At 54.3% G+C, this 56,204-nt stretch carries 60 protein-coding genes (1 of these 60 running past the window's edge); 43 read left to right on the forward strand and 17 right to left on the reverse strand.

Annotation, left to right across the window (positions count from 1 at the left end; genetic code table 11):
- Positions 1-555: 555 nt before the first annotated feature.
- A complete protein-coding gene (gene bfr, locus J4P41_RS10320) occupies positions 556-1,044 on the forward strand; it encodes a bacterioferritin (protein ID WP_023944465.1) in 489 nt (162 codons plus the stop codon).
- 43 nt (positions 1,045-1,087) lie between these two features.
- On the opposite strand, the gene J4P41_RS10325 is transcribed toward bfr, so the two are convergent.
- A complete protein-coding gene (locus J4P41_RS10325) occupies positions 1,088-1,327 on the reverse strand; it encodes a (2Fe-2S)-binding protein (protein WP_023944466.1) in 240 nt (79 codons plus the stop codon).
- Positions 1,328-1,443: 116 nt separating this feature from the next.
- Positions 1,444-1,908, reverse strand: a complete 465-nt coding sequence (locus tag J4P41_RS10330) for an Lrp/AsnC family transcriptional regulator (RefSeq protein WP_023944467.1) — start codon at positions 1,906-1,908, stop codon at positions 1,444-1,446.
- Between the two features lie 111 nt (positions 1,909-2,019).
- Between J4P41_RS10330 and alr the strand changes: the two genes are divergently transcribed.
- From alr to J4P41_RS10355, 5 genes are all read left to right on the forward strand, one after another.
- Complete coding sequence (gene alr, locus J4P41_RS10335; protein ID WP_426067069.1) at positions 2,020-3,144, forward strand: alanine racemase; 1,125 nt, start codon at positions 2,020-2,022, stop codon at positions 3,142-3,144.
- Between the two features lie 124 nt (positions 3,145-3,268).
- Positions 3,269-3,715, forward strand: coding sequence for an RrF2 family transcriptional regulator (locus J4P41_RS10340; RefSeq protein WP_211569224.1), 447 nt, complete (start codon positions 3,269-3,271; stop codon positions 3,713-3,715).
- A gap of 236 nt (positions 3,716-3,951) precedes the next feature.
- A complete protein-coding gene (locus tag J4P41_RS10345; RefSeq protein WP_426067070.1) occupies positions 3,952-4,266 on the forward strand; it encodes a DUF2849 domain-containing protein in 315 nt (104 codons plus the stop codon).
- Entirely contained in the window at positions 4,266-5,939 is a 1,674-nt protein-coding gene (locus tag J4P41_RS10350) for a nitrite/sulfite reductase (RefSeq protein WP_426067071.1), read from the forward strand. Before J4P41_RS10345 ends, J4P41_RS10350 begins: the two co-directional genes overlap by 1 nt.
- Complete coding sequence (locus J4P41_RS10355) at positions 5,926-6,366, forward strand: DUF934 domain-containing protein (protein ID WP_010503743.1); 441 nt, start codon at positions 5,926-5,928, stop codon at positions 6,364-6,366. Before J4P41_RS10350 ends, J4P41_RS10355 begins: the two co-directional genes overlap by 14 nt.
- On the opposite strand, the gene J4P41_RS10360 is transcribed toward J4P41_RS10355, so the two are convergent.
- The gene (locus tag J4P41_RS10360) at positions 6,363-7,412 is read right to left on the reverse strand and encodes a magnesium transporter CorA family protein (protein ID WP_062015745.1); all 1,050 of its coding nucleotides are present in this window, start codon (positions 7,410-7,412) and stop codon (positions 6,363-6,365) included. The genes J4P41_RS10355 and J4P41_RS10360 overlap by 4 nt on opposite strands.
- 178 nt (positions 7,413-7,590) lie before the next feature.
- Here J4P41_RS10360 and trpB point away from each other — a divergent pair, with 178 nt between their 5' ends.
- Together trpB and trpA are read left to right on the forward strand one after the other, a co-directional pair.
- Positions 7,591-8,817: a tryptophan synthase subunit beta gene (gene trpB, locus J4P41_RS10365; RefSeq protein WP_426067073.1), complete on the forward strand. Its 1,227-nt coding sequence runs from the start codon at positions 7,591-7,593 to the stop codon at positions 8,815-8,817.
- Entirely contained in the window at positions 8,814-9,626 is an 813-nt protein-coding gene (trpA, locus tag J4P41_RS10370) for a tryptophan synthase subunit alpha (RefSeq protein WP_010503738.1), read from the forward strand. Before trpB ends, trpA begins: the two co-directional genes overlap by 4 nt.
- A gap of 70 nt (positions 9,627-9,696) precedes the next feature.
- On the opposite strand, the gene J4P41_RS10375 is transcribed toward trpA, so the two are convergent.
- Complete coding sequence (locus J4P41_RS10375; protein ID WP_010503737.1) at positions 9,697-10,263, reverse strand: HdeD family acid-resistance protein; 567 nt, start codon at positions 10,261-10,263, stop codon at positions 9,697-9,699.
- 277 nt (positions 10,264-10,540) lie between these two features.
- Between J4P41_RS10375 and accD the strand changes: the two genes are divergently transcribed.
- Positions 10,541-11,410, forward strand: a complete 870-nt coding sequence (gene accD, locus J4P41_RS10380) for an acetyl-CoA carboxylase, carboxyltransferase subunit beta (RefSeq protein WP_426067074.1) — start codon at positions 10,541-10,543, stop codon at positions 11,408-11,410.
- Entirely contained in the window at positions 11,410-12,744 is a 1,335-nt protein-coding gene (locus J4P41_RS10385; RefSeq protein WP_426067075.1) for a bifunctional folylpolyglutamate synthase/dihydrofolate synthase, read from the forward strand. The genes accD and J4P41_RS10385 overlap by 1 nt, the downstream gene beginning before the upstream one ends.
- Here the strand turns inward: J4P41_RS10385 and J4P41_RS10390 are convergent.
- Entirely contained in the window at positions 12,720-13,034 is a 315-nt protein-coding gene (locus tag J4P41_RS10390) for a hypothetical protein (RefSeq protein ID WP_426067076.1), read from the reverse strand. The two genes, J4P41_RS10385 and J4P41_RS10390, sit on opposite strands and share 25 nt — an antisense overlap.
- 121 nt (positions 13,035-13,155) lie before the next feature.
- Here J4P41_RS10390 and J4P41_RS10395 point away from each other — a divergent pair, with 121 nt between their 5' ends.
- Positions 13,156-14,670: a replicative DNA helicase gene (locus J4P41_RS10395; RefSeq protein ID WP_010503732.1), complete on the forward strand. Its 1,515-nt coding sequence runs from the start codon at positions 13,156-13,158 to the stop codon at positions 14,668-14,670.
- Positions 14,671-15,189: 519 nt separating this feature from the next.
- Here J4P41_RS10395 and J4P41_RS10400 read toward each other — a convergent pair.
- Positions 15,190-15,582, reverse strand: coding sequence for a helix-turn-helix domain-containing protein (locus tag J4P41_RS10400; RefSeq protein WP_010503730.1), 393 nt, complete (start codon positions 15,580-15,582; stop codon positions 15,190-15,192).
- A gap of 105 nt (positions 15,583-15,687) precedes the next feature.
- Between J4P41_RS10400 and J4P41_RS10405 the strand changes: the two genes are divergently transcribed.
- The 23 genes from J4P41_RS10405 to J4P41_RS10515 all read left to right on the forward strand — a co-directional run bounded on the left by J4P41_RS10405 (position 15,688) and on the right by J4P41_RS10515 (position 35,309).
- Entirely contained in the window at positions 15,688-15,996 is a 309-nt protein-coding gene (locus tag J4P41_RS10405) for a transcriptional regulator (RefSeq protein ID WP_426067077.1), read from the forward strand.
- Positions 15,996-16,511 (forward strand): hypothetical protein, encoded by a 516-nt coding sequence (locus J4P41_RS10410; RefSeq protein ID WP_426067078.1) that lies wholly within the window; start codon positions 15,996-15,998, stop codon positions 16,509-16,511. Before J4P41_RS10405 ends, J4P41_RS10410 begins: the two co-directional genes overlap by 1 nt.
- Positions 16,512-16,627: 116 nt before the next feature.
- The gene (locus tag J4P41_RS10415) at positions 16,628-17,059 is read left to right on the forward strand and encodes a hypothetical protein (RefSeq protein WP_426067079.1); all 432 of its coding nucleotides are present in this window, start codon (positions 16,628-16,630) and stop codon (positions 17,057-17,059) included.
- Between the two features lie 35 nt (positions 17,060-17,094).
- On the forward strand, positions 17,095-17,544 hold the full coding sequence (locus tag J4P41_RS10420; protein WP_426067080.1) for a hypothetical protein: 450 nt from the start codon (positions 17,095-17,097) through the stop codon (positions 17,542-17,544).
- Positions 17,525-18,841 carry a phage terminase large subunit gene (locus J4P41_RS10425; RefSeq protein ID WP_426067081.1) on the forward strand — a complete coding sequence of 439 codons (1,317 nt, stop codon included), beginning with the start codon at positions 17,525-17,527 and terminating at the stop codon, positions 18,839-18,841. The genes J4P41_RS10420 and J4P41_RS10425 overlap by 20 nt, the downstream gene beginning before the upstream one ends.
- Positions 18,842-18,883: 42 nt before the next feature.
- Positions 18,884-20,302, forward strand: a complete 1,419-nt coding sequence (locus J4P41_RS10430; protein ID WP_034880859.1) for a phage portal protein — start codon at positions 18,884-18,886, stop codon at positions 20,300-20,302.
- Between the two features lie 17 nt (positions 20,303-20,319).
- The gene (locus tag J4P41_RS10435; RefSeq protein ID WP_426067082.1) at positions 20,320-20,814 is read left to right on the forward strand and encodes a hypothetical protein; all 495 of its coding nucleotides are present in this window, start codon (positions 20,320-20,322) and stop codon (positions 20,812-20,814) included.
- Between the two features lie 80 nt (positions 20,815-20,894).
- On the forward strand, positions 20,895-22,274 hold the full coding sequence (locus J4P41_RS10440; RefSeq protein WP_426067083.1) for a DUF4043 domain-containing protein: 1,380 nt from the start codon (positions 20,895-20,897) through the stop codon (positions 22,272-22,274).
- A 52-nt stretch (positions 22,275-22,326) separates the two neighbouring features.
- The gene (locus J4P41_RS10445) at positions 22,327-22,728 is read left to right on the forward strand and encodes a hypothetical protein (RefSeq protein WP_034880862.1); all 402 of its coding nucleotides are present in this window, start codon (positions 22,327-22,329) and stop codon (positions 22,726-22,728) included.
- Positions 22,729-22,735: 7 nt separating this feature from the next.
- Positions 22,736-23,338, forward strand: a complete 603-nt coding sequence (locus J4P41_RS10450) for a hypothetical protein (protein ID WP_426067084.1) — start codon at positions 22,736-22,738, stop codon at positions 23,336-23,338.
- Positions 23,339-23,350: 12 nt separating this feature from the next.
- A complete protein-coding gene (locus J4P41_RS10455) occupies positions 23,351-24,325 on the forward strand; it encodes a hypothetical protein (protein WP_426067085.1) in 975 nt (324 codons plus the stop codon).
- Between the two features lie 80 nt (positions 24,326-24,405).
- Complete coding sequence (locus J4P41_RS10460) at positions 24,406-25,890, forward strand: phage tail protein (RefSeq protein ID WP_426067086.1); 1,485 nt, start codon at positions 24,406-24,408, stop codon at positions 25,888-25,890.
- Between the two features lie 2 nt (positions 25,891-25,892).
- Positions 25,893-26,318, forward strand: a complete 426-nt coding sequence (locus tag J4P41_RS10465; RefSeq protein WP_010503712.1) for a hypothetical protein — start codon at positions 25,893-25,895, stop codon at positions 26,316-26,318.
- Positions 26,315-26,635, forward strand: a complete 321-nt coding sequence (locus J4P41_RS10470) for a hypothetical protein (RefSeq protein WP_426067087.1) — start codon at positions 26,315-26,317, stop codon at positions 26,633-26,635. The genes J4P41_RS10465 and J4P41_RS10470 overlap by 4 nt, the downstream gene beginning before the upstream one ends.
- A 355-nt stretch (positions 26,636-26,990) precedes the next feature.
- Positions 26,991-27,707 carry a hypothetical protein gene (locus J4P41_RS10475; protein ID WP_426067088.1) on the forward strand — a complete coding sequence of 239 codons (717 nt, stop codon included), beginning with the start codon at positions 26,991-26,993 and terminating at the stop codon, positions 27,705-27,707.
- A gap of 17 nt (positions 27,708-27,724) precedes the next feature.
- Positions 27,725-28,642 (forward strand): hypothetical protein, encoded by a 918-nt coding sequence (locus J4P41_RS10480; RefSeq protein WP_426067089.1) that lies wholly within the window; start codon positions 27,725-27,727, stop codon positions 28,640-28,642.
- 212 nt (positions 28,643-28,854) lie between these two features.
- Positions 28,855-29,919 (forward strand): hypothetical protein, encoded by a 1,065-nt coding sequence (locus J4P41_RS10485; RefSeq protein WP_426067090.1) that lies wholly within the window; start codon positions 28,855-28,857, stop codon positions 29,917-29,919.
- Positions 29,916-30,542 carry a baseplate assembly protein gene (locus tag J4P41_RS10490; protein ID WP_426067092.1) on the forward strand — a complete coding sequence of 209 codons (627 nt, stop codon included), beginning with the start codon at positions 29,916-29,918 and terminating at the stop codon, positions 30,540-30,542. The genes J4P41_RS10485 and J4P41_RS10490 overlap by 4 nt, the downstream gene beginning before the upstream one ends.
- Positions 30,539-30,898 (forward strand): phage tail protein, encoded by a 360-nt coding sequence (locus tag J4P41_RS10495; protein WP_194258169.1) that lies wholly within the window; start codon positions 30,539-30,541, stop codon positions 30,896-30,898. Before J4P41_RS10490 ends, J4P41_RS10495 begins: the two co-directional genes overlap by 4 nt.
- 42 nt (positions 30,899-30,940) lie before the next feature.
- Positions 30,941-32,080 (forward strand): baseplate J/gp47 family protein, encoded by a 1,140-nt coding sequence (locus tag J4P41_RS10500; protein WP_426067094.1) that lies wholly within the window; start codon positions 30,941-30,943, stop codon positions 32,078-32,080.
- Positions 32,081-32,125: 45 nt separating this feature from the next.
- Positions 32,126-33,364 carry a hypothetical protein gene (locus J4P41_RS10505; protein WP_010503701.1) on the forward strand — a complete coding sequence of 413 codons (1,239 nt, stop codon included), beginning with the start codon at positions 32,126-32,128 and terminating at the stop codon, positions 33,362-33,364.
- A gap of 2 nt (positions 33,365-33,366) precedes the next feature.
- Positions 33,367-34,053 carry a hypothetical protein gene (locus J4P41_RS10510; RefSeq protein ID WP_211569199.1) on the forward strand — a complete coding sequence of 229 codons (687 nt, stop codon included), beginning with the start codon at positions 33,367-33,369 and terminating at the stop codon, positions 34,051-34,053.
- Positions 34,053-35,309, forward strand: a complete 1,257-nt coding sequence (locus J4P41_RS10515; protein ID WP_426067096.1) for a hypothetical protein — start codon at positions 34,053-34,055, stop codon at positions 35,307-35,309. Before J4P41_RS10510 ends, J4P41_RS10515 begins: the two co-directional genes overlap by 1 nt.
- A gap of 51 nt (positions 35,310-35,360) precedes the next feature.
- Here J4P41_RS10515 and J4P41_RS10520 read toward each other — a convergent pair whose 3' ends face one another.
- The 9 genes from J4P41_RS10520 to J4P41_RS10560 all read right to left on the reverse strand — a co-directional run bounded on the left by J4P41_RS10520 (position 35,361) and on the right by J4P41_RS10560 (position 46,036).
- On the reverse strand, positions 35,361-36,680 hold the full coding sequence (locus tag J4P41_RS10520) for a c-type cytochrome (protein ID WP_426067098.1): 1,320 nt from the start codon (positions 36,678-36,680) through the stop codon (positions 35,361-35,363).
- Positions 36,677-38,455: a GMC family oxidoreductase gene (locus J4P41_RS10525; RefSeq protein WP_426067099.1), complete on the reverse strand. Its 1,779-nt coding sequence runs from the start codon at positions 38,453-38,455 to the stop codon at positions 36,677-36,679. The genes J4P41_RS10520 and J4P41_RS10525 overlap by 4 nt, the downstream gene beginning before the upstream one ends.
- A gap of 12 nt (positions 38,456-38,467) precedes the next feature.
- Positions 38,468-39,178, reverse strand: a complete 711-nt coding sequence (locus J4P41_RS10530) for a gluconate 2-dehydrogenase subunit 3 family protein (protein WP_061930580.1) — start codon at positions 39,176-39,178, stop codon at positions 38,468-38,470.
- A gap of 137 nt (positions 39,179-39,315) precedes the next feature.
- Positions 39,316-40,137 (reverse strand): hypothetical protein, encoded by an 822-nt coding sequence (locus J4P41_RS10535; protein ID WP_426067100.1) that lies wholly within the window; start codon positions 40,135-40,137, stop codon positions 39,316-39,318.
- A gap of 18 nt (positions 40,138-40,155) precedes the next feature.
- Complete coding sequence (locus tag J4P41_RS10540; protein WP_426067101.1) at positions 40,156-41,220, reverse strand: hypothetical protein; 1,065 nt, start codon at positions 41,218-41,220, stop codon at positions 40,156-40,158.
- Complete coding sequence (locus tag J4P41_RS10545) at positions 41,217-42,098, reverse strand: Hsp33 family molecular chaperone HslO (protein WP_426067158.1); 882 nt, start codon at positions 42,096-42,098, stop codon at positions 41,217-41,219. The genes J4P41_RS10540 and J4P41_RS10545 overlap by 4 nt, the downstream gene beginning before the upstream one ends.
- 47 nt (positions 42,099-42,145) lie before the next feature.
- Entirely contained in the window at positions 42,146-43,075 is a 930-nt protein-coding gene (argF, locus tag J4P41_RS10550; protein ID WP_426067159.1) for an ornithine carbamoyltransferase, read from the reverse strand.
- Between the two features lie 41 nt (positions 43,076-43,116).
- Entirely contained in the window at positions 43,117-44,319 is a 1,203-nt protein-coding gene (locus J4P41_RS10555; protein WP_426067102.1) for an aspartate aminotransferase family protein, read from the reverse strand.
- Between the two features lie 151 nt (positions 44,320-44,470).
- Positions 44,471-46,036 carry a D-aminopeptidase gene (locus tag J4P41_RS10560; protein ID WP_426067103.1) on the reverse strand — a complete coding sequence of 522 codons (1,566 nt, stop codon included), beginning with the start codon at positions 46,034-46,036 and terminating at the stop codon, positions 44,471-44,473.
- A gap of 63 nt (positions 46,037-46,099) precedes the next feature.
- Here J4P41_RS10560 and J4P41_RS10565 point away from each other — a divergent pair, with 63 nt between their 5' ends.
- From J4P41_RS10565 to J4P41_RS10600, 8 genes are all read left to right on the forward strand, one after another.
- Positions 46,100-46,708 carry a regulatory protein RecX gene (locus J4P41_RS10565; RefSeq protein ID WP_426067160.1) on the forward strand — a complete coding sequence of 203 codons (609 nt, stop codon included), beginning with the start codon at positions 46,100-46,102 and terminating at the stop codon, positions 46,706-46,708.
- Positions 46,705-47,175 (forward strand): CHAP domain-containing protein, encoded by a 471-nt coding sequence (locus J4P41_RS10570; protein WP_061930569.1) that lies wholly within the window; start codon positions 46,705-46,707, stop codon positions 47,173-47,175. Before J4P41_RS10565 ends, J4P41_RS10570 begins: the two co-directional genes overlap by 4 nt.
- Before the next feature lie 71 nt (positions 47,176-47,246).
- Entirely contained in the window at positions 47,247-47,504 is a 258-nt protein-coding gene (locus J4P41_RS10575) for a twin-arginine translocase TatA/TatE family subunit (RefSeq protein WP_023944515.1), read from the forward strand.
- Positions 47,504-48,130: a methylthioribulose 1-phosphate dehydratase gene (locus J4P41_RS10580; RefSeq protein ID WP_023944516.1), complete on the forward strand. Its 627-nt coding sequence runs from the start codon at positions 47,504-47,506 to the stop codon at positions 48,128-48,130. Before J4P41_RS10575 ends, J4P41_RS10580 begins: the two co-directional genes overlap by 1 nt.
- Positions 48,131-48,133: 3 nt before the next feature.
- A complete protein-coding gene (locus J4P41_RS10585; protein ID WP_426067104.1) occupies positions 48,134-48,688 on the forward strand; it encodes a 1,2-dihydroxy-3-keto-5-methylthiopentene dioxygenase in 555 nt (184 codons plus the stop codon).
- Positions 48,689-48,697: 9 nt separating this feature from the next.
- Entirely contained in the window at positions 48,698-49,378 is a 681-nt protein-coding gene (gene mtnC / locus J4P41_RS10590; RefSeq protein ID WP_426067105.1) for an acireductone synthase, read from the forward strand.
- Entirely contained in the window at positions 49,375-50,298 is a 924-nt protein-coding gene (locus J4P41_RS10595) for a bifunctional riboflavin kinase/FAD synthetase (RefSeq protein ID WP_426067106.1), read from the forward strand. The genes mtnC and J4P41_RS10595 overlap by 4 nt, the downstream gene beginning before the upstream one ends.
- Before the next feature lie 223 nt (positions 50,299-50,521).
- The gene (locus J4P41_RS10600; protein ID WP_426067107.1) at positions 50,522-52,915 is read left to right on the forward strand and encodes a TonB-dependent receptor; all 2,394 of its coding nucleotides are present in this window, start codon (positions 50,522-50,524) and stop codon (positions 52,913-52,915) included.
- Between the two features lie 44 nt (positions 52,916-52,959).
- On the opposite strand, the gene J4P41_RS10605 is transcribed toward J4P41_RS10600, so the two are convergent.
- Complete coding sequence (locus J4P41_RS10605; protein WP_426067108.1) at positions 52,960-53,712, reverse strand: tetratricopeptide repeat protein; 753 nt, start codon at positions 53,710-53,712, stop codon at positions 52,960-52,962.
- A gap of 86 nt (positions 53,713-53,798) precedes the next feature.
- A complete protein-coding gene (locus J4P41_RS10610) occupies positions 53,799-54,764 on the reverse strand; it encodes a TraB/GumN family protein (protein WP_062504136.1) in 966 nt (321 codons plus the stop codon).
- A gap of 258 nt (positions 54,765-55,022) precedes the next feature.
- Between J4P41_RS10610 and ileS the strand changes: the two genes are divergently transcribed.
- Positions 55,023-56,204, forward strand: partial view of an isoleucine--tRNA ligase gene (ileS, locus tag J4P41_RS10615; RefSeq protein ID WP_426067109.1) — the 5' end (the start) only. Its footprint extends 1,665 nt past the window's final position; 1,182 of the gene's 2,847 nt are visible here — the first part of the coding sequence; the start codon lies at positions 55,023-55,025; its stop codon lies beyond the right edge, outside the window.

The following is a 56,204-nucleotide window of genomic DNA, read 5'->3' on the forward strand; positions in this document are numbered from 1 at the left end:
TCCTGCCCCCGCAACCAGTGTATCCTGCACCAGGAACTTCTCGAGAACGCCAGCGTCCGGATGACGCATGGCGTTTTTCCTGTTTGATGCAAATCCCAGCATCGCAGCCAGATCACCCTCAAGAAAAATCGCTAGTTCTCCACTCTCGGGAATAAGGCGGATCCGCGTGATCAGAGAACGGATCGCTTCTACCGTCTGTGTTCTGCTGACTTCATTTTGAAGACTCTCGTGGAGCGTCGCGATCTTCTCAGATAAACCAGAGGCATAAAGGATCCAGCGATTGGGTGGTGTCCTTCAGCAAGCGAAGAAAATAAGAATCTAGATTATATTCATATCTCAGGTATATTTTTGAAAATTTTCCAAATCAATTTATATTAATTAAATACTTATAAATATAAATTTATTAATGAACAATACATAGAAAATAATGTAATTAATAATAATTATCAATTTAAATGAGAATGTTTATTAATAAAATAAAGCATAAAAATATTTGTTATTTATTTATATTTGATTTGTGCTATAAATTTCGTGAACGCATGAGAGGATAGTCAAATGGCGATTAAAGATCCTAAGGTCGTTGAACACCTAAACACGCAACTTACCAACGAACTCACTGCAATTAATCAATATTTTCTGCACGCGCGGACGTTGAGACATTGGGGCGTGACGCTTCTTGGTAAGAAAGAATACGAAGAGTCCATCGAAGAAATGCGTCACGCCGATTGGCTGATTGAACGCATTCTCTTTCTCGGTGGCTTGCCAAATGTTCAGCGTCTGAACCAGATTCTGATTGGCCAAAGCGTTGAAGAAATCCTTCAGTGCGATCAGAAACTTGAAGAAAAGGCGATTTCTGATCTTCGCGAAGGTATTGCGTATTGTGAGAGCGTTCGTGATTACGTCTCCCGGGATCTACTGCTGAAAATCCTCGTCAACGAAGAAGAGCATGAAGATTTCATCGATCGTCAGTTTGATTTGATCAAGCAGGTGGGAATCGAGCGTTATATTCATAAGAACTCCGCTGCGGCTCCTGATCAGGATTGAATTTTCCTTAAAACACCCGGGCTTCCCCGGGTGTTTTTTTTGATCAGAAATAGGCAGCTTGCTCTGCTGCTTTTGGAAGTACAGACGTCTGAGATAATGCCGCTTGAAGATGTTTCCGGTTCTGTAGGGCTTGTTTAAGTAGGCATACCATTCCGGGAACACAGTTTCCGCACTGAGCACGACATTTTCGAGCCGTATAGATCTCGGAAGGTTTAGAAGCCCCAGAATCAATCGCAGATTCAATATCTTTGTGTGATAGAGCGTTACATGAACAAACGATCATCAGCTGCCTGTGGTTCCAGAAGGGATTCAGTAACCTTTGTATATTCTAGTTGAGAGTGGTTCGCAAACGCATTTGTTTGAATTTTCGATATAAGATGTTTGATGCAAGGTCGTTTGTTATGATGGAAGGCTGCTGCTCCATTTCTGCACAACGGGTCTAATGGCAAAATTGCTTTGGATCCGCACGACACCGGGCAGTCTGGATAGCTCTTCTTTATGGATTCTTTCATAGTCGGCCAGATCGCGTGCGGCGACATGGAGGAGGTAATCTGCTTCGCCTGTCATGAGGTAGCATTCGCGGATATCGGCACATTCTTTGATCCGGGCTTCAAAGCGACGCAGGGATTCGTCTGTAAGGCGTTCTAAGGTGATCTGCACAATGACGGTCGTTAGATTGTGAACGGAGCGATCGTCGATTACCGCGTGATATCCTCGGATGATTCCTTTTTCTTCAAGCATTTTGACGCGTCTCAGGCATGCTGATGGGGAAAGGCCAACCCGTTCAGCCAGGTCAGCATTACTCATGCGTCCGTCATGCTGGAGTAGACGAAGAATCGATTCTGTGGTTCGGTCGAAGATCATGTCACAATTTTCCGTCTTTTCTGCGCATATAATGCATATATAGGTTTTTGTTCTGAAGAATATGCTGGGGATATGCAGGAAATTTTATTACGATGTGGGTAGGATAAATTCATGACGATCTTATCAGGCCCGCATCTGTGGCCCGCATCTCGTGCTGGCGCTACGTTGACAGTTGATCTGGCGGCTATTGCCAGAAACTACCGCTTTCTATGTCGTAAGGCGGATAAGTCTGTATGTGCGGCTGTTGTCAAAGCGGATGCTTACGGACTTGGGGCTGAGCAGGTTGCGCCTGCTCTTGAAAAAGCTGGAGCACGCGAATTTTTTGTCGCTCATGTTGATGAGGGTATTGCGCTTCGTAAAATTGTTTCTGCAAACTCGCGCATTACGGTTTTGCATGGCCCGCGTCCTGATGCGGTATCCGAGTGTGTTTACTTTGATTTGCGGCCTGTTCTGAATACGTTGGAGCAGATTAATCTCTGGAAAAAGGAGACTGAGCGTCAACAGAGGACGCTCGATGCTGTGCTTCAGGTAGATAGTGGGATGTCCCGCTTTGGTTTGTCGCGACAAGATGTTCAGGCTGTGGCAGATGATCCTGACCGCCTGAAAGGCATCCAGACAAATCTCATTATGAGTCATCTTGCCTGTGCGGATGATCCCCAAAACCCTGCAAACGAGATGCAGCGACAAAAATTGCTGGAAATTGCAGCTTGTCTTCCTGCCGCACCACTGAGTCTTTCAGCATCATCCGGGATTTTTCTTGGATCTGCGTATCATATGGGGTTGGTTCGTCCTGGGGCCGCACTATACGGAATTGCTCCTAACACTGATGAAGTTAATCCTTTGCAGCAGGTTGTCCGGCTTCAGGCTAGGGTGCTTCAATTGAGGCATGTGACTGTAGGAGATGGCGTTGGATATGGTTTGACATATCAGCCACAGGGTCCCCGTCGTATTGCAACTATTGCTGTTGGATACGCGGATGGGTTCTCTCGTCAGAATGGAGGTACGGGGTATGCCTGGTTTGGGGATATCAGGCTTCCGATTGTTGGACGTGTTTCGATGGACTCGCTTGCTCTTGATGTTTCCGCTGTACCTGAAGCTCTTCTTCGTGTGGACATGCATGTCGATTTGATTGGGGGGCGTCGGAGTGTGGATGATGTGGCTGCCTCTACGGGAACTATTGGCTATGAGGTTCTGACGTCTCTTGGGGGACGATATTATCGTGAATATGTAGATTGAAAGGCTGACTTTTGGCTTTCTCGTGTTCGAATGATTGACAGGACATTCTGAAAGACCCAAATACACGAATGAGCATCGCGAGTTTTTCAAGTGCTCTTTCTTTTACGTTGAATTCGGAAAATGCATGTATCTCCGCCGTGATCGCGCCCTGACAGCAGTTTCAATCATGTTGGATGTTGCTTTTCATGCAGGACGGTCCGGTGTGGTGAGTGGTGCAGACATTGCCAAGCGGGGCAATATGCTGCGGCGTGGGATTGAGCCGGTTCTTCAGGCTCTTTCACGTGAAAAGCTTTTGGATAGTGTTCGTGGGCCCAAGGGGGGATATCGGCTGGGTCGGCCTCCTCGGACGATTACTCTGCACGAGATAGTTCAGGCTGTGACCGAGGAGCGGGGTGCAGAAGCAGAGGCGGGGAATCCTCTTGTAGAGAAGGTTCTGGAGCCTTTTTGGTCTACGATGAATGCCGAATTGGCAAAGAAAATGGATGCTGTGACTCTGGAAGGTTTGCTGCGTCAGGCGGAAGAGGCAGGAATGCAGCGACCGAGCCGGGCGCCAATCTCATTTTCTATATAACAAAAATAAATAGTTATAAAAAAATAACACAAAATACGGCGATAAAGCTTGGATAATTCACCATAATAGATCATTATTTTAGATGTTATGGTGAATTATCGTCCGCTCTATAAGGGCAGTCTGTTTTTGCGGTTTTCTGGTATGGTCTTTCTTGAGATGAGGAGAGCTGAGGAACATGCCTCTGGATTTCTCGTGGAGGCTCACCTGATGCCAGTCCTGTTTCAGCCGAGGGTATCATGAAACGAGCAGTACGTGTTGGTACGGATGAAAAGCTCGTTCTGACAGCCAATCGTCTTCTGGATGGAACGATTGTCTGGCGGGATCGGCTTGGGCAGTGGCAGCCGCATATTGGCGTCGCTGAAAAGTTTGACGCTGAACAGATTGGTGCTGTGCTGGAGTTGGCGCAAGTTCATGCTCAGGCCAATGGTATCGTTGGTGTGTATGAAGTGGCGGTCAAGGATGTTGAGCCGCCAGAACCTGTAACCGTTCGTGAGCGTATTCGTGCGTATGGCCCGACGGTACATCCTGAATTTGCAGTGGAGACCGTGTAGTGAGTGCTCCTGTCGGCCATTATCAGTACGATCAGATTGACCGTGACTTTCTTGATGCGCGAATTGCTGAATTTTCAGAGCAGGTCGCTCGTCGTATTGACGGCACCTTGACTGAAGATGAGTTCAAGCCACTTCGGCTGATGAATGGGCTGTATCTTCAGCTTCATGCTTACATGCTGCGTATTGCCATTCCTTACGGCACGATCGATAGCCAGCAGATGCGGATGTTTGCGCATATTGCTCGTCGCTATGATCGGGATTACGGGCATTTTACGACCCGCCAGAACATTCAGTTCAACTGGATCAAGCTGGAGGAAACACCTGACATTTTGCGCGATCTGGCGCGAGTGGACATGCATGCCATTCAGACCAGCGGAAACTGCATTCGGAATGTGACATCCGATGAGTTTGCTGGTGCAGCGGCGGATGAACTTGTTGATCCGCGAATTCATGCTGAAATCCTGAGGCAGTGGTCAACGCTGCATCCGGAATTCACGTTCCTCCCGCGCAAGTTCAAGATTGCCATCTCTGGTAGCCCGAATGATCGGGTGGCGGCACGCTTCCATGATATCGGCATTCTGGCGCGTCCGGGGGATGATGGGCGCACGGTGTTCCGGATTTTTGTTGGCGGTGGTCTGGGGCGAACGCCGATTATCGGGCAGGAAATCTTTGATGCCGTGCCTGAAGAGCATTTGCTTGCGACACTTGAAGCGATTGTTCGAGTCTATAATGCCCATGGGCGGCGGGATAACATCTACAAAGCGCGCATCAAGATTCTTGTTCAGGCTTTGGGTATTGATGCGTACCGGGAGGCTGTTGAGGCTGAACTGGCTCAGATGGATCTGGAGCATTACCGCCTGACACCAGATATGGTGGATGCCATTCAGGCTCGTTTCGCTGCTCCCCAACTCTCTGCACCAGACAATGCTGCTCAGGAATTGGCAAACAGGCGGCGCGAAAACCCGGAGTTTGATTTGTGGGTTCGGAGCAATACGCATCCGCATCGTAATGCAGGGCACATCATTGCCGTTGTTTCACTCAAACCTGCTGGCGGGATTCCGGGCGACGCGACGTCTGCGCAGATGGATCGTCTGGCGGATCTGGCGGACGAGTATTCCTTTGGAGAGCTGAGAATTACGCATCTTCAGAACATTGTTCTGGGGCATGTGCGGCAGGATCGTTTGTATGATCTGTGGACCAGCCTGAAAGAGGTTGATCTGGCGTCTGCCAATATTGGGCTGATTGGGGACATCGTGGCTTGCCCTGGTCTGGATTACTGTGCGCTGGCGAATGCGCGGTCGATCCCGATTGCGCAGAAGTTGGGTGCACGGTTTGGGGATGCGTCGCTTCAGGCGGAGATTGGCGCGCTTCGGATCAATATTTCTGGCTGCATCAATGCGTGTGGGCATCATCATGCGGGACATATTGGTCTGCTTGGGGTGGATAAGCGCGGTGAGGAATTCTTCCAGATTACGCTGGGTGGCAGGGCAGAGAACGGGGCCTCGATTGGTACGATTCTTGGTCCGGCCTTACCGGAAGACGATACGGTTGATGCGATTGCAAGGCTTGTAGATCGGTATCTTGGAATCCGGCATGACGGGGAGACTTTCCTCGATACGCTGGACCGGCTTGGGGATGCTCCATTCAAGGAGGCGGCTTATGAGACTGTTTGAACTGGGTGAACGGACGGCAAAGGTTCACGAGTCTCTGGTGACGCTTCCGGAGCTTGCCGAGAACACGGATGTGCGGGCAGTTTTGCTGGATATTGCGGATGATCCAGCGGCGCTGAAGCCTTATCTGAACCGGCTTGAACTTGTTGTTCTGCGATTTCCGATCTTTCGGGATGGGCGTGTTTTCACGCAGGCACGAGAATTGCGGGAATATTTACGGTTTTCTGGAGAAATCCGGGCTGAGGGGCATGTTCTGCCGGATCAGGCTGCTTTTCTGAAGCGCTGTGGGGTGGATAGTGTTGTGCTGCCGGACGGCAGCGACCCAGCGCTTTGGGAGCGTCAGTTGAGTCGCTTCCCGGTGGCCTATCAGCGGTCTGTTCTGCCTTCGCGGCCGGTTGGGGCTGGTTTGAGAGTTGAGGAAGGGACTTAACGAGTCCCGAACCAGCCTCGGCGCCAGAACCAGAAGAGCGGCAGGATTGTGGACAGAACCATCAAGGTTAGTCCGTAGGGATAGCCGTATTTCCAGGTCAGTTCTGGCATATCCTTGAAGTTCATGCCGTAGATTCCGGCGATCAGGGTCGGCATGATTCCGATCGAGCTGGCGACGGTGAGGACTTTCATCCCGTCGTTCTGTTCGATGCTGATGAAGCCCAGTGTTGCATCTAGCAGGAACTGAACCTTGCTGACGATCTGGGCGTCGAAGTCGCTGAGAGAGGCGATGTCGCGTCCTGCGACTTTGAGGCGGGATTTGAATGTGTCAGCCGGGGTTGGGGATTTGCCTGCTGTGTCTCTGGTGGGCAGGGGGGAGGTTCCCTGATCCTTTACCTTTTGCAGGCTCTGGCTGATGTAGTCTTCCAGATAGATGCGGACCCGGTCGATGCCGAGAAGGCTGTCGCGGACTGTTGATGCCAGATCTCCGGCATAGCCGAGGCGGCGCAGTGTTTCGCGGAGCATGGCGCCGACGCGGGCGCGGTCTCTGGGTTGTTCGGCGTTGAAGACACGACGGGAGATGGTGTCCAGGGCTCGGCCAAGGCCCTCAAGAATATCTGCGAGGCGATTGATGATTTCCTCTATCAATTCGACCAGCAGTTCCGTTGATGAGGGGGAAATTTTTCCAGCCGGATATTCCGCCAGTTTTCTCCCGACAAGGTCGAAGGCGAAATAGTCTGTGTAGCGGACTGTGATGATTCTCTTTTCCGTCAGGATGAAGCCAACGGGTTTGGAAAATGAGATATCATCAGCGCGGCGGACAAGCGGGGTTGATAGATAGAGGCAGTTGTCCCGTTCATAGTGGCGGGAGGAGCTTTCGATCTCTTCCAGTTCTTCCTGCTTGGGAATGTGGACCCCAAGGAGTGTCTCGGCTTTTGTGATTTCGTCGTGGGTTGGATTGATGAGGTCAATCCAGTTGGTGGTGTTGATATCGACGTCTGGGCCGATCTCGCGGGCCGGTGTGCCGGCGGGCCGGGCGAGAAGCATCAGGCAGGAGTCCTTGGTCGGGAAACAGGAAGGTCTGACTCATGTCGTGCGGTGACGTTCCATGCAAGAGGGACGTCGGGATTCGGTAAGCTACGTTTTTCCTGACAGATGTGTGGATGGACGTTCCTGCGTTGCCTTGGTATCGCTGGTCAGCCTTTTAAGCGGAACAGAGCCCGGTATGACGACCCCATCTTCTTCCCTGCCTAATTCCTTGCGCTCCGGACCGGACGAGCGCGGCCGTTTTGGCGTCTTCGGTGGACGCTTTGTGGCGGAAACGCTGATGCCTCTGGTTCTTGAACTGGAGGAAGCATATCGCGCTGCTCAGGCTGACCCGGCGTTTCGTGAGGAGTTGGACTATTATTACCGGGACTATGTTGGCCGTCCGAGCCCATTGTGGTTTGCGAAGCGCCTGACGGAAGAGCTGGGTGGTGCGAAGGTTTATCTCAAGCGTGAGGAGCTGAACCACACGGGCTCTCACAAGCTCAACAACGTCATGGGCCAGATCCTGCTCGCGCGGCGGATGGGCAAGACGCGGATTGTGGCTGAGACGGGTGCTGGCCAGCATGGTGTGGCGACGGCGACGGTCTGTGCGCTCTTCGGGCTGAAATGCGTTATTTACATGGGGGCGACGGATGTTGAGCGTCAGAAGCCCAACGTCTTCCGCATGCATCTGCTTGGGGCTGAGGTAAAGCCAGTAACGGCTGGGGCGGGGACGCTCAAGGATGCCATGAATGAAGCCATGCGCGACTGGGTTGCGAATGTGGCGGATACATATTTTCTGGTGGGTACGGTTGCGGGGCCGCATCCGTATCCTGAGATGGTTCGTGATTTCCAGTCCATTATTGGCACGGAAGTGAAGGAGCAGATTGTCCGGGCTGAGGGGCGTCTGCCGGATGTGATTGTTGCGGCCATTGGTGGCGGCTCCAATGCGATGGGGATTTTCCATCCCTTCCTTGATGATGCGGATGTGCGTCTGATTGGTGTCGAGGCTGCTGGGCTGGGACTGGATTCCGGCAAGACGGCGGCCTCCATCTCCCGTGGGCGTTCGGGTGTGCTGCATGGCAACCGGACGTATCTGCTTCAGGACAAGCATGGTCAGATCGAAGAGGCGCATTCGATCAGTGCGGGGCTGGATTATCCGGGAATTGGGCCGGAGCATTCCTGGCTGAATGATATTGGCCGTGCCGAGTATGTTGGTGTGACGGATCAGGAAGCGCTGGATGCGTTCCAGCTTCTGACGCGCACCGAAGGCATTATTCCGGCTCTGGAATGCGCGCATGGACTGGCGCATGTGATGAAAATTGCGCGGGAGATGCCGAAGGACAAGATCATCGTGCTGAACGTCTCTGGCCGTGGAGACAAGGATATCTTCACTGTGGCGAGCCATCTGGGAGTGAACCTGTGAGCCGTATCAAAGCCCGTTTTGAAGCCCTCAAGAAGGAGGGGCGGGGCGCTCTGATTCCGTATCTTCAGGCGTTTGATCCGGATTATGAGACCTCGCTGGAACTATTGAAGGCGATGCCTGCGGCGGGGGCAGATCTGATTGAGATTGGCGTGCCGTTTTCCGATCCTTCGGCGGATGGTCCGACGATTCAGGCGGCGGCGTTGCGTGGGCTGAAGGCTGGGGCGACGCTGGGTGGCGTGTTGGAAATGGTACGGTCTTTCCGGGAGACCGATGCCGAGACGCCAATTATTCTGATGGGATATCTGAACCCGATTGATAGCTATGGACCGGCGGAATTCTGTTTCGACGCGGCTCAAGCCGGTGTGGATGGCATTATTGTCGTGGATATGCCGACGGAAGAAGCGGATCTTCTGGACTCCCATGCGCGGGAAGCGGGCTTGGATATCATCTCGCTTGTGGCGCCGACGACGTCCCGGACGCGTTTGTTCCATGTGCTGAAAGATGCGTCTGGCTTCGTGTATTATGTGAGCATCACGGGGATTACGGGAACGGGCAGTGCCAGCCAGGCGCAGCTTGAAGAGGCTCTTCCGAAGATTCGGGAAGCAACGGATCTGCCGGTTGCTATCGGGTTTGGGATTTCGACGCCTGAGCAGGCTCGGACGGCATCCCGGATCGGAGATGCGGCTGTTGTCGCATCTGCTCTGATCAAGACGATGGCGGGGACGCTGTCTGAGGGGAAGGCGACGAGCAAAACGCTTCCGACTGTTCTTGAGCAACTGATGGCATTGTCTGCGGCGGTTCGGGCCTGAATTCCGGTTTTTGGATTTGCAGGATTGGGAAGCGCATCGGGAATGATTCCGGTGCGCTTTTTTGTTGTGATCAGGCTCTGTTACGCAGGGACATACCGAACAGGATCGCGGAAATTCCGGCCATGAGCAGTTCGATGGCGATCAGGGTGCCGATCAGCCAGAGGCCAGACCATGGCAGCGTCATGTAGAGCAGAATTCCGATCAGGAGGGTGAAGATCCCACTGACGGCGAGAAGGCTCCAACCTCCGGCTGTCCGATGGCCTGCTGCCCAGAAAGCGCGGCTGATTCCCGCGAAGATCAGGCAGCCTGCGAGGATGGCTGTGATGAAGACGGAGCCTGTTGCGGGTTCTTCAATCAGCAGCAGGCCACCCAGGATGTAGAGGCCGCCAACGAGACCTGAAAGCCATTGATTGGGGAGCGGAAGACCTCTGTGGGCGAAGCTCTGCACGACCTGGGCGACGCCGCCGATAATGAGCAGGACGCCGAGGAGAACCATGCTTGCAAGGGTCGTGGCGACGGCATCAAAGGCGGCGAGCAGGCCCAAGACGACAAGGACGGCACCGACACCGATGAACCAGCCTGGTTTCAAACCTGATCTGTTGTTGGGGAATTGCAGGGTATTAAAGCTGTTGGACATGAGATTTCTCCATGGCTGGCATTGCAAATGTCTGTTTGCAGGCCGACCTTGCCCGATAAAATGACCTTAGGGCAGGGATGGTTGCCAGTCATCTGAGCGGTGACCAGCGTATGGGTAAAGATGCCATGTTTTGGGGTGTCTGGGAGAGTTCTGGTTGGCGAGGCTGGCATAAATATGCTGGTGGCGTTAAAACGCGCCGGATATTGATGGTCTGAAACAGGGCCTTCCCCCCATTCTGGCCTTCGTCCCGAAGGCAGGCAGAGAGTAACGAGAAGACATGAGCTGGCTGACCGATTACGTTCGACCCAAGCTGCGTGGCCTGCTTCAGCGGGACGTGCCGGATAATCTTTGGACGAATTGCGAATCCTGTGGGCAGATGATGCTCGTCAAGGAGATGGAGCGGTCCCAGAAGGTTTGTCCGCATTGTGGGCATCACATGCGGGCGACGGCAAAGGAGCGTCTGGCCTGGACGTTTGATGACGGTGAATACACCACGATCGAGCTTCCGAAGATGCCCGTTGACCCGTTGGGGTTCAAGGATTCCAAGCGGTATGCGGACCGTCTGAAGGACGCGCGGAACAAGTCCCATCTTGATGAGGGGCTGGTTGTTGCTCATGGCCGTATTCAGGGCCAGAAGGCTGTTGTGGCTGTAATGGCGCCTGAATTCCTGCTGGGGACGATGGGGGCCGGATTGGGTGAGGCGTTCGTAGCAGCGTGCCGTCTGGCTGTTCTGCAGAAAGCGCCCCTCGTGATTTACACGGCTTCCGGTGGTGCGCGAATGCAGGAAGGGGCTGTCAGCCTCATGCAGATGCCGCGGACGACCATTGGCGTGCAGATGCTGCAGGAAGCTGGTCTGCCGTATGTTGTGGTCTTTACGAATCCCACGACGGGTGGTGTGTCCGCCTCCTTTGCGATGCTGGGTGATATTCACATTGCCGAGCCGAATGCGCTGATTGCTTTCGCTGGGCCGCGTGTGATTCAGGATACGGTTCGGGAGAAGCTGCCTGAGGGGTTCCAGCGTTCCGAGTATCTGCGTGAGCACGGAATGGTGGATATTGTGGCCAAGCGTTCTGAGTTGCCGGAACTGCTGGGGCGGATTCTCGGGATGCTGATGCGCCAGAAGGCTGCTTCGGACGCTGCTGCCTGATGACGGCCCGGCGGGAGGGTGAAATGGGTGCACCCATACGTCTTGCAGGAGAGTATCAAGGGCGGCCGGGAGAAGTTCTGGCGCGGTTGCATCAGCTTTATCCCAAGCTGATCGATCTTTCTCTGGGGCGTCTTGAGGTTCTTCTAACCAAGATGGGGAATCCGGAGCGGCATTTGCCGCCGGTGATCCATGTGGCGGGAACGAATGGCAAAGGGAGCACCTGCGCCAATCTGCGGGCTATTGCCGAGGCTGCCGGGCTTCGGGTGCATGTGATGACCAGCCCGCATCTTGTGAGCATCACGGAGCGGTTCCGTCTGGCGGGCGAGCTGGTTGATGAAAATACACTGGTTGAGGCTTTTGAAGAAGTTGAGCGCATCAATGATGGGGCGCCGATTACAGTCTTCGAGGTTCTGACTGCAGCGGGTTTTCTTCTTTTCTCGAGGGTTCCTGCAGATCTTGTAATTTTGGAAGTTGGGCTGGGCGGACGGCTGGATGCCACGAATGTGGTTCCGAAGCCCGTGGCCTGCGCCATTACAACCATCAGTGTGGATCATCAGGCGTTTCTTGGAGAGACGCTGGATGTGATTGCTGGCGAAAAGGCCGGGATCATCAAGCCTGGCGTACCGGTGGTCGTGGCGCCTCAGGCTCCCGAAGCACTTGAGTCGATTCGATTGCGGGCTGAGGCACTTGGCGCGCCAATGTGGGTTCTGGGACGTGAGGTTCAGGTAGGCAGAGAGTCCGATGGCCTTCACTATTCTGATCCACAAGGAGCTTTGGATCTGCCGTCACCGGGTCTGAAGGGGCCGCATCAGGGAACGAATTCGGCTCTTGCGATTGCGGCGCTGAGAGTATCTGGACTGGATATTCCTGTCAGTGCGTATGGCGGTATTGCCAGAACGGACTGGCCTGCAAGGCTTCAGAGATTACATGGAGCTCTTGCAGAAAGGCTTCCGGCCGACTGGGAGCTTTATCTGGATGGTGGGCATAACCCCGGTGCTGGGGAAGTGCTTGGCGCGGTGATGGATGGATGGAGCGACAGGCCTGTTCATGTCATTGCAGGCGTTAAGCAGAGCAAGGATGTCAGTGGCTTTCTTCAGCCGTTGATTGGACGGGCTGCCAGTCTTCAGGCTGTGGCTGAAGAGGAGCAGCATCTTGCAACACCGGTCGAGGAACTGATTGCCGCGTCAGGTGGCGTGGCGATTGCTGGTCCCACGATTATTGAAGCTCTGGATCGTCTTGCAGCGCAGAATTCTGCGCCTGCACGGGTGCTGATCTGCGGCAGTCTTTATCTTGCAGGTGTGGCTCTTGCTCAGGATGGCTGGGTCCCGGTCTGAGGGAAGGCTTGGCGGACCAGGTCTTCCCACTCCTGAATGATGGTCTGATCAGGCATTCTGGCGTCTGCTCGAGCGTACCAGTAGCGGGCGTTGGCGAGATCGCCTTCCTGACGATGAAGAAGGGCGTGGATGCGGTCGCATTCACGTGCGCCTTCTGCTGACTGCACCAGACGGTGAGCTTCTGCCCAATTCTTTTTCCCAATCCACCAGAGGGCGGTTTGGGAGAGGGAGAGGTTAGAAGGAGGCGTCTGGGTTTGAAGGCTACTGCGGAACTCTGTCAGCGATAGCATGGTGCTGTTTCCTGTTCAGGTGCGGTTTTCCGGTTTTGAGTGGGAACGTCTGATGAGGAAGATGGCTGCACATTCGGTCTCTGCTTCGAGGGCATGCTGGTGGTAAAAGATTTGCGTGACTATGATCGAATCCTATCCTTCTTCAGCGGCGTCTGATGCTTCCTCCGACGATGGAGGGCTAAGCGCGCTTTTGCGTCGTTCTCCGCCAGCGAATATCGCGGCCGAGCAAGCGCTTCTTGGTGCTATCCTCACGAACAACAAGGCCTATGAACGGGTTTCAGATTTTCTGGAGCCGGAGCATTTTGCTGACTCTGTGAATGGGCGGATCTACGAAGCGGTGGCTCGCCGTATCGAACGTGGGCAATTGGCTGATCCGGTAACCATGAAAGCCGAGTTCGAGCATACGGGCGTTCTTGATGCTGCTGGGGGGCCTGCTTATCTGGCCAAGCTGCTGACAGCGATGGTCGGGATTGTGAATGCAGGCGACTATGGCCGGGTCATTCATGATGCATGGGTGCGGCGTCAGTTGATTGATATTGGCGAGAGCGTCGTCAACAATGCTTTTGGTGCCCGACCTGATCTGGATGGCAGTGACCAGATTGCGGCTTCTGAAGAAGCTTTATTCAAACTGGCGACGGAGCGCGGTCAGGAAGGTGGCTTCGTCTCTTTCGGAAAGGCTCTGACAGGTGCCATTGATGTTGCGGAAAAGGCATTTCTGAGAACCGGGGACGTTGTTGGTCTCACGTCTGGTCTGCGCGATCTAGATAAGCGAACGGGTGGTTTGCACCCCTCCGATCTTCTGATTCTTGCGGGGCGTCCTGCGATGGGAAAGACGGCGCTTGCAACAAAAATCGCGTTCTCGGCTGCTCGCTCGATCATGCGAGATGCAGAGGAAAAAGGTGAGAAGCCGCATGGGTCGGTAGCAATTTTCTCACTTGAAATGTCGTCCGAGCAGTTGGCGACCCGTATTCTTTCAGGTGAGGCTGAAGTTTCGGGTGAGAAAATTCGCCGAGGTGATATTGGGCAAAAGGAATTCGACCGTTTTGTTCGTGTGTCCCGCGAATTGCAGAAGTTACCTCTTTATATTGATGATACGCCGGCAATTTCTCTTTCGGCTATGAGAACACGGTGCCGGCGTCTCGCGCGCACGCAGGGCCTGAGTCTGGTGGTGGTGGATTATCTGCAGTTGATGCGACCTGCGATCGGAACGAAGCCGGATAGCCGTGTGCTGGAAATTTCGATGATTACTCAGGGTTTGAAGGCGATTGCAAAAGAGCTTTCGGTCCCTGTTATTGCGTTGTCCCAGTTGTCTCGTCAGGTGGAGTCTCGTGAGGACAAGCGTCCTATGCTTTCGGATCTGCGCGAATCGGGTTCCATTGAGCAGGATGCTGATGCTGTCATGTTTGTTTATCGTGACGAATATTACCTTCAGCAGCGAATGCCGAAGGACAGTGCGTATGACAGTAACGAAAAATTCCAGGCCGCGACTGAAGAGTGGCAAAGGAAAATGGCTCTAGTTCATAATAAGGCAGAGCTGATTCTTGAGAAGCAGCGGCATGGGCCGACAGGGATGATTCAATTGTATTTTGAAGGCGAATACACTCGGTTTGGTGATTTGGATATTATTCACGAATAGAACGTCAAAGCGGCCCATGGGCCGCTTTTTTTTTGGTCTGGAGATTCAGGCGATAGAAAAACATGTTTTGAAAAAAGGCTCAGAAACTTGCGTTTGATATTAATGCGTTAGAAATATTTTGTCATAAAAAACAAAGGAACATCTCTGGTGTTTGGAGAACAGGGGAATATTCCATTGTGCGAGAATTGTGAAAATCTGCAGTTTTTGGCTGTTTGAGAACGCAAAAAGCCTGAAAAATTAACGGGACAATTTCAAAGGCGCCGGAGTTAGACGCACAATTGTAGTGGCAAAGAGCCATATTTGCTCCTTGACCCAGTGGCATATTGCCATTAATTTATCGTTAATCGGCGGTTGTCGTGGGGATGATTGCTGAGGAAGGAAGGGGGCCGGTTGATGCGTGATGTTTCGCTGAAATCTGGAAACGTTTCTGATTGGTTCATTCCATCGCTGGTGCAAGCGTATTGCACCATGACGAATGGGGGAGCGTTTGAATGCGTGATAAAGTCAGCGAAGATACCGTCAATGCAGATCCTCGTCTGGTCTCTTGGGTTGATCAGGTGTGCCAAAAGACGTGTTTTTGTCCGTGTCTGGAGCCATGTCTTGCCGCTGGAGCACCAACTCTGGGTGCAGGGCAGCCAGCCTCAGGGCCAGTTCTTCGTCGGTTCGACCGTTCAGGACGCCTTTCAGAAGGAAGTCAGTCGAGACGCGCAACCGGTTCGAGAGAGCAGCAATGAGGAAGACGCTGGGTGCGCGATCTCCACGCTCAATCTTGTTGAGGGTGGAAGCATCTACCCCCAGAAGCCGGGCACACTCACTCTGGTTGGGGATAACGAGTTCCCGGGCCCAGGCAATACGTGTTCCGATGGCTCTCTGGAGGATAGTCAGGGAGTCCGAGCGCTTATGTTTGGCCATGCGGCCTTTTTAGCAATGGCTTTATGCCAAATCCAGAAGAAGTTTTTTTTCTTACGATTTGTGGCATTTTGCCACTAAATGGGTTTTTTCGTAAAGGGATTGATAATGAGGCAGATGAAAGAAGGTCATACCCCCCGTCGGGTTTCCGCAAGCGCGATTGCCGCGATGTTGGCATCTGATGGTTGGCAGCCAATGCGGAAGCCGGCGCGCAAGAAGTCTTTGGGCAAGGGGCAAAAAATCTCAAAAGTTTCTGGGGGAACAGAAAAACGGCAGGTTTTCGATCGGGAAAGTGCAGAAGCGCTTCCTCCGGGGCACCCGGTTTCATGGAAAGCTCTTTGGGGTTCAGATCTGGCGCCAGCATTCCCTGCCTTAACCCCGATGGGTGCGTCTTCAGCGTGGGAAAATATTCACTGATGCAGCCTTTGATTCGTGAAATTTCTCCATGTGGGAAAATGATGACTATGCAACCGACTTTGGAGCGCCTTCAGCATCAGGAGTTTCAGGACCGTAATGGTGTTTACCGTGTCGTGAACACGGTCCAGTCCATGTACGATGCTGGGGATATTGGTGATGACGAGGTTTCTGCGGCTGATCGTTGGTACCAGGAATATCTGTTTGCAACTCTGGGGGTTGTTGAGGAGCGCCCGTCTGATGGTCATTTTCGGGAGAAGGGAGATGTTCATACCTGGATGTTAGGGCGAGGAAAATGTTCTGCTCGGATTTCCGAAATCAGAGAGACGCTGGGGTTGTGTGGTCATGTTCGTCTGGAGATGTTGCTGGCTCGAGAAATGTCTTTTTCAGCTATGGCACGGCAATTGTATCCCGGTATATCGGAAGGACGAGGGCGTATGAAGGTATCGGCGCAGTGCGGTCTGATTTTAGAGCAGCTTGTTTATGTATATAAAAAAATAAAAAAGAATTCTTTTTAATAAATATGTTGAAGTTTGCGTTCGGTTATTTTATAAAAAGATTATATTGAATGATTTTATTTCTGAGGCCATTTCTTTCTGGGGGTGGTCTTTTTTATTTAAGAGAATTATTGAAAATGGAACGATTTAATATCGTTTCCGGAGCGATTGTTCTTTCCGGGCGACAGACAATGATTGTTTTGTGGTGTGAAAAACCTGAAGTGATCGCCTGTCCGCTGATCTCTATGGATGAGGCGCTCCACCGGGCAGATTGTGACCTCGAATGGCATGAACTTGTGGATGCCGGTTTGACACGCTTGGACGTGCGGTGTCGGGCTATTCCTTGTTTGCGCCGTATATCCTCTCTCAAGCCTATTGGCTGTGTTGATGACGTTACGGTGAAGCGTCTCAGGAATGTGGCGCAGAAAGAGTGGAAACATCGCCTTCAGGAGAAGGAGACGTCATCCCGGTCTCACAAGAAACCGTTTCATTCGAGACAATCGACGGCTGTCTGGTTTGACGGGGGTTCAATGAACAGCCGACGTGAGGAACGCCTACAAATGGGCTGACGGTCAAATATGGGGCCGTATGGGGATATGAGCAGATGAGCGAAACACAGGCTGACGGGCTGCGAGGGCGAAGTGGGCGTTCACGTCGGCGTAAAGAACGGTTTCTGGAACATCTTGCGAAAAGTGGAAATGTTTCTGACTCTGGTCGATTTGCTGGTGTTCAGAGAAGCACGCTTTACCATTGGAAGGAAACAGATGCGGCGTTTGCCTCTCAGTGGGAGGACGCACTGGAAGATGCAGCGGATATGCTGGAGGCTGAAGCCAGACGTCGTGCTCTGGAAGGTTATGACGAGCCGATTACCTATGCAGGAAAAGTGGTTTGCGATCCGGAGACGGGTCATCCGCTTGTCAGGAAAAAATATAGTGATGGGTTAATGGCGTTTCTCTTGAGGGCGCATCGCCCCGCGCGCTTCAGGGCTGGACAGGAAGAGATTTCTACGGCGCCTGTTTCCATCAATATCAGTTATGATGACAGCGTCCTTTAGACTCAATGAAGCACAGCGTGATGCTGTTCGTCTTTTGGGAGGGCCTGCTCGTCATATTTTGCTGAGAGGGGGGTCAAGGTCCGGTAAGACTTTTGTTCTGATACGGGCCATTGTGATTCGCGCTTTGAAAGCTGCCGGAAGTCGGCATGGAATTTTCCGGCATCGGTTGACGGCGCTGAGGGCGTCTGTTTTGCGGGACACGTTTCCCAAAGTTATGAGCCTTTGCTTTCCTCAGGTGCGTTGGCGCCTGGAGCGGCAGGAAAACATTGTGACGTTTCCGAACGGCTCGATGATTTTTTTTGGTGGTCTGGATGATGAGCAGCGGACTGAGAAAATTCTGGGGCTCGAATTTTCGACTGTTTATCTGAACGAAGCGAGCCAGATCAGCTATGGCGCGCGGAATATGCTGCTGACGCGCTTGGCTCAAAAATCAGGTCTCGTGAATCGCGAATATATTGATGCCAATCCTCCGAGTGTTGGGCATTGGTTATATGCGCTGTTTGAAATGGGAATTGAGCCGAAATCCGGAGAGCCTCTTGCAGACTGTTCCTTGTACGACACAATGATTCTTAATCCCCATTCCAATAGGGATAATCTGGGAGAAGAATATATTGCGGCACTGGAAGCGCTGCCGGAACGTGAGAAACGACGTTTTCTTTACGGGGAGTACCAGGCGGCTGTTGAAGGGGCCTTGTGGCGTATTGAGTCGTTTCGCCGGGACGCTGTGATTACGTCTGCAAATCGGATGGATGTTGCATCACGGATGCGGCGTATTCTGGTGTCTGTTGATCCGTCGGGTGCGTCGGGGCCGGAAGATTATCGTTCCGATGAAATTGGAATTGTGGTTTGCGGGGTAGATGCGGATGGTGTCGGGCATGTTCTGGAAGACCTGTCTGCACGGGATAGCCCTGCAGGGTGGGCTTCTCGTGCTTTGCATGCTCTGGATGACTGGCGGGCTGAGCGGATTGTCGCCGAGCGCAATTTTGGTGGTGCTCTGGTGGAAAATACAATTCGAAGCGTGCGGGCGCATGCGCCGGTACGGCTCGTGACAGCAGCGCGCGGAAAAGCAGCGCGCGCGGAGCCGGTCGCGGCACTCTATGAAATTGGCAAGGTGGTTCATCATGGGCGTTTTGAAACGCTTGAGGATCAGCTCTGTCATTTCTCGGTCAGTGGATATCGCGGCTCCAGGTCTCCGGATCGGGCAGATGCGATGGTCTGGGGACTGAGTGAACTGATGCTGTCTGGCAGCAGCGGTATGACGGGCTGGACCCCGTCAGGATTTTCGTTGGCGCGCTGAAAAGCCTTCGGGCTTCAGGTGGGCTTTAGCACTGGAGAACTCATGGACTGGTTGTCCCTGCAGCGGCGTTATGCTGTGCCCGCGGGTGCGTCTGCGCGGACTGCGCGCCTGTTGGCGTTGAGACGTGTTCTGGACGGTACGCAGTATGATGCATTGCCTCATCCGTTCTCGATGGAGCGATCGGGAGCGGGGGAGTATATTCCGCTTTCTAACAGACGTCCGTCCGTCAGAAGTAACCTTTGCCGAACGGTTGTCGATGAATCTGTTTCCTTGCTGTTTGGGGATACGCACTGGCCCAGCCTGATTGCCGATGACACGCGGGTTTCAGATGCGATGGGAGTCTTTGCCTCTCAGACGCGGCTGGCATCTTTGATGATGGAAGCTGCCACTGTTGGGTCTATTGGTTCGGTAGCGGTTCTTTTTGAGGTTTCGGCTGGTGTGCCGAAACTTTCGGTTTTGGATACGGCGTATCTGACGCCGTTCTGGGATGATGTCAGCGGCGAATTACTGCGCGTTGAAGAGCGTTTCCTGGTGCGGGGGCGTGATCTGGCTGTGCAGGGATATGCGATTGGCGAAGATCTGCTGGGTGCTCAGTTCTGGTGGCAGCGGGTCTGGACACCTATGGATTGTGCGGTGTCTGTTCCCTGGCTTGTTGGGATGGATGGAGGCGTGCGGGACGAGAGCCGGTCTGTTCGGCATGGACTGGGGTTTGTTCCGATTGTCTGGATCCGCAATCTTGGCGGTCGTCAGGGGCGGGACCCGGAAGGCGAATGCACGTTTGAGCGTGCGATTGATACAGTCATTGAGGCGGATTATCTGCTGTCTCAAGCTGGGCGGGGGCTGAAATATGGATCCGATCCGACGCTTGTTCTGAAAACGGGCGGATTTTCGGACGGTGTGGCGCATCAGGGGGGAGCATCTTCGGCTCTGACGTTGCCGCCTGAAGGGGATGCCAAGCTGCTTGAGATCAATGGCAATGCAGCGGGGGCGGTGCTCGAGCACTATCGGGAGCTTCGGCAGATTGCGCTTGAGCAGCTTCATGGTAACCGGGCGCATGGGGACCGGATTTCTGGCGTGCAGTCTGGCAAGGCCATGGAGATGATGTGTCAGCCATTGATCTGGTTGGTGGATCGGCTGCGTCATTCGTATGGCGAGAGTGGATTGCAGGCCATTTATCGAATGGCCTGTCGTTTTTCGTGTGTGCTGGAAAATGGTCTGCGTCTTGGCGGTGTTCTGGTGAAGGACTTGCCGTATTGCCGCATGACGTTGCGGTGGCCTGCCTGGTTCCCGGCGACAGACCCTGAGCTTTTGTCGTTGGCGCAAGGGCTTGTGACAGCGGTTTCAAATGGAATTCTGAGCCGGGAGACGGCCGTTCGAATGTATGCGACGGCGTCGGGGAATTCTGATCCCGGTACGGAATGGCGGCTTCTGGAAAACTGGGTTGCGTCGGACGACGCATAAGAGTGAGCGGAGAAAAAATGTCCGGATCTGAAGATACTATTGAAGATGTGGCAGAACTTCGTCAGGCGCTTGCAGAAGCGATGGACGAAGTGAAATCCGTTCGTCAGGCCATGGCGGAATCTGAAGCGAGACAGGAGGAGCTTCAGTGTACGCATGAGGAAGTTATTTCCCGTGTGAAGCGGGAAAGCAATCATGATGTCATGGTCGCTGCATTGCGGTCTGAAGCCATTCGGATGGGAGCACATAATCCTGACGATGTTGTGCGTCTGATCGATATGGAGGGTGTGACCCGAAGCGAAGACGGTACGGTTATGGGTGTGACGGAGGTTCTGGAACAGGCCCGGAACGACCGTGGATATCTGTTCGGTGATGTGTTGCGTCCTGGGTATTCCAGCGGAACGACGGTTGGGCATCCTGCGCCCAGGCCGGGAGAGGTTGAGGCGTTTAATGCCCGATCTGCGACGGATTCCGATTACGAAGCCCGCAAATGGCAGTTTTTGGCCGGAGCATGATGGCTCGGGTGTGAAGTGATTGCGTGTGGCCGGTAAAATTCTGCCGGAAAATTTCCATAAATATTTACGGAACGAAATTCATGAGCATTGATAATTTCCCAGTTCAGCTTCAGGCCGCCATTCAGCAGGGTTTTCTGGCCCGTGAGTTTGAAAACGGTCTGAAATCCCGTCTCGGTTTCCGTCAGGTTGCGGATCGGGAGGTTTTCCCGAATGCGATTGGTGAGACGCTGACCAAGACGCGCAAAAGCCTGAAGGCGCCTGTCACGACACCGCTCAACCCAACCGGAAATACCAATTTTGATAACGGGATGAGTCCAGCGGGCTGGTCTGTTGAGCAATATACGCTTTCGATCAATCAGTATGGTGACACGATTGATCTGAATATGGTTACGAGTGGCGTCGGCATTGCGTCCCAGTTCCTCGCCAATGCCAACACGAATGGTGTTCAGGCCATGCAGTCTCTGGATCGCCTGGCGCGTAATACGCTTTTTGGTGGCGCTCAGAATGGTGTTGGTGGTTATCTGGGTGGCAATACGCGTGTCACTGTTGCGCTGGATGCGGAAGGGGACACCGTTCAGGTTGATGATATTCGCGGGTTCCAATCGGTTATTGTCAATGGTCAGGTGACGCTGATTGGATCCAGCAGTGGGATGACAGTCACGGTTGGTTCGGATGTTTACACGCTTGTCCGGGTTGTGGCGGATGCGACCAATATTTCTACGGCGCCGGGCGGTATTTCAGGGCAGATGACGTTCTCTGGTAACGTGTCTGTTTCCGATGGTGCACTGGGTCAGCCTGTGGTTGCTGCGACTGCGCCGAAGGTTATTCGTCCTAACGGTCGCCTGACGACGGCGGCGCTTCAGACGGCGAGTGCGAGCGGTCTGGCGGATACGCTTGGTATTCAACAGGTTCTTGCGGGTGTTGCGACACTGCGTCGGAATAACGTGCCGATGATTAATGGGGCATATCACTGTTATCTAGATGATATTCAGCTTCTGTCGTTGTTCCGGGACGATGATTTCAAGCATCTTTATCGTGGCGCATATGGTTCGGAAGAGTATCGTTCTGGACAGGTGATTGAACTGCTGGGTGTTCGTTTTATTCCGACGACTGAAGCGCCTCAGCAGCTGTCTCTTGGTGCTGGACCGATTCATCGTGCACTACTTTTGGGGCAGGGGGCACTGATTGAGGGCGACTGTGCGCTGACGGGTCATTCCGATATTCCGGACGCTGATCGTGCGCTGATTGAGATGGTTGACGGGGTGGCGATGGTGACCCGTGAGCCGCTGGATCGTCTGCGGCAGATCATTGCGCAGTCCTGGTACTGGATTGGCGGTTTTGCGCTGCCGACAGACGTGACGGCGGATACGAATGTTATTCCGACGGCGACCAACAGTTACCTGAAGCGTGGTGTCGTGATTGAGAGTCTGGGCACGGATGCGCTGGGTATGACGTTCTGAATACGACTGGGGCCTCGTGGTGACACGAGGCTTTTCAGGTCAGGGGAAAAGTATGTCTGGAACGGCAAGTCTGTCTTCTGCTCCTTTAACGGAAGGAGAGAAAATGGATGTCCGGAGGTTTTGCGGGTATCCGGCTGTTGGATCTCGCGAAACGGGGCAAGAATCCTGGCGCTTTTTTCAGGTTGAGGGGGCGCTGGAATGGCGTATGGGAAATCTGTCGGGTGCGGAACTTCAGCAGGTTCGACTATATCTGTCACAGCTTTACCCACTTGAAACGGCCCTTCTTGGGGCTTCGGACAATCTGGATACGGCGCAGGCTGCGAGTTGGTATCACAATGGGCATGAATTGCGGGATCGGGTGGCACTTCTGACGCTTTGGCGTCGCCGTCTCTGTGCGTTTCTGGGTGTGACGGGCGGTCTGGAGTTGCAGGATGGTCGTGCTGTAGTGATTTGAAGGAAGCATGATGCATCTTGAATTGATTGCATCCCGGGTCTGTAAGGGCCATGCGAAGGCTGCGGGTATTTTGGGACAGGCTGGTATGCAGTATCGGCCCGCTTATCCATTGGCGCCGATGCAGGATGTTTATGCTCATCCCATGCTGGCTTTTGACGCACAGGACTCGTTTTCGTTTTCGCGCGTGCCCGGTTGGGGCAAAGTTATGGAATATGTCCTGACGGATCGGCGGAATGATACGTTGGTCGGGGATATTCTGACATGCGCTGGGAAAACGTTTTTTGTAGCGGCGGTTGAGGAATTGAGTCCACCTTTGTGTGTTTCATGTAGCCGTGTTGTTCAAGTTAGTGGGGTTACTGGAACAACGGGAAATGTCGTTGAAGACTGCCCTGCTGCAATTGTCCTGAAATCAAAAGGAGAGGGGTCTGGAAGCGGTGTGCCAGGCTCGGTCAAGCCAGGTCAGTTTATTATGTATTTGCCGCGTCTTCCTGGTGTCCTGCTTCAACCTTACATGACGGTTACAACAGATCTTGATGTCACTTATACGATAAATACCGCCGAAATGTCTGACTGGGGTTTGCGTTGCACCATGTCGTTGCAGCAGATCTGATGGGAAATTGAAATGGCGGATGCCTCTCAGATGAGTCAGGTTCTCGCTTATGTATGTGCGGGGATATTGTATCCGGATGGGTTAGAGAAACCGTCCCTTACGGGGCGGCAGACTGTTGTTCGGCGTGGCTGGCTTTTGCCCAGTGATATATTTGCGGCTCAGAATATTCGGGGTCATACGGACTATGTGACTGTGACGATGGCTGCGCAGAGGAGGGCGGCTGTACCGGAACCCTTGGGGCGACCATGGCATGTTCAGGCACGCATTCTGCCGACTGTTTCTGCTCTGCAGGCGGGGCAGGCAGTTCAGGTTGTTTTCCCGAAAAATATGGCCCCTTCGGGGGTTGTTGGTCTCTGGTACGAAGGAGCGCGTCAGACAACGGCTGCTTATGCGGTGACGGCCCAGGATACTCCAGACAGTGTAGCAGCGGCTTTGGCAAAGCAGTTGCCTCACGGTGTTGCGGATGGGGCAGTTGTGAGTGTTCCGGATGTTTCTCTTTTGGGAAATGTTGTTGGGTATGGGGAATCTGTCCGGGTTAGCCGTCGGCAGAGTCAGCTGTATCGTGTTTCCGTCTGGACAGCAGATGCGAGTGTCCGGGATGAGATTGGATTGTCTCTGGATATGGCACTTGCAGAGAAAAGTTGGATATCGACACTGGATGGTCGACAGGCACAACTGAAATTTGTGAGCGTCGAAGATGTGGACGCTATGCAAAATCAGGCAATTTATCGCCGGGATTATCTCTACGAACTGATTTTTGACGTGCTCCAGATCCAATGGGCTGCTGACATGATGTTTGGAGTAGGAACATCTGATATTCCGGAGGGGGGAAGTGGCTTTGGTGCCTTTGTGCCTGCATTGGAAGAAAGCGTTGTAACACAGGCGCTGAATGCGATGAATGTTGCGAGGTTGTCGGCATCCTCCTGTTCTGAATATACGGGTATAGCGTTGAATCAGTTTGGTACGGTTGTGTGTTCTACAGACTGAAAAATAAAAGAATTTAATGAGGAAAAGCTTCATTCCGAAATTGGAATGGAGCTTTTTTATTAAAAGGAAAAAACCAGCGGATGTCTCTGGTTTATCAGGCGGGTACGCTAAATACGACGGCACTGACGGTGCCTAATCTTTATGTGCAGATTGCACAGCCACAGACGCTTGGCCTGACAGGTTCGTCTTCGTCCAAGCTTGGTATTGTGGGAACTGCCGGTTGGGGACCTGTTGGTTCACCTGTGCCTGTGGGTGGCATGGGGGATTATCTGGTGGCATTCGGTGCAAAGCAGAATGCAGTGACGGATGCTGGACTTGCTGTGAATATTGCCGCCCTGCAGGGGGCATCTTCTTTTGTGGTTGTCCGTGTTACGGATGGTACGGATGTAGCGGCATCCGGCAGTTTTGGGGATGTGGCACTTCAGGCTGTTCATACGGGGACGGCGGGCAACAGTATTGTGGTGACGGTGAGTGCAACCGGTTCCGGTTATGCATTGGCGGTTTCACATCCTGTACTGGGATTTGCCAGCTATGCGGGTCGTGACTGGACTACAATTGCTGCGGCTGTCGCACAGGATTTATCGGCGCTAATTACCGTACATTTGCCAGAAGTGGTTCCGGACATGGCCTCTGGTAGCGTGACGTTGATGGGAGGGCTGGATGGTGCTGCGCCTTCTATTGCGTCTTTTGTGGGAAAAGACGAGATCGTTCGTACGGGGATGTATGCTCTGAGAGGGCAAGGCTGTGCGATCGCGCTTTTACATGGCGTTACGGACAGTGTGTCGTATTCTTCCCAAGCTGCATTTGGGCTTGGAGAAGGGACGTACATGATTGCGTCTGGCCCTTCTTATGACAGCGTTACGAATGCTGTGTCGATCAAAGCTGCCAGTGGGCTGGATTCACCTGCGGTCAAACTGATGTTTGGGGACTGGCTGTGGTGGAATGATGACGTTAATGGAATGATGCTTGTCAGCCCGCAGGCTTTTGCCGGAGGTATTCTGGCCGCACTGTCACCTGAGCAGTCGAGCCTTAACAAGGCGTTGTCCGGGATTGTCGGGAGTCAGAAATCAGGTCTGACAGGAAGCAGTGCAACATATTCTACGGCAGAACTTTCTACGCTGTTTACGGCGGGAATAGATGTTATTTGCAATCCTGCGCCGGGTGGTTCGTATTGGGCAGTGCGTTGTGGGCATAATGCTTCGAGCAAGGCAATCGTCAATGGTGATAACTACACGCGACTGACCAATTATCTTGCGTCTTCTCTGGCAGGAGGAATGGGGGCTTATGTTGGTCAGGTTGTGAACGACACACTCTTTTCGGACATTCGTGCAACGCTTCTTGGTTTTCTGTCATCTCTGCTATCGCAGGGCATTCTGGCTGTTCAGAACGGCGAGTTACCTTACAGTGTTGTTTGCGACAGTACGAATAATCCTCAGACGCGAACGGCTCTTGGTTACGTTCAGGCCGATGTTGCTGTGCGTTATCAGGGAATCAACGAAAAATTTGTAGTGAATTTGCAGGGTGGAACCTCCGTGACGGTAACATCTGGTGGGGGGAGCGTTTGAGCATGGCAAATCCATACAGTATTGGTCGTGACTGTCGGATTACGGTTCTATGGAATGGACAGCGCGTTGATCTTCGGGATGTGACCTCTTTTGGAGCGTCACAGGAGACACAGGCTCTGCGGGCCAGTCCGCTGAACGGAATGCCCGTGGAATTCAATGTTCCCAATGGGTGGAGAGGTTCTTTTCAGATTGCTCGGGCTAGCGCTGCGCTTGATAATTTGGTCGCAGCAATTGAAGCCGCTTACTGGAATGCTGGTACTGTCGGGAGTGGTACGATTTATCAGTATGTGACGGAGCCTGACGGGACTACTAGTACCTGGGAATATACGAATATTTCTATCAAGCTGAAAAATGACGCGTGGCAGTCTGATCAGATGGTTCATCAAACCGTTCAGTTCTTTGCTTCTACGAGGACAAAAATTTCGTGAGTATTCTTCCGGAAACTGTATCTCTTTCGGATGGTCGCTGTCTTGCGCTTAAAGAGATTGATCCGGCTGATATGTTGGATTTGATCGAAGCAGCAGGGTCGGCGCTCAATGGTCCTGCTGCGGCGACCTGGCTTGGTTATGCGGAAATGATCTGCTCTGTCACAGCAATTGACGGAGTTCCTGTACAGATGCCTGGAACAAAAGAAGAAATTCGTGAACTGGCACGCCGGTTAGGGAAAACTGGGGTGGCGGCGCTTCATCCTTTTTTCCAGCAAGGGCAGGATGAAGAAGAGATGGTTGCTACAGCAAAAAACTAAGCAGGCACTCTGCGTTCCAGGAGATGCTTTATCTTCTGGATCATGGAGTGCCGTGGAATATCCTGACATCGTGGTCACGGGCTCGGCGCATGGCAGCGTGTATTATTACAGCAGAACGCGACGGCCATATATTTGACTGGAGTCAAAGGCAATATCGGGAATAGAGATGCTTACATCTACAGTACAAGGAGGGGCGTTTCGGTTAGATTTGCCAGTGGCACGGTATGTCTTCAGTGGTCAGTCCATAACATCGAGTGCCTCGTTTGTTCCATTACGGAATAGATACAAAAACCCGGTTCTATTTGATAAGACAGATCGTGCGAGATATTTGTCGGACACAGTGCCTGGTGCGAGTGTGATGGAGGCAGATGAACGGAATGGAGTTTTGTCCAGGAAAGATAAAAAAATTGGTGCGTTGTTGTCTGTCAAGCCGGAACAGGTAAACCGTAACAGCTTGGGAAATAGCCAACTCAGCATGCAGGTAGCGAGAATTTTGCCCGGGGTGCTGGCTGAGAAATTTAGTTTTTCGCACCTAGATCAGGGTGAAAAGCGCTTTCCGAAGTCGGTTTCTGTATTTTCTGAACGAAAAAGAGCGTTAGTTTCCCAGCGCTCTTTTGAACTTGTTTCTGCAGTGATGCAGCCTCCAAAAAAAGAAGCAAAAAGACTCATGCCCTCTCCGAAGGGGCAGGTTACCCGGAATATTATTCCTTATCCGAACAGGAAAATTTTTCCTGTATCGCAGGAAAATACCCGCCTGAATTTCGGAGGGCATGGGCATGCTCCTATTGGAAGCAGGAGGGGGCTGGCTTTGGAAAAGAGTATGGCTCCTCCGCCAGGGATAAGAAATAGAAGTCTGGAAAATGCGATGCAGGAAAAAAACAGTCTGCATCAAGTTGGAAAAGAAGACATCTCTCATGGTGACTTCAAGACACAGTTTTCGTCATTCCGTACGGAGTTATCTGTACGTCATGATCCTGAAAAAAATTCGAGGATTTCGGCGCGTCAGGGGCACGGAGGTGTCGATGAACTCAGGTTTCCGCAATATCCCGGTCGAAGCATTGGAATAAATTAAAATATAGGAGAGCATTGATGGGCTTGACGCTCTCTGCGATTGAAAATGCTATTGGATCTGTTGGGCGCTTGGGAGCAACGGCTCCGGTAATGCTTGGGGATCTTGTGCTAACCGGGATTGAAGTTCCGGATCGTCTGCAGGTCGGGGGACGGCAGATGATGGTGGTTCATCGGCTTCCTGGTGGCGGGCGTGTTGTGGATACGCTTGGCAATGATCCGGGGCGTCTGGAACTGGCGGGTAAATTTCTTGGGCCTAACGCCCAGACGCGAGCTCAGACCATTGAAAAAATGCGTCTCCGTGGTGTGCCTGTTGTATTTTCTGCGGCTGGCATGGCTTTACAGGTCTGGATTGTACGCTTTGTCTATTCTTATGAAGCCAAGGGTGCACTTTGTTCGTATGAACTGACTCTTGAAAGACCTGCGGAAAGTATTGTGTCTCCCGATATGGGAAAGACGCTTTCGAATGTTCTAGGCACTGATGTCGCCAGTGGCTTAACGCAAATCAGCAGCGTTATTTCTGATGTTTCTGACGGTTTGTTTGTTGAAAGTGGGCAGGTTGGCTCGATTGTGGGGCAGATCATGCCTTTGGGAGCTTTGCTCGGTGTGGGTGGGCCTCTTGCAAAGGTTGGTGAGGCACTGACGACAACGAGCACTTTAAGCCAAAGTGTCACGAATTTGGCGGGAACATCTACAGCCCTTGAAAGTCTGTCTCAGCAACTCAGCGTTTCTGGGCAAGGGTTGATGTCAGCACTCGAAGTGTCTGGCCAAAATATTGAAAATATCCAGATTGGGAACGCCGCGTCTCTCTCTGCTGTCGTCGGAAATGCCGCGATACAGAGCACAGGAGCAGATGTAGGTGGGCTTGTTAACCGGTCAAATGCCTATGTGGGGCAGACACAGGGGCTTACCGCACAAATTCCGCCAGTTCATTCGTGAGGATTCATGAAAGATATTATCGTAACCTCGGCGGATAGGTCTCTCTTTCATCTTGCCGCACGAGAACTGGGTGATCCCTGCCAATGGTGGAGGATTGCGGAGTTCAATGGGCTCAGTGATCCTGATTTGTCATGGATTGAGACCGTTCTGACACTGAAAATTCCAGGAATTATATCGGAAAGTTCGTCAGGTCTTCCTGATGATAAAGGACAATGACAGATCGCCAACTGCAAGTTCGTATTCTGTGGGACGGTGTAGAAAACTCGATAATTTCTCTGGAGAAATTTGAAATTGATTCCCATAGATATGAAGGGTGTGACACAGCAGTTCTGACTTTTGTTCGTAACGACGTTGCAGAGAACGGTCCTGCACTTTGGTTTGAGAAAAATTTTCTCAATAGCCCTTGGGTATCTGTGGAAATCCGGGATCTGAAAGAAAATAACGCGGCGTGGACCCTGATTTTTTATGGGCTCGTTGATCATGTGCGTGTTTTTTCACAAAATTCCGTTGTGGAAATGGAATGTAGAGACGCGCTTGCTCGACTTATAGATTTGCGTATGCAGGATTGTTGGCTGAATCATACGGGGGCCGATCTCCTGTCTGTATTGGCCAAGGCTTCCGGTTTGGGTGCTCGAGTGTCGTTTCCGGCTGATATGCCTGACCATATGTTGGGTCAGTTCTGGCAGATTGAGCACAAGCGTGGGTCTTTTCTGTCTCAGCATCGCTTTCAGACTGCAGCTGATCTGGCATTTTCTGTTGCCCGGGAAGCATTGTGTGATTTGTATGCCGACGGGTCAAACCTGGTCTGTGAACCGATACAGAGCTCATACCAAAATCAAGATGTCATTGATGTGCGAGGACTGGTTTTTGATACGGATTTCGCTCGGGATTTACAGCTATTATCCGGAATTATAGTGCATCTTGCGTCTTGGGATTCACGGCAGCGCAATAGTACGCATTTATATTACGATGGAAAAACATTTTCCGAGAGTGCGCCTGTAACAGAGAAAACACTTCATACTTTCAGAGTTCCGGGGCGTCGAATGGAGGATCTTCGACGATTGGCGCGTGGGAAATATGAACGAATAGCCGCTCATGCCGTCTGTGCCCGAGTGTCGATGCCCGGTTTGATCGGGCTTGGCCCACGCCAGTTTGTGAGAGTTGTAGTGGGGCAGACAGAGGAAATTCTTGGAGTAGATCAGGTTATTTCGCGATTTTCTCTGGAGGAAGGTTTTGTTCAGCATGTCGTGTTACGCAGAAGAGGAGGGCAAACATGACGCAAGGGCAAATAACTACTGCGGCCTTGGTCAACAGGAGTGCTCACGCTGTTTTTGGGGTGGTTTCTGCTGTTGATCCTGTGAACCATGCCATCAAGGTTAGAGTGCAGCCTGATAATATTGAAACGGGCTGGATTGCAGATATTGGTGGTGTTCAGGCCGGAGATCTCAGGATTGCGTGCCCCTCCGAACCTGGAACGCATGTTGTTTTGCTTCCGATTGAAGGAGATGCGGAGCATCTTGTCGCGGTTGGCGCGGTCTTCGATACTGTTGTAACGGCGCCTGTATCTCCTCTTGATGGAAGTGTCATTCAACCGGGTGAATTTTTGATCCGTGCGGGGTGTGGTGAGCCGCCTGTTGAGAATACATTATCGGTTTCCGTGCAGAAAAGTGCGGAAGCGGGGTGGTGTCAGATTGACCGGCAGGGCGTGACACTGGGGGCTGGTAATTCAAGGTTTATTATTTCTCAGGATCAGATCGTTTTGACGGTTGGAAATGTTAAGGCTGTCTTGTCCGCTAGTGGTTTGAAGGTTTTTTCTGGTGATATTCAGACTGAGGCTCATTCACTGGATAATCATATTCATCTGGTAGGAACACAGTCCACGGGAGGGCCGATAGGATGAGTTCCGTTGGTCATTTTTACGGTGGTGATCTGTTGCTCGCAGATGGCGGATTGGCTGTTGTTTCCGGTTCGGAAGAGGTTCGGCAACGCCTTCTGAGACGATTGTTGACCAACGTCGGTGATTATCTTTGGCAGCTAGATTATGGCGTTGGTTTGCAGGGCATGATTGGTAACGTCATTGTGCCATCAACAATGCAGGCTGAAATCAGGGTTCAGGTCCAGAAAGATGCAGGCGTAGATCCCTATTCTCCTGTTGAAGTCGAGATCAGCTCCGGCTCCGATGGGGTGTGTCTGTGCAAGATTTCTTATGTGGATGCTGAGACCGGACAGCAGCAGACCCTGGATTTTTCTTCGTAAAAAAGATGTGCCTGCTTCAGTCGGGTGTATCTGGAGGATGTAATGTCTCTTTCTCTTCGCTCGTTTACCACGACGGTGTCTACCGCAGTGGTAACGGCGCAATCTTCCTGTACGCAATTACTGGATGTTTCTGTCGGGTCTCCGGTTCGTGCGCTGATGGAAAGCGTAGGGGGTATCGGATTATGGTTGCAATATCTGGTATTACAGATTTTGCTTCGAACCCGTTTGGCAACGTGTGCGGCCGAGGATTGTGACAGTTTCGTCCAGGATTTTGGGATGTCACGTCTTCCGGGTACGCCCTCAAGCGGAATGGTCACCATGTCGTCGTTCTCACCTGCACAGCAATCGGCTGTTGTGGTGCCCGGCACGATTGTACGAACTGTTTCCGGTCTCTCTTTTGTTGTTGTGAAGGAGAGTATGCTCTCGGTGTGGTCAGAAACGGCCGGAGGCTACGTACGGACCGCTGGTATGTCGAATATTTCCGTTCCGGTTCAGTGTCAGAGTGCTGGAGGAATTGGGAATGTCCCGGTGGGTGCGATCTGTCTCATGGGTACAGCTATTTCTGGTATCGATACAGTGACTAATCCTGTGGCGTTCCTGAATGGTTCAGATCAGGAAACCGATGCAGAGTTGCGGACCCGCTTTCCATTGTGGTTGGCGGCAAAAGCATCTGCCAGTCGAGCCGCCGTGGGGAATGCCATTTTGGGTGTTCAGACGGGGCTTTCCTATTCGTTGCGGGACGGATTGGCAGCGGATGATACTGCCCGCTCTGGATATTTTACAGTCGTTTTGAATGATGGCAGTGGGGCTCCGGCAGATCAGTTGCTGGAGCAGATTTACGACGCAGTGAATGAGGTTAAGGCGCTCGGGGTCGGGTTTGGCGTGCGGGCGCCATCTTTGCTGATTCTGAATGTTTCCATGACTGTTGTGGTGCCTTTATCTGTCGGAATACAGCAGGCGACAACTGCCATTCAGAATGCCATTACGCAGGATATTGCAGGAACGACTGTAGGCAGTGGGTATGCTTTCAGTAGACTCTCCTATCTGGCTTATGTGAGCGCCGGTGTTACCGTTACGTCCGTTCTTGATGTGCGCCTCAACGGCAGTCAGTTGGATATTTCTGCGAACGGCGACCAGGCTTTGGCGGTTGGTAGTATTCAGATCAGCGTCATTCAAAACTGACAAACAGGCCTCTTGCATGAATATTTGCGGAGGATGGGGAAGACTATGCCTGTTTTTAATAGATATCCAAAACTTGAGGCGCTGACTGGAAACGAGGTTCTTGTCCTTGCCGATGCCAGTGGTCAACATACGGTTACGGCAACTGCATCGCAGATTGCCGGTGCACCTGCGGTTTCGACGCCGACAGGAAGCTTTTACGAGGATAAAGGGGCAAAAATCAGTCGGTTTGCGGATCGGGTTCTGATTGGAGATGCTGCGTCTAATCCTGGCTTGAGTGATCGTGACGCGGCATCAAAAAAGGACTGGCTTTCCCGCACGATGGGAGAGACGTCTATTGGGCCATGGGCATTACAGGACGCTCAGTGTGCGTCGGTTGCGCAGTTTGGTAATAGTGCTTTCGTCGCAGCATCCCGCACATCCGATGCAAAAACGGCGCCTGCGACACTTGGTTTCCAGCCAAGTTCGATTGGCGTCGCGTCTTGGGGTGTGGCCGATGACACCTCTACCCCGACAACCACGACTGCCTATGCATATTATGGAGAAGCATGGCGTCTGGCAGGCGTGAATTATCAGCCGACATTCGTCATGGAACTGGAAGCCGTCAATTTTGGTGGGTTGGCTATTGGCCAGTCCAATCCCTACGCTCCTAATGTGGGCGGCGGTGTCTACGGTATTCAGCTTGGTGTAGGCGGAGGTCAGACGGATGGCACGTCGGATGCGGCTGCGGGAATGGTTTTTGTTTCGAATCCGAATTCGTGGCAGACGGGAATTGTTTTTGGTGCCACGTCCCTTAGTGGAACGGATGGAACAGACGACGGTTACGCCTCGGCACTTTCTCTGGCGCGTAATCATGCCATGGAATGGCATACCCCAGAAGTAGTTTCGGGTGCTGTGGGTAGCAATGTCGGCGCCTTTGTACGTTCTACGGTTACGGAGCGCGCAAAAGGAGTACGCCAGGATTTTGTCGATAACGAGATTCTTTTCAGTAATATCGAAGGACATACTCTTTTTTCAGTTGGGAGTATCGCGGCCCCCAATAATGCTCTTCAGGTGCAGGCGGGTGCAGGAAGTCAGGCGGCTGGCCTCTATGTACAACAGGGCGCAAATGGATCCGCCAATCTGGGGCTTTTTCCAGCAGAGGGTGGTGAATTGCAGATATCCTCTCCTGTCAGCGGTGAAGGGATGACCTTGCCGACAACTGCTGATGGCGGATTTTTGCATATCAACATCAATGGATCTGATTATCGTATTCCGTTGATGAGCCCGGCTCAGGTTGGAAGCTGACGATGGGTACGCTTTATGACGAAGAAGGGTTAGTTCTCCAGGCTATGGATGGAAAAGCCCTTTTGGATACCGGGCCAGTCCCGGGCTCTCTTGAAGATTTTACGGCCCGCTTGCGTGCGCTCCTTCCCACTGGTTGGTTCCCGGCCCCTCCTCAGGGGTTGCAAGAGGAAGAAGCACCAGTTCTGGTGGCTCTTCTGACAGGATTTTCCACGGTTCTTGCTGGAATCTGGGCTCTTATGGAGAAATGCCGGAACCAGACGCGCCTTTCGACAATGAGCGATGCCTTTCTGGATATGCTGGCGGCAGATTATTTCGGTGTGGACGGGTTGCCGAGGAGAGTCTCGGAAAGCGACAGCGATTATCGCAAACGGATTGTGACTTCTCTGGTCGCGCCGCGAAATACCCGGCAAGCCGTCAGAGATGCTCTGGTCGCTGTCACGGGTGTAGAGCCCGTTATTATTGAGCCTTTGAATGCAGCAGATTGTCATGCACAGGCGTCTTTTGCCTCACCGTCCTGTGGCGGAGGCTTCGGATATGGCTGTGCGGACTTACGGTATGGCAGCCAGTCAGGAGGGCAGTTTTTTCTGGAGACTGCTTTGGGTCAGGCGTCTGATGCGCAGGCTATTTATCAAGTCATTGAACGGACAGCAGCCGGCGGTGTAACGGGCTGGGTTCGGGTGGAGCAGTAATGGATCGGGCGATTGTATACGCGGGGTCGATCCCGCTGGATACGGACCTTTTGCGTGTTGGAAAGTATGGTAAGGCTGCAATAGGCCATATGTCTGACATGTTATATGGCCGGGGCGTTATTGCGGCTTCTGGGCTTGGCTGTACGCCCTCTTCTTCTTCTTTAGCCGTAACGATTGATCCTGGATCCATTACGGCTCCAGGGGTGATGGATGCGGCCCCTCTTGGAGGCGCTGGCGGTGGTTATCGCGCTGACCCGACACAAACCACCTGCCAGTATTCAAGTGAGACGGCAGTAACGGTTATTGTGCCGGGAACGGGGGCAAACTATACTGTTTTCGCAATTTGTTCCGAACAGGATATTGATCAGACAGTTCTGGCATTTTTCAATGCTTCCAATCCGTCCCAGACACAGGCGGGGCTGAACAATAGCGGCAACGTACTTCCTACCCGTCGCTGGGCTGGAATGTCTTTTGTGATTGCAACGGATGCGCCTTCTGCTCCCGATGGTGGGACTGTGGTTCCGCTTTATACACTGGCAATTCCGCAAGGTGTGGCATCTTTGACTGGTGTTCAGCCGCAGCCGGGGCAGGCTTTCTGGCCAACAATTCCCGAACTTGCGACGCAAACATTGCTTCGTGCCATTGCAGAACCAATGCAGCTTGTGGCGAATGACACGTCTCTTTCCGTTCCGGCATGGGCAAGTCGCGTTGAATTGCGCGCCATTGGCGGCGGCGGCGGCGGTGCATCATCGAGTTCCACAGCATTGACTGGGTCTTTTTCAGGCGGTGGAGGCGGTGGCGGTGGCGACGCATGGGGTATTTACACTGTTAGCGCCACCAGCGGAGGCGCTTTGGGCGTCACCATTGGCCAAGGAGGAGCGGCAGGGCAGACAGGGGGCACCTCTCTTGTCAGCTACAACGGCCAGACGCTTTTGCAGGCTAGTGGAGGCCATGGCGGATTTTTCTATGACAATACTGGCTCTGCCGGTGGTGATGGTGGGACCGCCTCCGGAGGAACGATCTGGAATCAGACTGGAAGTTGGGGAGGAGACGGGCAGAGTAACGCTTCGACCTTTGGCGGCTATGGCGGCGGCGGCCCATGGGGTGGCGGTGGCCGTTGCGGCAATCAGGTAGGGCGCGACGGAACCCGCTTTGGTGCCGGTGGTGGTGGTTCGTATTCTGCTGCTGTTGATGGCACTCCGACCACAGCCGGCGCAGGCTTCTCAGGCTGCGTAATGTACCGATTTTTACCTTGATCTCAGGGTATGGAAGAAGGGGGATTCGTTCCCTCCTTCTCCCGCAGACTCTTAGTTTAGTGAAATCTCACCGTCCGCCATATTGCGTGGCGGCATGTCTTTCCGAAGTTTCGCAACGTCTTCCGCACTGACAGCGGGAGCGTTGTTGCCCCAGGCGTGACGGATAAATGTCACCACATCAGCGACTTGCTGATTGTTCAGACGATGCATGAAATCTGGCATCGTAAAGGCAGACGGGGCTGTCTCGGTTTTTGGCAATGTTGCTCCGACCTGAACAATATGAACCAGAGACGCCGGATCTTTTCCCATGACAACAGGATTTCCCGCCAGAGGCGGGAAGACAGCCGGATAACCTTTGCCATCCGTACGGTGGCATGCGGCACAGTTATCCACATACAGTTTTGCTCCGCGTGCAGAGACGTCTGCTTTGCGAAGGGCATTGGTTGCGGTCGGGTCATAGACCCAGTTTGTCTGCGTCCTATCGAAAGGTTGAAGCGCCCGCAGATATTTCGCCATGGCATGGAGGTCAGAGTCTGACAGGTGTTGTGTGCCATGTACAATGGCGGAAGTCATTGCGCCAAAGCTCTCGCCTTGCATGTTGCGGCCAGTTTTCAGGAAATCAACAAGATCCTGCTCACTCCATCGTCCCAACCCTGTTCGGTTTTCCTGGCGCAGGGATGTTGGGATCCAGCCGTCAATCAAGGCACCACCCGCAAGGAAGGACGGACTGTCTGAGGCGGTCAGCGCTTTTTCCTGCATGGTCAGACCGCGAGGAGAGTGACAGGCTCCGCAATGCGCCGGGCCTTCTACGAGATAAGCGCCTCTCGCCATCTGGGCATCAGCAAATTCGCGCAGGGTTTTCTCCTGCGCCTTTACTGGGGCAGGAGAAAAAGCCCATCGCCAGAACATGAGCGGCCAGCGCATCGAGAAAGGCCATTGAATACCATTTTCCGGCGTCGGAATGGCTGCTGCTGGAACATTTTCATGAAAATAGGTGTAAAGGGCATGAATGTCATGATCTGTCAGGCGTGCATAAGACGGATAAGGCATTGCAGGATAGAGCGTTGAGCCGTCCCGCCGAACGCCCTCCCGTAATGCACGCCCGAATTCGGCTTCGGTATATTTTCCGATGCCGTGATCCATGTCCGGTGTGATGTTTGTGGAATAGATGGTGCCAATCGGGAGTGTAAAAGATACTCCTCCGGAATATTCCGGTTTATTCTTGATTGAATGGCATGCGGCACAGTCGGATGCCGCCGCAAGATATCGGCCTTCCTCTCTCAGAGTGGCCTTGTCATCGTGAGCAGATGCTGTTTGGTGGCTTAGAGCAAAGATGCTGCAAGCAAAGGCCAGGATTGGGAAAGTCTTCATGCCTGCACCAGTGGTCCGGGAGATTTCAGGTAGGTTGTGCGAATGTGATAGGCCGCCCAATAGGCAAGGGCTGCAACCATACCTGTCGGATTGTAACCCATTCCCTGCGGAAAGGCATTTGACCCGATAACGAAGACGTTCGAAACATCCCAGCTTTGGAGATAGCGATTGAGAGCACTGGTTTGAGGATCAGTTCCCATGATTGCGCCCCCACCAAGATGCGTCGTCTGATAGTGGCGGGTGTCGAAGGGCTGCCCCGCATTCAGATGCACAAGATTGGCCTTTGTCGCTCCCATCGCTTTGGCAATGGGTTCAATCTTGCTGACAACATATTGGTTCATTCGAATATCGTTGTCTTTCCAGGTGAATGTCATCCGGAGGAGGGGTTGCCCGTAAGCATCTTTCCATGTCGGATCCAGATCCAGATAGACGTCTCGGTAAGCCATGTTACTGCCATGGGCATCGACACCGATCGAGTGTTTATATGTGTCAATCAGTGCACCTTTATAGGCTGATCCCCACCGCGGCGTGCCACCACCGCCTGTCCCGATAGCGGCGGCAATGGGTTTGAGACCTGCCTGATTCACCCAGACCGGCGAACCGCCAACAAAGCCAAGTGGCCCATGATCGAAATTCATACTGTTGAAGTCATCTATGGCAACACCAACGCCACCAGCACCGATGAACTGGTTGGTGTATTTGGACGGCGGCAACCAGATCCGGGAAGAGGTGATGGTCTGATAAACGAAATTACGTCCTATTGTGCCCGTATTGCTGACAGGGTCGTAAGGCTTTCCAATTCCCGAAAGCAGCATCAGATGAACGTTATGGAACTGGAACGCACTTAGGATAACGAGATCTGCAGACAGGGAAACTTCCTTCTGCGTTTTGGTTTCCAGATACGTGACGCCCGTTGCCTTGGAGCGCGTGTCATCCAGATCCACACGCAGAACATGCGCATCTGAAATCAGCGTAAAGCCCGGGTCCTGCCTTAAGGCAGGCAGAACATTCACATTGGGAGAGGCTTTAGAATAAAGGTAGCAGTCATATCCGCTACAGTACCCACAGAAATTACACGGCCCCATCTGGCAGCCATAGGGGTTTGTATATTGGCGAGAAGCATTTGCAGCCGGCAGGGAATACGGATGGTATCCGGCTTCAGTCGCGGCCGCCCGGAATGTGGAGGCGGTGAACGTATCCTTCATGGCGGGCAGGGGGAAATTGTCGGACCGGTCTCCATCAAAGATATTACCGTTTCCGACAATTTTTCCGTTTACTTTGTATGCCTCACCAGAGGTTCCAAAGACTTTTTCAGCCTTATCGAAAAACGGTTCCAGTTCCGTATAAGTGACGCCGTAATCTTGCAGATTCATACCTTCCGGAATGAATTTCTCGCCGTACCGCTCTACCACGGAACTGCGAAGACGCAGATCCTCCGGTGAAACCCGAAAGTGAACGCCAGACCAATGAAGACCAGCCCCTCCAACCCCTTCGCCGGGCAAGAAGGCTGCCAGTTGCCGGTAGGGCAGGGCTGTCTGGTCAATCGTATTGCGAACAGTCACCGTCGTTTGGGACAGATTCTGGAACAGACGTTTGCGAATGGCACCTCGAAGTTCGTCAATGGATTCCGGATAAGCGCCTTCGACGGCAGTGGCGCGTTCCGAGCCGCGTTCCAGCATGATGACGGAAAGGCCGGCCTCCGTCAGTTCTTTGGCAAGAATGGAGCCCGCCCAACCTGCGCCAACAACAATGGCATCTGCATGTTTTTTGGTCATGATCTGTGCTCCTCAGGCCGTCTCACCCGAGATCGAAATCGGACCAAAGGGATATGCCTCTCCATCCTGATTGACCCAGTCCATGAAATCCGCGCGGGCACCTGGAAAGCCGAGCATGAGCCAGCCCCCCAGCCCTTTATTGCCGCCATAAAGAGGATCGGCAAAAGCACCCTCCATCGTATTCGTGCGCAGTTGCTCAAAGAAAACACGTCCCGGAACGTCGCCAAGTGGGACAGACCCGCCTTCAAGTGCTGTCAGAATTTGCTCCTGTGCGGCCAAGGGCAGATCGGCAAAAACTTTTCCATGCTGCTGATGAGTATAAGCCTCCAACCCTGCGATACCTTTCCGGTACAGATCACGAGGGACAAAGGGGAGTTGATACCCAAGATTGGCCGGTCCCTGTACAAAGGGGGCGGACATGTACCAGTTGTCTCCATGCCCGTACGGAGACTCCATCTGTCGATCAATAAATTCGGCGACACCTAAGGCGCGCGCCCCTGATCCGTGCTGATCCTGTGGGAAAAGACGTTCTGTCGCGGCTTCCAGAAAACGGTATTCATCAGGCGTGAAGAACGTGGGCTGATAAGGCTTCTGTGCTTCCTGCGCCAGGGCCTCAGCCCAGTGGGAATGTCCACTCACCATCCAGAATGACGTGGACCCCAGAAGGCCTTTGACAAAACTACGGCGACGGGGGCGCGTCAGGGTTGGTTCCTTCGGGGGCACAGTTGTCTCCAGAACGAGGGTGGGGCCATGTTCGGGAAATGAACATATCCGAAATGAGTAAGGGCATGACCCCATAGAATAAGCGTCAGGTCTGACGCCAGACCCTACGTGATCACAACCCCACGAGGAGGATGATTTTAACCGTTTGAACCAGAGATCTGCGAGGAGGACGGTAATTGCAGAGTTCCCATGGGAGGGGATTTCTGTTTGGGAGCAGGAACTACTGACGTGCCATCATCGCCTGAGCCAGTCGGGAAAATGGCATCTGGCACACTGGGCTGAGTTGAGACGGGAGCTGCCTGCGGAACGCTGGTGGTCGTGGGCGGGGTTGTGACGGAGGGTACAACTGCCGGAGAGGCCACAGTACCCGGCGCGCCAAGAGATTGCTGTTTGACCCCGCCATCAACGAGTGGATTCCCGATGGCATCCGTCATCCAACTCATCAGCTTCTTGCGGATCTGGAACTCCAGTTCGACATTCATGTCCTGCATCATCTGATTGGTCAGTTCATACAGGGAGGCACGTGAGGTGGCGCTCCTGGAGCCGGTGTCGAGTTTGCGGCTGATCCGGGCATGAATATAACCTGTGTGCAGGTTGCCCGCGTCCGCAACATTCAACTGCACATCCATTGCGCCGGAAATGGCATTCTCTCCTGTGGCAGCGATATAGGCCTGCTTGATGATGAAATCCGCCTGTCCGGTCTGCCCGCTGGCAACAAGACGCTGGCTGGCCATTTGTTTGAGCGCCTGATCAGGCGGAGTGGGAGCCTTGGCGCTCAGTGCGCCTGGGGAGGGAACGGCCTCGTCCTGAATATTGATCGCAGCAACATTCAGGTGAAGCTGGGACAGATAGCTATAATCGGCTGGTGGGAATGTCTGCGCAGGCTCATCGTCTGCACATCCCCCAAGAGCAAGGGAAAAAGCCAGAGCACTCGCCCCGATCCAGTGTCTCATACCCATCACCCAGTCTCCCGAAACCTACTTGCTATGGCGGTTCAAAAGGGATTTCAGTCGCCCGAACAGCCCCTTTCTAGGCTCTGACTTTAATACCGGAGCGGTCTCCAGTGGAAGCTCCGGTAAAAAGGATCTTTGTGGAGCCGCCACAGGCTCTGGCGCGGTCTGGGTCTCTGTAGGTTCAGGGCCCGAAGGCGTACTGACAGAGTGTGCAGCCCCTGTAGAAGCAAGAGGAGAGGCGGGTCGATCATCCCGAGGGATTTTGGGCGTGCGCAATGAAGACGCCTGACCTACTCCAAAATCTTCCGGAAGGAATGGACGCGCTGAACGGATTGTCTCTGCATGATCTGAATGACTGGCAAACCATTCCAGAATCCAACCGGGAAAGAGCGGTCCGGAAGGGGCATCACTGATCAGCAGCGGGCCTTTGGGATAATAGAAAGACGGTCGACGGTCCGGCGCTGTTTCATCCCAGATAAGGTAGAAGACAGTGTTCTCGGCTTCGTCATAAAACCGGTAGGCAGTCGCGGAAATCCCCAGTTTCATCTCAATTTGGGCACGAACAGGCAAGGCCGAAAACGGCGAAGACACAATCAGTGCACCACCACTGCGCTTTGCAGAGAGCAGGGCTTTCATCCGCCCTTCCGCGACGGGTTTTCCGTCCGGGCAGGTCAGGGCTTCCCCGCTATCCGCATGTCCCGCCGCGATGAAGATGGCATGAGGGGCATGGCGTCCCAGCCAGGCCCCTGAAAGCTCACGAAAGGCAACTTCCGGAAGATCCGTTCTGAAGATGCGTGCATCTTCCCTGATATCCCCTCCCAGAACGCCTTCCGCCAAAGGCCAGAACAGAGGGTCCATCCCGGTCAGAAGATCGTTCTGAACAGGTGGAGCCAGGGCTAGAACATGGCTGCCCCTGTAAACTCCGTTCTCCAGCCACCAACAAGCCTGTCTGCGACTGACCTCGTCTTGAAAAACAACAACTTCGAACTGCCCGACGACCGGCTGACGTTGGAGTGCGACCCATCCGGGGTACAGCGCCCCGGCAGGCGCACCATCAATCTCGATACCATCCAGCAGCGAAGTCATCATTCAGGCTTGTCTCCCAGTTCGTCGCGGGTAAAGCGGAAACCGACATTACAGAACTCACAGTTCATCGTGATGGCTCCGTCTTCAACCATGTGGTCCAGATCGCCCGTGCTGAACCTGTCGAGTACCGCCGCAAGACGGGCGCGTGAACAGCGACAGCCATAAGCCAGAGCGCGGGGTGTCGCGATCTGCACATCCAACGTCCCGAACAGACGATAGATCAGATCCCCACTGCCCAGATCTTCATCAAAAATTTCAACAGGCTGGAGTGTTTCGGCAAACGTACAGGCCGTTTCCCACGCATCGTTATCCTGCGCGGTGGCTTCAATGCCACCTTCCGCAGCAATGCGTTCCAGAACCAGCGCACTGGCTCGCCAGCCTTCCAGCGTCTTCGTGCAGAACAACCGGATCAGACAGTCATGCTGCTCGCTGGTCTGGAAGTAGTGCATGGCCATGTCGGAGAGTGTGTCTCCTGTCAGTTCCACGATGCCCTGATGGCGGTCCATATCCGCCCCCTGATCAATCATGAACGCCATGAACCCGTTGCCCAGAAGCTCGAGCGTTGTATGCGGAAGATTCTCTGGATCCGCGTCTTCTGAAAGACGTGCCATAAAGCGCAGATCACCAGTATCTGTCGCATCCGCCAGCAGCATCGTGACCGGTCCATCGCCCTTGATCTGCAGGGAGAAAGAGCCTTTGAACTTCAGGGCAGAAGCCATGGCCGCCACAAGGGCCAACGCCTGACCGCCCAGTTCCAGAACAACGTCCGGCAGGTCATGACGGGCGAGGATAGCGTCAGCCAGTTTCCCCAGCCTGACAAGGCGCCCTCGCACCGGCGATCGCTCCAGATGGAAGGGAACAATCCCTCCGGAAACAACCATGTTCGGGACGTTGGGACGGTCCCTGTCAAGAAATGGAGGTGTATCGATCACCCGTTTTCTCTCCCAAGAGCCCAGAGAAGCAGGCCCTTCTGCGTATGAAGCCGGTTTTCCGCTTCATCAAAAACAACAGACGCCGGGCTTTCGAAAACATCCGCCGTCACTTCCTCCCCGATATGGGCAGGGAGGCAGTGAAGGAACAGGGCCTCAGGCGCAGCTTTCGCCATAAGGGCAGCATCCACCTGGTACGGGCGGAAGGCTTCAAGGCGTTCCTCGCGGTCCTTGTCCCCCATGCTGACCCAGGTGTCCGTCAGAACAGCATCGGCTCCGGCAACGGCTTCAGCCGGATCATGGAAGATTTCGATGGATGCGCCATTTTCGCGCGCCCACCGTACTGCACGCTCACTGGGTGCAAACCCGGTGGGTGTTGCCAGACGCACATTGAATTTCAGCAGAGCCGCAGCTTCCATCAGCGAGGTCGCAACATTGTTGCCATCGCCAATCCAGGACAGCGTCTTGCCGGTAATCGGTCCGCGATGCTCTTCAAAGGTCAGAACATCCGCTAGAATCTGGATCGGATGGGACACCGGCGTCAGCCCGTTGATGACTGGAACCGTGCTCCACTTTGCCAGTTCGCGCAGGTTTTCATCCTTGCCCGTTCGCAGAACAATCACATCCAGAAAGCGCGACAGAACCCGTGCAGTATCCGCAATGGTTTCACCACGCCCAAGTTGCATGTCCCCTGGGGACAGCACCGAAACCTGTCCGCCAAGCTGACCCATTCCGACTTCGAACGACACACGCGTCCGGGTGGAAGGCTGTGCGAGCATCAGGCCCAAGGTCCGACCTTCCAGTGGACGTTCGGGATGAAGGGGGCGTGCACGATTGTTCTGCAAGGCTTTGACGCGTGCCGACAGATCAATAATCTGCCGAATAACGTCTCCGCTAAAATCCCGAATATCAAGAAAATGCCGTGGCATCTGCTGTTCCGTTCCAACCGTCCGGGGGGCGATAGCCAGACTCACGACACTGTCTCCTGTTCCAGTTTCCCGGCAACCACAAAGGCTTCGGCTGCCTCAATCAGTTTGTTGCACGCAATTTTGCAGTCTTCTTCCGTCACGATCAGCGGCGGCACAAGACGCAGAACATTGTCCCCCGCTCCAACCGTCAAAAGACCAGCCGCCGTTACAAACGGCATGACCTCACCGACCGGGGGAACACAGTGCAGCCCACGCATCAGTCCCATGCCGCGCACATCGTCAAACACCCCGGAAGAGCGTTTCACAACGTCCTGGAGCAGGGCGCCAAATGTTTCTCCAACGCTCTGAACGTGGTTCAGAAAACCAGGGCTGAGGACTTCTTCAAGAACGGTTGTCCCGGCCGCGCAGGCCAAAGGATTGCCGCCAAACGTCGTGCCGTGAGAGCCCGGCGTCAGGTGTTTGGCCAGTTCTTCCGTCGCCAGAACAGCCCCAAGCGGGAAGCCGCCACCAATGCCCTTGGCAATCGAAATGACGTCCGGTTTGATGCCATACCATTCATGTGCGAACAGCTTGCCCGTCCGGCCAACACCGGTCTGAACCTCATCAAAGCCCAGATAGATGCCGTGTTCATCACAAACTGCACGCAGGGCCTTCATGAAGACTTCCGTCGCCGGCTTGATGCCGCTCTCACCCTGAATGGGCTCGACGATAATACCAGCCGTCTCTGGTGTGATGGCTGCCCGCAGCGTATTTGTGTTATTGAACGGCGCGTGGTCGAAACCTTCCACAACAGGGCCAAAACCCTTCTGATAGGCAGGGTTGCCTGTCGCGGAAATCATGGCCAGCGTCCGGCCATGGAAAGCGCCGTCAAAGCACAGAATACGCGTCCGTTCCGGATGGCCGTTCTCAAACTGGGCGCGGCGAATCATCTTCACCATGCCTTCGTTGGCTTCGGCCCCCGAGTTGCAGAACAGGACAGAGTCCGCGAACGAATTCTTCACCAGAAGATCCGCCAGTTTTTCAGCCTGTGGAATGCGATAAAGATTCGAGACATGCATGACCTTCGCAGCCTGATCCGCGATGGTCTTCACCAGCTTCGGATGTCCATGGCCAAGCGAGGAGACGGCAATGCCAGCCCCGAAATCCAGATATCGTCGCCCGTCCGATGCCGTCAGCCAGACGCCTTCGCCCTGCTCGAAAGCAAGGTCGGCACGTTTGTAATTGGGCATGAGGGCGGAGATCATGATGATCGACGATCCTGAATCGGGGTGAATGAAAAGCTGCAGAATCGGAAAACCCTGCCCCGGTCGCCCGGGGCAGGGCCAAAGATTCCGCAGACACATACTGTGCGGCAGAAATGCAATCCGTCAAACCCCTTGCGGGGAAAGAACGGCTTCAGGCACGCCTGTAAACGAGATCCCGGGCCAGCCAGCACCCAACGCGAAGCGCATTTACACCTGCCGCATCCCGCTCGAAGGCCAGCGTCCAGTCTCCCGGGGCGGTATGATCCAGAGCGCGCGGGCAGGGCAGAACCCACACATCCTTCGCCAGCCTTTGGAGTGGCTCCATACGTCCATTGCCGAGAATACCTGAAAAACCGCCATAAACGACACCATTTGTCAGTGTGATGGTGACTTCTGCCTCATCCAGCTCTTCGCAGCGATAGACACCTTCAAGAGCGTCAACATCCTCGCCCGGCGTTTCATCACACGCCGTTAGAATACCGACCCGGTTCTCACCGGGACGCTCCATGCGAACTTCGTCGCCCTGACGCACCACACGGACGGTCTGCGTTTCTGCCCGTGAAGGAGCAACGCCTTCCAGCATTTCAGGAACCATCAGATAGCGAAGCTGCGCACCACCCGGTGCTGGTTCGATTCGGGCAGACAGGCCCGTTTCCTGCTCAAGATACGTCCCGTAAAGTTCAAGTGGCTGCTGGGTCGTCCGCTCCGCCTCATAAGGAACGCCAAGAGCTGCAGCCAGAATCTGTGCCGCGGCTACTTGAGCGGGTGCCATGTGATTGAACATCACCACCACGGACAGTCGCTCCGATGCCACATGCAGACGATGCGAACGCCAGCCTCGCAGGGCACCGCCATGCATCGTCATATCCCGCCCGAACATGGAGGTGCGTTGTAGTCCAAAACCATAGGGAGCAGCTGTACCATCCAGAAAGGTCACCGGACTTGTCAGGCGATTGTAAAGCCCTTCCGGATCGTCACGGGTAGCGTCAATGAAGCGCTCCCAGGCAATCATGTCATCCAGCGAGGCACCAAGTCCGGCATCGCCTGTCCATAGAACATTGTTGATCGCCGGTCGGAAGCCGCTTTCAACAGTGCCTTCATAGCCGACCGTCCCGTCTGGCATGGCGCGGGTCTCGGCCGCCAGAATGGCGCGTTCCATACCGGCAGGATTGAACACGGACGTCTGAAGCAGTTCCGCAAAGCTCCGTCCCGTCCGGTCTTCCAAAATGTCCGACAGCAGGCGGAAGTTCTGGTTCACATAGGAGTAGGACGTGCCCGGCTGAAACTGGAGTGTGCGTGTTCCATCAATGACGCGACGCGCTTCCCGGTCTCCGAAGTCTCCTTCAATCGGGGCTCCATGCAGCATCGCCACGGCCCAGTAATCCCGCAGGCCTGACTGGTTATGTGCCAGATGCAGGGCGCCCGGAGCAGGCTCATCAAGCTGGGGCAGGCGGTCATCCACATCGCCATCAAGTTCCGTGGGGTCCTGAAAAAGATCCAGCATCACACCGCAGGTAAACTGCTTGGTGATCGAGCACATGCGGAACAGGGTGGAGGGCGTGAACGGAAGCCGCCGCTCCGCATTGGCGTATCCCCAGGTGTGGCGCACCAGAACTTCGCCGTCCTTTACAACGGCAACAGCGCCGCCGGGGCCGGGATAGCGGGCAGGAATGGCGGAGACGGCCGCCTCGAGACGGGCTGAAAAAGAGTTGCTCATAAAGCGATGATGGCCTCATCCGATCTTGCCGTAAATGCCTACTTGGCAGCATACTCCCTCTCTATGGAGGACATTCCAACCGCTCCCGATTTCAAGGTGTTGCGTGAAACGGCTCTGGCTCATCTGGCCCGTTTCGCCACAACCGAACACGGCCTGCGCCAGATGCTGGAGCGGCGTCTGCGCCGCTGGGCAACACGAGCTGTTCGAGCCGGTCTGCCTGAAGAAGAGGCTGAAGCTACGATCGCTTCCCTGCGTCCTGCCGTAGATGATGTCGTCTCCGCCATGACAGAACTGGGCGCAGTGGATGATGCCGGATTTGCACGTTCCCGCGCCCTGAACCTGACGCGCACCGGACGTTCCCGCCGTGCCGTCGCTGCCCATCTGGCGACCAAAGGCGTCGATCAGAACGTGACACAGGACGCGCTCAACGAATCGCTGGGCGAACGATCAGACGATTCCGCCCATGAGGCCGAACTCGCCGCAGCACTCGTTCTGGCGCGCAAGCGTCGTGTTGGGCCTTTCTCTCGTCCTGACCGACCGCAGGAAGACCCGATGCGCGTCATGGGAATCTTCGCCCGTAATGGCTTTTCACGAGATGTCGTGCAGGCAGCCCTTGAAATGGACCCTGAGGAAGCAGAAGACCGGATCATCGCATTCCGGAGCCGCCCGTGAAGAAACTTGCGCTCTGCCTGCTGTTATCCCTCACGGCCTGTGGGGGAAGCCGTGAATTCAGCCGCGCCAGTTTCAATGGTCCCCTCCAGTGTGCACCTTATGCCCGCTCCCGAACTGGCCTCCAGCTTCGGGGAGACGCAGCCTCATGGTGGCGTCAGTCCGCCGGGCACTACGCTCGCAGTCATAGTCCCATAGCGGGCTCGGTTCTGGTCTTCCGCGCGACGTCGCGCGTACCCAGCGGACACGTTTCCATCGTGCGACGACAGATTTCTTCACGTACGATCCTTGTGGATCATGCTAACTGGGAACCGGGACGCATTGATCGCAATGTTCCCATTACGGATGTTTCACCCGATCATGACTGGACGCTCGTTCGTGTCTGGTGGGCACCCATTCACGGCCTCGGACGCAGGGCCTATCCAACCTACGGCTTCGTTTCGGCCTCCGGTCCGGATGATGCGTCCTGAGCGAACGCTTGCACAAACGCCCAAGCCTTGCCACATGAAGGTGTAGCCTTGGCTTTTCGGAGTAATACATTATGGGCAGCATGAGCCCCGTTCACTGGCTGATCCTGGCGGTCGTCCTGCTCGTCGTGTTTGGCGGCGGTGGAAAGATCAGCGGCCTGATGGGAGACTTCGCGAAGGGAATCAAATCCTTCAAGAAGAACATGGGCGAAGACGAGAACATGACGCCGGCTGAAAACAGCCAGCCGCCGGGTCACATCTCGCCCCCCAACCAGTCGCCCGGCTACAGCCAGACGACCACCAACAGCGATACGCACCGTACGCAGGTCTGATGTTGAACACGACGTCTGATACGGCATGGACCGAGGCTGCCCGGAAAATTGTCCGGGCAGGCCAACGGATGGATCAGCGCGGCTGGGTCCCGGCTACGGCTGGCAACCTGTCCGTGCGTCTGGACGATGGCCGCATCGCCATCACACGTTCTGGCGGCCACAAGGGCTTCCTGACGGAACAGGACGTGATTCAGATCACCCCTGAAGGCGTGCCGCTTGATCCCGCGAACCGAGCCAGCGCAGAGACTTTGCTGCACACCCAGCTCTACGCGCATGACCCATCAATCGGTGCCGTGCTGCACGGTCATTCCGTCGCGGCCACCATCCTGTCCATGGATGAGCCAACAAACGCCATCACACTGGCAGGTTATGAGGTTCTAAAGGTCTTTGAAGGCCAGACGACCCATGAGACCAGCCTGGATCTGCCCCTGTTTCACAACGATCAGGATATTGCCCGGCTTGCGACAGTTGTTGCTCCGAAGCTGCCGGAAATGCGTCTGGGCTACCTGATCCGCGGACACGGTGTTTACGTCTGGGGCAAGGACATGTTCACGGCTCTCGCACGTCTTGAGGGCCTGGAGTTCCTGCTCGCCTGTCATCTCGCCCGTCTTCAGAAGGCACGCTGAACCATGAGCAGACTGACCGTCTATCGGGACGATAGCCCCGACACGATCCTTCTGGACGTAACGTCTCCCGGCGAAATTGCGGAGACGCTGCGCCCGCACAACATCCGTTTCGAACGCTGGGCAGCACCTGTTACGCCCCCCAAGGATGCGACGACGGATGAAGTGCTGGCCGCCTACCGCCCGTATCTCGATACCCTGATGGGTGAGACGGGCGCAGGCAGTGCGGACGTCGTACGGATCAACGCCTCCACACCCAATTTGCCGGAACTGCGCCAGAAGTTCGTCTCCGAACATACGCATAGCGAAGATGAAGTCCGTTTCTTCGTGCACGGTCAGGGCGCGTTCGTTCTTCATATTCATGGCCGGATCTATTCCGTCCTGTGCACCGCCGGAGACCTGATCTCAGTGCCGGAAGGCATCCCGCACTGGTTCGATGCCGGCCCGTCGCCTGATGTGGTCGCCCTGCGTGTCTTCACTGATACGACCGGCTGGATTGCCAAATATACTGGGGACGACATTGCTGAGCGCTTCCCCGCAGATGTCTCACCGGTCTCCTGAAAGCCCACCATGATCCGTCTCGTTCTGCTTGATATCGAAGGCACAACCCTGCCGATCTCTTTCGTGCGGGATGTCATGTTCCCTTATGCGGCCAAAGCGCTTCCAGCCCTGATTGAAGACCATACGAACCCGCAGGTCGTAGGCGCACGGGCAGATATTGCGATCTCCCATCCCGGCGAGGACCCGCTGAAGGTCTGCCAGGACTGGATGGCAAAGGACGAGAAAGCCGCCCCGCTTAAGACGTTACAGGGCATCACATGGCGGCAGGGCTTCGAAGATGGCACCCTCCGGGCGGATCTTTACAAAGACGTGCCACCAGCCCTGAAAGCATGGTCCAAAGGTGGCCAGCGTCTGGCAGTGTATTCTTCGGGCTCCGTTCCATCCCAGAAGCTTCTGTACGGCTATACGGAACAAGGCGATCTGACGTCTCTGTTCGACGGTTTTTTCGATCTGTCGACAGGCGGCAAGAAAGATGCGGCGTCCTATACAAAAATCGCTACAGCCTGCGCTTTGAAGCCAGAAGAAATTCTTTTCCTGTCCGATATCGGCGCAGAACTGGACGCCGCGAAAGAGGCTGGACTTCAGATCTGCCAGCTTGTGCGCCCGCAGGACAAAACCTTCCCTTACGAGGGTGTACCTCACGCGGCTGATCTGAACGACGTCACACAGAAGTTCAGTCTCCCCACATGACCCTGCATACGGACTGGCGATCCATACCAGACAGCGCGCGCGGAACAGTCGCGGCCCTCGGCAATTTTGATGGTGTCCATCGCGGGCATGTTCATCTGCTGCACGCTCTCCGCGCTGCCCGCCCGGATCATCCGCTGTCGGTCGTTACTTTTGACCCGCACCCAAGAGAACTGTTCCGTCCGCAGGACCCTCCCTGTCGCCTGATGCTCCCGTCCGTCCGGGCGCAGACGCTGGAAGAGCAGGGTGTCTCTGAAGTTTTCCAGATTCCGTTCGATGAAGCTTTTTCACATCTAAGTGCCGAAGCCTTCGTAGAGGATATTTTGCTCCGCCATCTGGGTGTTGTGCATGTTGCCTGCGGGGCGGATTTTGCTTTCGGGCACCGCCGGACAGGGAATACGGAGACTCTGGAAGCTCTTCTGTCCCCCCACGGGGTGGGACTGACGATCGTGCCTCAGCTTACCGATGAAGGTGGCCCCATTTCTTCCAGCAGAATCCGCCGGTTGCTTCAGGAAGGCTATCCTGAACGGGCAGCTCAGGAGCTGGGAAGACCCTGGTCCATTGTCGGTCCCGTCATACACGGGGACCAGAGAGGCCGTCTTCTCGGTTTCCCAACGGCCAATATCCCTCTCGGGCAGCATCTTGAACCCGCTCGGGGCGTCTATGCGGTTCGCGTGACCTTGCCTGACGGACGCATCATTCTTGGCGTGGCCAATCTTGGCCGCCGGCCAACGATCAATGATGGCCAGGAAAGCCGGCTGGAAGCACATCTGTTCGACTTCTCAGAAGACCTGTACGGCAAGACTCTCAGCGTTGCTCTGATCGCCCTGCTGCGTGAAGAAAAGCGTTTTTCCAGTTTAGATGAACTTAAAACCCGGATCACTCAGGACGTCGAGGAGGCTCGGGCTCTCCTATCCGCCTGATTTGCGCGTCGTCATGATACTGTTCCAGAAAGCCGCTTCTCATTTCGAGAGCGGCTTTCTTTTTTTGCGCTCTCCCACTCAGCTCAAGCCTCCGTGGCAAATATGTCACTTAATTTCTATATTATGATTTAATGTGTAAATAATGCCATTCTCCATATTGCGAATAATTCGCATTATCTCTCTAAGGAAATCGCTTTTATCCTCACGACAGGATCCTGATGCGATGTCCTCGAAACACTCTAACCGCCCTCTGGGGGCAGTTTCCCTCGCGGCAAGCCTAACTCTGGTCTGTTCTGCGGCCCACGCCCAGAGCGGTTCGCCACATCATAAAGTCAAGCATCCGCAAGGACGTCGCCATCAGGCTGTTGTGCCTCCTGCATCTCAGAAAACCCAACCTGAACCCGTTGTGCAAAAGCCGGTCTCCACGCAGACGAACAGCATCGAAGCCGTTGCTGCCGAGACAGAGCATCTGCATGTTGTCGGTTCTCCCATGAACATTCTGCAATCGCCCGTCGGCATCAGCCGCATGCCTCAGGACGTTCTGCATACACCGCAAACCATCAACGTGGTCCCCAAAGCCTTGATGGAGCAGCAGAACGTCAAATCCCTAGATGAAGCCCTGCGGAATGTTCCGGGCATCACAGCGTCTGTTGGAGAGGGCGAGGGCGGAATGGCGGGAGACCAGTTCCTGATCCGCGGTTTTCAGGCCCAGAACGACATCTACGAGAATGGATTGCGTGATTTCGGCGTTTATACACGCGATAGCTTCGATTACGACCATATCACTGTCATCAAGGGGCCATCTTCGGAAGTCTTCGGCAACGGTACGACCGGCGGCGCCATCAATATCACCACAAAAGTCGCGCATCTGGGGGACAGCTACGGTGCCAGCCTTTCAGGTGGATCTGGCGACTATGCGCGTGGAACGCTCGATTTCAACAAGCAAATTGGTGAGTCCACAGCCATCCGCATTACCGGCATGGGAAACGAGAACAATACGGTTGGCCGGAACGATGTTTATTCCCACCGGTGGGGCATAGCGCCCTCCATTGCCTTTGGCCTCGGAAAGCGAACGACGTTTACGCTCGAATATTTCCACCAGACCGATAACCGTATTCCGGATTACGGCGTTCCTGTGATTACAAAACCGGGAACAGCCATTGCGAAGCCCGCTACAGAATATGGCCTGAACCGAAACAACTGGTATGGAACGAGTTATGATCAGGATGTCTCGAACGTGGACATGCTGACCGGCCGCCTCAAGTTCGATCTCAGCAAATATATCACCCTGTACAATGATTTACGCGGCGGATTGTACAGTCGATATTTCTCAGCCTCCCAGCCGGGCTGCGACACGACCTGCGCGGCTGAATTTTTCACAAATCCGGCTGCGGCCCAGATCAATCGTCGCGGACATCTGGGCGGCCCAGAACCTTATCAGCAGAATGACTGGTCCGTGCAGGATGTATTTTCCGGTGTCGCAAAGTTCTCGACCTGGCGCCTGCGTCACGAGATCATTGCCGGTGTGGATATCGAGCATGTGTATGACCGGCGCACGAACCAGGCTTATAATTTCAATGGCCAGAACGGCACGCAGAAAGACACCACAAGCCTGCTTCACCCATCGTCCACACAATCGGGTTTGCTGCTTGGATCGGTCGGCCAGTATAGCGGAAACCTCGTCAATATTTCCGGTGTCGGACATGCGCTGTACAAGACAGGTGACGCCACCGATGTTGGCGCGTTCTTCTCTGACCAGATCTGGCTGACGTCCTGGTTCTCCGTACGAGGCGGCTTCCGCTGGGATCACTGGGACAGTCACTACTCAGCCAACGGCGGAACGACCGGGGCAGGCGTGTCCTATGGGCAGACGCAGGATACTTTCAATCCGACCGTCAGCCTCATGTACACGCCGACCAGTAACATCATGGTTTATTTCAACTGGGCACAATCCACGACCCCTATGGGCCTATATGTGACCAACAGTTCCGAGCCTCTGAAATCCTCCACGCAGGGATTCAGCCCGGAGCGCAGCAGCCTTTATGAACTCGGCGCCAAATATAATGCGTTTCAGGGGCGTATGGGATTCGCAGCTTCGGTGTTCCGCCTTGAAAAGGGTAACGCCCTCATGACAGACGCCTCTACTGGCACCGTTTCCTCATCCAGCGACAGCCAGCGCAATCAGGGCGTCGAACTCAGCGTCTCAGGCGAGATCCTGAAGAACTGGACCATGATCGGCACCTACGCCTACTACGATGCGACCACCGTCAGTTCCCTGACGGCAGCAAATGTGGGCAAGCGGATCCAGTATGCTCCCAAGAACTCCGCGACCATTTGGTCCACCTATACAATCGCGCCCAACAAGCCCTGGAATCTCACCTTCGGCGGTGGTCTGACATGGCGTGACGGGGTATGGCTCAACGCGGCCAATACGGCGCGCGTGCCTGCGACGATGGAGTGGGATGCTGTCATTTCCCATAATTTTGGCAAGCACTGGCGTATCGCCATGAACGGTTACAACCTCGATAACCGTCTCAACTACAGCAATCTTTTTTCGGATCGTGCGACGCCGTCTGTCGGTCGCTCGTTCCTCGCGAATATTTCCGCCACATACTGATCCGAAACATCAGGTCGGTTCATGTCGGCCTGACAACCGAGCGGTTAGGGCGCGGGAATACCAAGTTCCTGCAGCCGTCTCTGAACGCGGCTTTCCAGCGCCTTATCGCGTTTTTCCCCTAACAAAACGAGCTTCTGGTTCATCGCGAGCAGAATGTCAGACGTGGCATCCACAACAGCCTTGCGCCACCAGTCCAGAGCCTCATCAATCTTACCCGCATCCGCCAGTGCCGTCGCGAAATTATGCTGTCCCCGGTAATCCCCGCCTTCAGCGGACTTCCGATACCAGTCCAGAGCCGCTGCACGATCCTGCGATACAACCCAGCCCTCCTCCAGAAAGCGCGCATACAGGTTCATGGACTTTGCATGGCCGTTCTGTGCTGCTGTTCGGAACAGATCAAGTGCCTTAGGCAGATCCTGAGGCTGACCGATCCCGCGCATGGTCAGAATGCCCAGATTGTATCGGCCCCACTCATCCCCGGCTTTGGCGGCTTCTTCATAACAACGTGCCGCTTCAGTCAGATTCTGGTCGCATCCCCATCCAAACTGGAAGCACCGTCCTCGCATGTTATGACCCGGCCCAAACCCTGCTTTTGCAGCAATCGTAAACCATTCCAGCGCGCCAGCGGGATCTTTCGGAACATACACACTGTCCAGCAGCACCTGCCCCCACTGCACAATTTCCAGATGATGCCCTTTCAGGGCTTTCTGCCGGATGTCCTCAATATTTTCTGGCAGGGACGGAACGGGAGTTGGCTCTTTCCGAAGCGGAAAAACTTTTCTGAAAACACGCTTCATGTCGAACCCGCCCATGCCAGCCGAAGCAGAGAATACTGCGAACTCAGTGTATCCTCTGCATCAGGTCTGGCAAAGCCGGCATCGGGCTAAAGTGCACTGGGATTAGTCGCAGCTGGAACAACCTGCTGAATGTCAAAACCATCCTGTTTTAGCAGAGCCGGAAGACCTTTGGGTCCCGCCATGTGCAAGGAACCAACGGCAACGAACAGGGATTTCCCGGATTCGTGCAGCGACAGGATTTTCCGTGCCATTTCAATGTTCCGGTCATCCAGAAGGCGCTTGGTTTCGGCCCGCTCTTTTGGAGTGCGAAGGCATTTGCACCATGCATCGTAGTGCTGGAGCTGTGCCATATCGCTTTGTCCCCATATCTCGACGATGCGTTTCTCATCCGTGCGAGCCTCGCCAGAAGAGATATTTTTGATGGTGGTATCAATGAAATCGTCTTCATCGGCCTGATTGGCAGCAATGACCAGATCGCGTTGGGTTTGGGCCTCTTCCAGCGCAATGAGATCTTTCTTCATGCCCCCTGCTATGCCCTGAATCACAAGATCAGCAGCATAGTCCGGATAGTATCCGTCCACACGCCCCACGGCTGTACTCAACCCGGCTGCCTCCAGCCCTACAGCCGTTTTCGAGAAATTGGCGACTGGCAGGCACAGCGTTTCTGCCAGATCATCCAGCTTCTTTTTCCGCCCAGTCTGGATCAGATGTTGCAGGCGGTCCGGATCTTCTGGTTTGCGCAACGTCGCGAGCGTTGCCGGGTCCTGAAGATTCAGTTCCAGCGCAACGATATTACTTTTCATCATGGCCATGCGTGTCAGGGGGCCAGGGAGCATCCATTCCTGCCGGGAGGCATGAATGGTCCCATAGAGCCAGGAAGAATGGCCATCTTTCGTGATTTTCCAGAGGAAGCCACGATCCTGCGCTGTCATCAGAAGGTGCAGAAGTTCAGACTTTGGGGGGACGGAGGCCGGTGCGGGGCAGCGCGACGCCTGAGCCATTGCCTGCATGGGAACCGCAAAAAGAAGGGCGGCCAGCCAAAGTCTTTTCATCAGAATGCTTTCAACGCAGAAATAATACGGTTTGAAGCCCACCATGACGGCCCTGCCAAAACAATCCAGCGGAAAGTTTTTTCACGGAACTGCCGCATTCGCCGTGAAATTTGCTGAAAAAGCGTCTCCGGCACACATAAAGACGTCTTTCCGCTGTTTGGAAGCAGGGGTTTCCTTCGAGAAGACTTGACCGCATCCCCGCCCAATCTCCATATGGTCCCCCTTATTTTGTGTGAATGACCAAAGTTGGCCCGTCCCATGTCCGACAAGTCCGATACGACCTTTAAAGAACAGCAGGATCGCTATCGCGACACCGTGTTCCTGCCCCGCACCAGCTTCCCTATGCGGGGCGGCCTGCCGAAGCGCGAGCCTGAAACGCTGGCCCGCTGGGCCGCCATGGACCTGGACGGCAAGATCCGTGAGGAAGGGAAGGGACGCCCGGTCTTCACGCTGCATGACGGACCGCCCTACGCCAACGGGCACATTCACATTGGCCATGCGCTCAACAAGGTGATGAAAGACGTCATCAACCGCGCGCATCGTATGTCTGGTTTCGAAGTCCGCTATCAGCCGGGCTGGGACTGTCATGGTCTGCCGATCGAATGGCGGATCGAGGAACAGTACCGCAAGGCCGGCAAGGACAAGGATCAGGTGCCCCTGCTCCAGTTCCGCGCGGAATGTCGCCAGTACGCCGCCGAATGGGTGAGCAAGCAGGCGGAAGACTTCAAACGGATCGGCGTTCAGGCGGAATGGGCTAACCGTTACGTCACGATGGACTTCAGCTCCGAAGCCAAAATCGTTGCGGAAATCGGCAAGTTTCTGCTGAACGGCGGTCTGTATCGTGGTCTGCGTCCCGTCATGTGGAGCCCGGTTGAGAAGACCGCCCTTGCCGAAGCCGAGATCGAATACCACGACGTCGACTCCACCACGATCTTCGTCGCGTTTCCGATCCTGAAAGACCCGACCCCCGGCGATGCTCTGGAAGGCGTGTCAGCCGTCATCTGGACCACAACGCCCTGGACCATTCCGGCCAATCGTGCACTCGCTTACGGCCCGGACATCACCTATGTGGTTCTGCGTGCTGACGAGATCACGGAAGCCAGCGTCGTGCCGCAGGGCGCTCGTCTCCTGATCGCGGAAGACCGCGTTGAGGCGTTCTGTGCCGAAACTGGTATCAGCGCTCATCATATCCTCTACACGCTGCCCGGCAGCGCACTAGAAGGCGCCATCGCCGCTCATCCGCTGCGTGGCCGTGGCTACGAATATGACGTCCCGATGCTGCCGGGCGATTTTGTCACGACAGACGCTGGTACGGGCCTTGTGCACATGGCGCCGTCGCACGGTCAGGATGACTTTATCGTCTGCCGCCAGTTCGGCATCGAAGTACCGGAACTGGTGCAGGATGACGGTCGCTACGCCTCATGGGTGCCGCATCTCGAG

Origin of the sequence: Gluconobacter sp. NFX36 (genome assembly GCF_049887835.1) — a bacterium.
Lineage (GTDB): Bacteria > Pseudomonadota > Alphaproteobacteria > Acetobacterales > Acetobacteraceae > Gluconobacter > Gluconobacter japonicus_A.

Coding starts and splice junctions, on each gene's coding strand:
- J4P41_RS10600 (WP_426067107.1), top strand. CDS start 50,522: ATGTCCTCGAAACACTCTAACCGCCCTCTGGGGGCAGTTTCCCTCGCG.
- J4P41_RS10375 (WP_010503737.1), bottom strand. CDS start 10,263: ATGTCCAACAGCTTTAATACCCTGCAATTCCCCAACAACAGATCAGGT.
- trpB (WP_426067073.1), top strand. CDS start 7,591: ATGACGACCCCATCTTCTTCCCTGCCTAATTCCTTGCGCTCCGGACCG.
- J4P41_RS10445 (WP_034880862.1), top strand. CDS start 22,327: ATGTCTGGAACGGCAAGTCTGTCTTCTGCTCCTTTAACGGAAGGAGAG.
- J4P41_RS10420 (WP_426067080.1), top strand. CDS start 17,095: ATGAGCGAAACACAGGCTGACGGGCTGCGAGGGCGAAGTGGGCGTTCA.
- J4P41_RS10465 (WP_010503712.1), top strand. CDS start 25,893: ATGGCAAATCCATACAGTATTGGTCGTGACTGTCGGATTACGGTTCTA.
- J4P41_RS10595 (WP_426067106.1), top strand. CDS start 49,375: ATGACCCTGCATACGGACTGGCGATCCATACCAGACAGCGCGCGCGGA.
- J4P41_RS10495 (WP_194258169.1), top strand. CDS start 30,539: ATGAGTTCCGTTGGTCATTTTTACGGTGGTGATCTGTTGCTCGCAGAT.
- J4P41_RS10390 (WP_426067076.1), bottom strand. CDS start 13,034: ATGCTATCGCTGACAGAGTTCCGCAGTAGCCTTCAAACCCAGACGCCT.
- bfr (WP_023944465.1), top strand. CDS start 556: ATGGCGATTAAAGATCCTAAGGTCGTTGAACACCTAAACACGCAACTT.
- J4P41_RS10515 (WP_426067096.1), top strand. CDS start 34,053: ATGGATCGGGCGATTGTATACGCGGGGTCGATCCCGCTGGATACGGAC.
- J4P41_RS10490 (WP_426067092.1), top strand. CDS start 29,916: ATGACGCAAGGGCAAATAACTACTGCGGCCTTGGTCAACAGGAGTGCT.
- J4P41_RS10575 (WP_023944515.1), top strand. CDS start 47,247: ATGGGCAGCATGAGCCCCGTTCACTGGCTGATCCTGGCGGTCGTCCTG.
- mtnC (WP_426067105.1), top strand. CDS start 48,698: ATGATCCGTCTCGTTCTGCTTGATATCGAAGGCACAACCCTGCCGATC.
- J4P41_RS10580 (WP_023944516.1), top strand. CDS start 47,504: ATGTTGAACACGACGTCTGATACGGCATGGACCGAGGCTGCCCGGAAA.
- J4P41_RS10355 (WP_010503743.1), top strand. CDS start 5,926: ATGAGACTGTTTGAACTGGGTGAACGGACGGCAAAGGTTCACGAGTCT.
- J4P41_RS10340 (WP_211569224.1), top strand. CDS start 3,269: ATGTATCTCCGCCGTGATCGCGCCCTGACAGCAGTTTCAATCATGTTG.
- J4P41_RS10450 (WP_426067084.1), top strand. CDS start 22,736: ATGATGCATCTTGAATTGATTGCATCCCGGGTCTGTAAGGGCCATGCG.
- J4P41_RS10455 (WP_426067085.1), top strand. CDS start 23,351: ATGGCGGATGCCTCTCAGATGAGTCAGGTTCTCGCTTATGTATGTGCG.
- J4P41_RS10430 (WP_034880859.1), top strand. CDS start 18,884: ATGGACTGGTTGTCCCTGCAGCGGCGTTATGCTGTGCCCGCGGGTGCG.
- J4P41_RS10330 (WP_023944467.1), bottom strand. CDS start 1,908: ATGATCTTCGACCGAACCACAGAATCGATTCTTCGTCTACTCCAGCAT.
- J4P41_RS10360 (WP_062015745.1), bottom strand. CDS start 7,412: ATGCTTCTCGCCCGGCCCGCCGGCACACCGGCCCGCGAGATCGGCCCA.
- J4P41_RS10535 (WP_426067100.1), bottom strand. CDS start 40,137: ATGGGTATGAGACACTGGATCGGGGCGAGTGCTCTGGCTTTTTCCCTT.
- J4P41_RS10325 (WP_023944466.1), bottom strand. CDS start 1,327: ATGATCGTTTGTTCATGTAACGCTCTATCACACAAAGATATTGAATCT.
- J4P41_RS10435 (WP_426067082.1), top strand. CDS start 20,320: ATGTCCGGATCTGAAGATACTATTGAAGATGTGGCAGAACTTCGTCAG.
- J4P41_RS10510 (WP_211569199.1), top strand. CDS start 33,367: ATGGGTACGCTTTATGACGAAGAAGGGTTAGTTCTCCAGGCTATGGAT.
- J4P41_RS10345 (WP_426067070.1), top strand. CDS start 3,952: ATGAAACGAGCAGTACGTGTTGGTACGGATGAAAAGCTCGTTCTGACA.
- J4P41_RS10610 (WP_062504136.1), bottom strand. CDS start 54,764: ATGAAAAGACTTTGGCTGGCCGCCCTTCTTTTTGCGGTTCCCATGCAG.
- J4P41_RS10500 (WP_426067094.1), top strand. CDS start 30,941: ATGTCTCTTTCTCTTCGCTCGTTTACCACGACGGTGTCTACCGCAGTG.
- J4P41_RS10460 (WP_426067086.1), top strand. CDS start 24,406: ATGTCTCTGGTTTATCAGGCGGGTACGCTAAATACGACGGCACTGACG.
- J4P41_RS10520 (WP_426067098.1), bottom strand. CDS start 36,680: ATGAAGACTTTCCCAATCCTGGCCTTTGCTTGCAGCATCTTTGCTCTA.
- J4P41_RS10440 (WP_426067083.1), top strand. CDS start 20,895: ATGAGCATTGATAATTTCCCAGTTCAGCTTCAGGCCGCCATTCAGCAG.
- J4P41_RS10395 (WP_010503732.1), top strand. CDS start 13,156: ATGATCGAATCCTATCCTTCTTCAGCGGCGTCTGATGCTTCCTCCGAC.
- J4P41_RS10605 (WP_426067108.1), bottom strand. CDS start 53,712: ATGAAGCGTGTTTTCAGAAAAGTTTTTCCGCTTCGGAAAGAGCCAACT.
- J4P41_RS10545 (WP_426067158.1), bottom strand. CDS start 42,098: ATGGTTGTTTCCGGAGGGATTGTTCCCTTCCATCTGGAGCGATCGCCG.
- J4P41_RS10585 (WP_426067104.1), top strand. CDS start 48,134: ATGAGCAGACTGACCGTCTATCGGGACGATAGCCCCGACACGATCCTT.
- argF (WP_426067159.1), bottom strand. CDS start 43,075: ATGCCACGGCATTTTCTTGATATTCGGGATTTTAGCGGAGACGTTATT.
- J4P41_RS10485 (WP_426067090.1), top strand. CDS start 28,855: ATGACAGATCGCCAACTGCAAGTTCGTATTCTGTGGGACGGTGTAGAA.
- J4P41_RS10505 (WP_010503701.1), top strand. CDS start 32,126: ATGCCTGTTTTTAATAGATATCCAAAACTTGAGGCGCTGACTGGAAAC.
- J4P41_RS10560 (WP_426067103.1), bottom strand. CDS start 46,036: ATGAGCAACTCTTTTTCAGCCCGTCTCGAGGCGGCCGTCTCCGCCATT.
- J4P41_RS10425 (WP_426067081.1), top strand. CDS start 17,525: ATGATGACAGCGTCCTTTAGACTCAATGAAGCACAGCGTGATGCTGTT.
- J4P41_RS10565 (WP_426067160.1), top strand. CDS start 46,100: ATGGAGGACATTCCAACCGCTCCCGATTTCAAGGTGTTGCGTGAAACG.
- J4P41_RS10410 (WP_426067078.1), top strand. CDS start 15,996: ATGCAGCCTTTGATTCGTGAAATTTCTCCATGTGGGAAAATGATGACT.
- J4P41_RS10525 (WP_426067099.1), bottom strand. CDS start 38,455: ATGACCAAAAAACATGCAGATGCCATTGTTGTTGGCGCAGGTTGGGCG.
- alr (WP_426067069.1), top strand. CDS start 2,020: ATGACGATCTTATCAGGCCCGCATCTGTGGCCCGCATCTCGTGCTGGC.
- J4P41_RS10540 (WP_426067101.1), bottom strand. CDS start 41,220: ATGATGACTTCGCTGCTGGATGGTATCGAGATTGATGGTGCGCCTGCC.
- J4P41_RS10405 (WP_426067077.1), top strand. CDS start 15,688: ATGAGGCAGATGAAAGAAGGTCATACCCCCCGTCGGGTTTCCGCAAGC.
- J4P41_RS10400 (WP_010503730.1), bottom strand. CDS start 15,582: ATGGCCAAACATAAGCGCTCGGACTCCCTGACTATCCTCCAGAGAGCC.
- accD (WP_426067074.1), top strand. CDS start 10,541: ATGAGCTGGCTGACCGATTACGTTCGACCCAAGCTGCGTGGCCTGCTT.
- J4P41_RS10555 (WP_426067102.1), bottom strand. CDS start 44,319: ATGATCTCCGCCCTCATGCCCAATTACAAACGTGCCGACCTTGCTTTC.
- J4P41_RS10415 (WP_426067079.1), top strand. CDS start 16,628: ATGGAACGATTTAATATCGTTTCCGGAGCGATTGTTCTTTCCGGGCGA.
- J4P41_RS10385 (WP_426067075.1), top strand. CDS start 11,410: ATGACGGCCCGGCGGGAGGGTGAAATGGGTGCACCCATACGTCTTGCA.
- J4P41_RS10480 (WP_426067089.1), top strand. CDS start 27,725: ATGGGCTTGACGCTCTCTGCGATTGAAAATGCTATTGGATCTGTTGGG.